Here is a 46,575-nt window from a genome sequence, read left to right as displayed (position 1 = left end):
TTCCCGCATCCGTAGCTCAGCTGGATAGAGTACTCGGCTACGAACCGAGCGGTCGGAGGTTCGAATCCTCCCGGATGCACCATATTCTCCGTACTTTCAGCAATGCAGATAAGATAGCGGTAATCACCGCTGGCATCAGAAGGATAACGTTGCGTCAGCAACGGCCCATAAGGTGAATAATCCTCCCGGCTACGTCACTGCCCTGCAATCGCTTTTCCCCTTATCCTGAATATACCTCTTCATCTCTATTAGCGACAAAATCAACCAATTGCGATAAAGTACTGTCTGGTTATTCGGTTTGCGAGAACACGATGTACGCACGTTATGCTGGTTTGATTTTTGATATGGACGGTACTCTCCTGGATACCGAACCCACGCATCGCAAAGCGTGGCGTGAGGTTTTGGGGCGCTATGGTCTTCGTTTTGATGAACAGGCAATGGTCGCGCTTAACGGTTCGCCAACCTGGCTTATCGCCCAGTCAATCATTGAGCTTAACCATGCCGATCTTGATCCCCTGTCACTGGCGCGTGAGAAAACCGACGCGGTAAAAAGCATCCTGCTGGACTGCGTAGAACCGCTGCCGCTGGTTGAGGTGGTTAAAGCGTGGCATGGGCGGCGTCCCATGTCGGTCGGTACCGGTAGCGAAAGCGCTATCGCGGAAGCCCTGTTAGCGCATCTGGGGCTGCGTCGTTATTTTGATGCGGTTGTGGCGGCAGATCACGTACAGCATCACAAACCTGCGCCTGACACCTTCCTACTGTGCGCCCAGCGGATGGGCGTCATGCCGACGCAGTGCGTGGTATTTGAAGATGCCGATTTTGGTTTACAGGCGGCGCGGGCGGCGGGAATGGATGCCGTGGATGTCCGACTATTGTGAGTGACGGACTGTCGCTCCTGTCTCTGTTTGCCAGTAGTTTTCTCAGCGCGACGCTGTTACCCGGTAATTCTGAGGTGGTTTTGGTTGCTATGCTGGTCTCCGGCGTCAGTCATCCCTGGGTCTTAGTCTTAACAGCAACAATGGGTAATAGCCTTGGAGGGGTAACTAACGTTATTCTTGGGCGTTTCTTTCCGCTGCGCAAAACGTCGCGCTGGCAGGAAAAAGCGACTGGCTGGCTAAAGCGTTATGGCGCAGCCACACTATTATTAAGCTGGATGCCGGTCATCGGTGATTTGTTGTGCCTGTTAGCGGGATGGATGCGCATCCCGTGGGGGCGGACGATCTTTTTTTTGTGTCTTGGTAAGGCGCTGCGCTATGTTGCGCTCGCAGCGGCGACGGTTCAGGGCATGATGTGGTGGTAATAATTGTAGGTTTGGCATGTATGGCCGCCATTACAGTTATGCTTATTAAAACGATTTGGACAGGCGGGAGGTCAATTTGATCCCGGACGTATCACAGGCTCTGGCCTGGCTGGAAAAACATCCTCAGGCGTTAAAGGGGATACAGCGCGGGTTAGAGCGCGAAACGCTGCGTGTCAATGCTGATGGCACGCTGGCGACAACAGGTCATCCTGAAGCGTTAGGTTCAGCGCTGACCCATAAATGGATTACCACGGATTTTGCGGAAGCCCTACTGGAGTTTATTACGCCAGTCGATGGCGATATCCAGCATATGCTCACCTTTATGCGCGATCTCCATCGGTATACGGCCAGGAAACTGGGCGATGAGCGGATGTGGCCATTAAGTATGCCCTGCTATATTGCGGAAGGGCAGGACATAGAGCTGGCGCAGTACGGCACATCAAATACCGGGCGCTTTAAGACGCTCTATCGCGAAGGGCTGAAAAATCGTTATGGCGCTTTGATGCAAACCATCTCCGGCGTACATTACAATTTTTCATTACCGATGGCGTTCTGGCAGGCGAAATGCGGCGTTACGGAAGGCGAAGCGGCAAAAGAAAAAATTTCTGCCGGCTATTTTCGTCTGATTCGCAACTATTACCGTTTTGGCTGGGTCATCCCCTATCTGTTTGGCGCGTCTCCGGCCATTTGTTCCTCTTTCCTGCAAGGGAAGCCAACCACATTACCGTTTGAAAAAACGGACTGCGGCATGTACTACCTGCCGTATGCGACGTCGCTGCGTTTGAGTGATTTGGGCTATACCAATAAGTCGCAAAGCAATCTCGGAATTACGTTTAACGATTTGCATGAATACGTTGCAGGTCTGAAGCGGGCGATTAAAACCCCTTCCGAGGAGTACGCGCGGATTGGTGTGGAAAAAGACGGTAAGCGGCTACAGATTAACAGCAACGTTCTGCAAATTGAAAATGAGCTGTACGCGCCCATTCGTCCCAAGCGCGTGACGCGCAGCGGCGAATCGCCTTCTGACGCGCTTCTGCGTGGTGGTATTGAGTATATTGAAGTTCGTTCTCTCGATATTAACCCGTTCTCACCGATCGGCGTAGACGAGCAACAGGTGCGCTTCCTCGATCTGTTTATGGTCTGGTGCGTATTGGCCGATGCGCCGGAAATGAGTAGCGATGAGCTGTTATGTACGCGTACTAACTGGAATCGCGTTATTCTGGAAGGGCGTAAGCCGGGCCTGACGTTAGGCATTGGCTGTGAAACTGCGCAGTTCCCGCTGCCCAAAGTAGGGAAAGATCTCTTCCGCGATCTGAAACGCGTGGCGCAAACGCTGGACAGTATCCACGGGGGAGAGGAGTATCAAAAGGTGTGTGACGAGTTGGTCGCCTGCTTTGATAATCCTGAACTGACATTCTCCGCCCGAATCTTACGGTCTATGATTGATGAAGGCATTGGCGGCACCGGGAAAGCGTTCGGTGAGGCTTACCGTAATCTGTTACGCGAAGAGCCGCTGGAGATTTTACAGGAAGAAGAGTTTATTGCTGAACGTGACGCTTCAGTACGTCGTCAGCAGGAGATTGAGGCGGCGGATACCGAGCCGTTTGCCGCGTGGCTTGCAAAACACGCCTGACCCAAAAGAAAAAGGCCACTCACGGAGTGGCCAAAATTTCATCGCTGAAAACAGGGATGATGATAACAAATGCGCGTCTTTCATATACTCAGACTCGCCCCGGAACAAAGAGTTCAGTTTATTTTTAAAAAATTATCGGAGGTGACTAAATGCCATTATTAGATAGCTTCGCAGTCGATCATACCCGGATGCAAGCGCCGGCGGTCCGGGTTGCAAAAACGATGAACACCCCGCATGGCGACGCAATCACCGTGTTTGATCTGCGTTTTTGCATTCCGAACAAAGAAGTGATGCCGGAAAAAGGGATTCATACGCTTGAGCATCTGTTTGCTGGCTTTATGCGCGACCACCTCAACGGTAACGGCGTTGAGATTATCGATATCTCGCCGATGGGCTGCCGCACCGGCTTTTACATGAGCCTGATTGGCACGCCGGACGAGCAGCGTGTTGCCGACGCCTGGAAAGCGGCGATGGCGGATGTGCTGAAAGTGCAGGATCAAAACCAGATCCCGGAGCTGAACGTTTACCAGTGCGGTACGTATCAGATGCACTCGCTCAGTGAAGCGCAGGACATTGCCCGTCATATTCTGGAGCGTGATGTGCGCGTGAACAGCAATAAAGAGCTGGCGCTGCCGAAAGAAAAACTGCAGGAATTGCATATTTAGTCTTATTGGTGAGCGGTTCCAGTATTTAAATTAACCCCGGTTTATGACCGGGGTTTTTTATTGCTTAATATAATTTGTATTTATTATATTTGCGGCAAGAATACATTTTAAATTAAGTAATGCCTGGCCTGTTAAATAATAAAATGTGATCTGGTAAACAGAAAAGGCGGATAACTCACGATGCCAGAGTGTATTGATCACATAAACTAAAAATCATAAATAATTAATAGAAAAACGTAATGGAATGTGCCAGATATCCAGGTAATAACAAGACTCTACTAATAGCCGGTCGATGGGGTTTTTAGCAAATCTTATCTGGTATACATCAAACTTAAGGGATAAAAAATGAAGGCTAAATATTTGGCGCTGATGATCGGTGCTTGCTTTTCTCATAACCTTTGGGCAGCGAATAATATCACTATTGAGCAGCGTCTGGCTGAACTGGAGCAACGTGTTGTTAATGCTGAAAAACGGGCATCCGATGCCGAGGCGCAAATTCGCTCGCTGAAACAGCAGCAGGTCGCCGCTACGCCGACGGTGAATGTCCAGTCCGCCGAGCCCATTGCAGCAGATAAAACGCCGCCGAAGCTGACCTTATCCGGATTCAGCGATATTAAGTTCTATGGCGATGTCGAATTTAATATGGATGCGGCAAGCCGTTCCGGTAGCCTGACCTCGATGAGAACGTCAGCGAATAAAGATTGGGCATCAGGAACCAATGAACGCTGGGATATTAACGGACGCCTGTTGCTGGGCTTTGATGGCTACCAGCGGCTGGACAACGGTAATTTTGCCGGATTCTCTGTACAGCCTCTGGCGGACCTGACCGGAAAAATGAACCTTGATGATGCCGTTTTCTTCTTTGGTCGTGAGAATGACTGGAAAATTAAGGTTGGTCGTTTTGAAGCCTACGATATGTTCCCACTGAATCAGGATACGTTTATTGAATATTCGGGGAATACAGCGAACGATCTTTACAGTGACGGTTACGGCTATATCTATATGATGAAAGAAGGACGGGGACGTAGCGACAGTGGGGGTAACTTCCTGCTGAGTAAAACCATCGACAACTGGTATTTCGAAGTTAACACATTGCTGGAAAATGGCAGTACGTTATATACCGAGAAGCAGTACCACGGAATGGATTTAACCAACGATAAAAACGTGGCTTACGTCCGTCCGGTTATCGCCTGGCAAAACGGGCGTTTTTCAACGGCGATAGCGATGGAAAGTAACGTCGTTAACAACGCCTATGGCTATTATGAGAATGGGAAGTGGATCGATCAGTCAGATCGTACGGGCTATGGTTTTACCATGACCTGGAATGGTCAAAAAACTGACCCGGAAGATGGCGCAGTGATTAACCTGAATACCGCCTATATGGATGCGACCGATGAGACAGATTTTACCGCTGGGGTGAATGCGCTGTGGCATCGATTTGAACTGGGTTATATCTATGCGCATAACAAAATCGAAGCCTTCAATGCTACCAATATCGATGCCGTTTGTGAGGACGATTGTTGGATCACCGATCCCGGCAATTATGACATTCACACTATTCATGCCTCATATTTATTCCCCAACGTGATGGATATGAAAAACTTTAACATCTACCTCGGTGCCTATGCTTCATGGGTAGAGGCCAATCCGAATAATGGCGATAACAGTGAAGATGCGCGTTACGGCGGGCGTCTGAGATTCAAATATTTCTTCTGATTGTTGGTCTACTAAAAAAGGGATCCGCAGATCCCTTTTATCAGATAGTTAGTGCGCGCCGCCACCGCCGCCGCCCGCACCGAAGGGCGGTTTGGCGAACCACACCAGGCCGAGCAGCACCAGGAAGATCCCCGCCGACATCCAGAAGATTTCGTTGGCGGAAATAATCAGCCCCTGATTCGTGATTTGCTGGGCTATCCAGCCTGACGCCTGTTGGTGCGTCATCCCTAAGCCTTCCAGTTTATCGTACATAGCCTGAGCGTTTGGATTATACGCCGTAATCGACTCGGTGAGCTGCGCATGGTGTAGCGACTCACGATCGGTCCACATAGTGGTGGTAATCGAGGTGCCGATGGAGCCCGCCAGCGTTCGCGTGAAGTTCGACAGGCTTGATGCCGCCGCCAGCCGTTCTGGCGGTAACCCGGAGAGCGTAATGGTGGTCAGCGGCATAAAGAAGCAGGCGACGGCAAATCTCTGAATAAACTGCGGCCATGCGGAAGCGCCGAAATCCATACCCGGTTCGAACGTCCAGGCGCGCCAGTAAAAACAGACGGCGTACATAATGAAGCTGAACGTGACCAGCCTGCGCATATCCAGTTTATGCGCGAAGCGTCCGATAATCGGCGACAAAATTACCGGAATAATGCCGACTGGCGCCGACGCCAGACCTGCCCACGTTGCGGTATAGCCGTACACCTCTTGCAAAAGCTGCGGCAGTAGAACAATGGCGCCGAAATAGAGCATATAGGCAAGGCTGATGCACAAGCAGCCAATAGTGAAGTTACGCGATTTAAAAAGAGAAAGATCGACGATAGGGTGATCGTCGGTCAGTTCCCAGACGATCAGGAAACTGATGGCGATGACGGCGACCACGGTCAGGATGATAATTTCCTGCGAGGAGAACCAGTCCAGCTCTTTACCGCGATCGAGCATAATTTGCAGGCTGCCGATGCCAATCACCAGTAACGCCAGCCCGACGGCGTCAATACGTCGCCGTTCGGTATGCGTTTCACGTCCGCGCAGCGTGTGTAACGTCATCAGGACGACGGCGATGCCAATCGGCACGTTGATGAAGAAAATCCATCCCCAGTGGTAATTATCACTGATGTAGCCCCCCAGAATCGGGCCGCAAATCGGCGCGACAATGACGGTCATTGACCAGAGCGCTAGCGCAATGGAGCGCTTTGCAGGCGGATAGTTATTCAGCAACAGGCTTTGCGAGAGCGGAATCAGCGGCCCGGCGACCACGCCCTGCACCACGCGGAAGAAGATCAGCATATTCAGGCTGCTGGATACGCCACAGGCCCAGGAGGCCGCGGCAAAGGCGACCGTCGACCACATGAACAGTTTGACTTCGCCAAAACGTTTCGCCAGCCAGCCGGTTAAGGGAATCGAGATAGCGTTCGCCACCCCGAAAGAGGTGATAACCCATGTCCCCTGGCTTAGGGAAGAACCCAGGTTCCCGGCGATGGTCGGAATCGCCACGTTGGCAATGGTGGAGTCCAGCACCTGCATGAATGTCGCCAGCGACAGCGCGATCGTCATGATGACGAGCTGCGCGCCTTCCAGCGGTTTTTGCTGTTGCATCACACGCACCTCAGGATTAACCCGCGTTAGCCTGTACGATGTCGTCGATCAGTTTATTGACCGGCGCGAGATTAATTTCGCGTGCGTTACTTTCGGCAACCGGCGTCGTTCGTACCTGGCTGGCCAGTACCTGACCGTCGCGATTAGCGGTATCCACGGTGACCAGCGTCGATAAACCAATGCGCAGCGGATGTTGTTCTAACTGGCGGGCGTCCAGTTCGACGCGTACCGGCAGACGTTGAACCACTTTAATCCAGTTACCCGTCGCATTTTGCGCGGGCAGCAGGGAGAAGGCGCTGCCTGTTCCCATATCCAGACCGACGACTTTACCGGTGTATTTGACGTCGTCGCCATAAATGTCAGTAATAATCGTCACTGGCTGCCCAATGCGCATATTCGCTAATTGGGTCTCTTTAAAGTTAGCGTCCACCCACAGATCGGTTGCAGGTACGACGGCCATCAGCGGCGTGGTGGGGCTGATCTGCGCGCCAGGCTGGACGGCGCGGCGGGAGACATAACCGGTCATTGGACTGACGATGCGAGTACGCTCCAGCGCCAGCCAGGCGTTACGCACTTCGGTCGCCGCTTGTTGAACCGCAGGCTGATCTTCCAGATTACTGTTGAGTATCATTGCCTGGTTGGCATTGTACTGTTGAATGGCGACATCCAGCTGTGCCTGCGCGCTGGCGACGGCATCGCGGGCGTGTTGCAGCTCTTCCCGGCCAATAAGATTGGCATTACCCAGCGGCACACGACGGTTAAGGTCGCTTTGCGCTTGCGCCAGGGCGGTTTTTTGCACGTCGATATTCGCCTGCAACTGCTTGCTGTTAATCATCAACTGGTGCGTCTGGCGCACGCTGGAGGCCAGCGCCGTTTTGGCTTTTTCAAACGCTTGTTTGGCGTCCGTCTGATCAAGCGTGACCAGAACATCGCCCTCTTTTACAAAGTCGGTGTTATCAGCCCAGACTTTCGTCACGCTGCCTGACACCTGCGCCATGATTTGAACCTGGTTCCCTGCCACGTAAGCATCATCTGTCTCTTCAATATGACGCAATACTAAAAACCAATAAATTCCATATGCCACGGCAATAATAACAAAGAGCAAGGTAAGAAGTAGCAGCGCTGTTTTGCGTTTGCCTTTCTTCTTAGCCGGTTGCTGCGGGGTTTGGATCTCCGCATTTGCGCTCATGTTGTTCTCCACGATCTTATTATTCACATCGGCTGAGCCGACCTGTTGTCAGAAAGGCCAGCAGTAATGCGTGCCGGCCTGTCCGCTTTCCTGTTATTAATCTGGATTTTTGAGCGGGTCGGCGCTTTAGCGCAGCGCCTCAAGAACAGTGCCTTCCTGCTCCATTTGATCAAGACGCGTCAGGAGTTTACGAGTGATGTGCTCAAGTTGATCTTTTTCGGCTGTGCTAAGTGATGACCAGAGTTGATGCAGACAATGATGCTGAGGCGGAAGCACTTCTTGCAAAAATGCCTGGCCTTTCTCCGTTAATTGCAGATGCAGGCAACGGCGGTCGTTATCGCTCTCACGACGCTCAATCCAGCCGCGTTTTTCCAGCTCATCTGCAATGCGTGTCGCATTGGTGCGAGATGAACCCAGCGCGCAGCTTAATTCAGACGGCTGAATACTGTGGTTTTCCTGAGACTCCAGCGTAATCAACGCCATAAACAACGTCTCGTTAATCCCTTGAGCCTTCAGCATCTTATTGCGGTTTTCCAGGAGCTTGCCTTGCATGTGCATACAAAGACGAGTCAAAAGAATTTCCTGATAAGGAAAGTCTTCGTGACGGCTGGAGCGAAATTTTAGCATTTGTTCAATGGGCGTAAACGAACTATCCATTTGGGCATGACCTCATTAATTTCAGCCGATATAGTAACTACAGTGACAAATAAAGTAAATGTATTATTAATACAAAATCATTCTTTCAGGCTATAAAGCAACCAATGATACGCAGACTGAGACGCCAGCGGGAACATTGGGCCCGGTAAAGCGCCGCCTGCGGCAAATCCAGGAATGACGAGAAAAGCGTGAGTGCCTGCATGAAAAAATCAGGAGAGAACGATAAGCGGGAGGGGCGAAAGCCGGGTAAACGGCCTTACAACCCGATGCAAAAGCCACCGGAATATCACGGATAGCTATCGGTGAACGACCTTCGAATCCTTGAACGGGCGCTATTGGCCTGGGAGCAGATGGGGATGCAGGGCTTTCCATAGAATTATATTATTCTTCACCGGTATAAAAATAACCATGATAAATGAATAGCATAACCTTAACAGACTGGGGAGCTCCTTAACACCCTAAGGAGCTTAAACAAAGGTAAACGCTCACTATCCGCTTAATTTACGGCTTCCTGTCGGTGAAAACCTCGCCACCAGACCAGTAAATTAAGTAAGGCTACCGTGACACCCGCCAGACAAACGCCGGCCCAGCCGGCATGTTGCCAGGCGGAGGCGGAAATCAGCGACCCCGCGGCGCCACCGATAAAGTAGCTGGTCATATAGCCGGCGGTGAGCCGGTTACGCGCATCCGGATGCAAACGATAGATGACCGTCTGATTGGTGATATGTACCCCCTGAACGGTGAGGTCCAGTACCAGAATGCCAATAATCAGCGCCAGTACCGAGGTATGCCCAAGCCAGATAGCCAGCCAGGAGAGTAACAGCAGCAGTAAGCCGAACGTGGTGGTGAGGTGAGATTTACCTTTATCGGCAAATCCGCCAGCCGGACGCGCGCCTAAAGCGCCGGCGGCCCCCGCCAGGCCAAACAGGCCAATCATCCCCTCGGAATAGCTAAACGGCGGCGCGGCGAGCAAAAAGGCCATTGACGTCCAGAGGATGCTGAAATTAGCAAAGGTCAGACAGCCCAGCAGCGCGCGGGTACGCAGCAGCTTATCGTGAATAAACAGGCTGAATACAGAACCCAACAGCTGCGGGTAGTTAAGATGGGTGTCGGATTTGAGCTTTGGCAGTCCGCGCCACAACGCGACGGCCATCAGCGCCATCAGCGCCGACGCTACCCAAAATACGGTGCGCCAACCGCCGAGGTTTGCCAGCAGTCCGGCGACCGTTCGCGCCAGCAGGATCCCCAGCAACAGGCCGCTCATAATGGTGCCGACCACTTTACCGCGGGTGGCGGGCGTCGCAAGCGTGGCGGCCAGCGGAACCAGAATCTGCGCCACCACGGAGAACAGTCCGGTTAAGGCCGTTCCGAGTATCATCATGCTAAGCGACTGACTGCTGGCGGTGATCAGCATTCCGCCAGCCGCCAGCAACGTCATGGAGACAATCAGCGTTCGGCGTTCAAACATGTCGCCGAGCGGCACCAGAAACAACAGGCCAGCGGCATAGCCCAACTGCGCGGCGGTAACGATAAACCCTGCGGAGCTGGCGGAAAGCGAAAAGTGATGCGCGATGGTATCAAGCAGCGGCTGGGCATAGTAGTTGCTGGCGACCGCCAGACCCGTGGCCACAGACATTAAAACGATCAGCGCCGGGCTAAGCTCATGAGTGGGTTTCGTCATTATGGTAATCGTGATTCAGATAATTATTTCCTGGGAAAACAATCATAGCGGATGTTGATGAATAAAGGGGAACAGTGACGTGATGAATCGTGCGCTTTGAGGAGAGATTGAATAGGCCGGATAGCGGCGCATGAACTGCGCCTTATCCGGCATAAAAAACGATATTATTTCTGCGCGGCCAGCGCTTCTTTCACCCAGCCGTCAAACTGCTGCTGGTGGGCGTTGATCCAGCCGTCTACGTGGCCCTGAACATCGGCTTCAGACGATTTACCGGCATGCATCATGGCGTTCTGCGCGTTGATATCCGCCAGCGGCAGCTTCATGATGGCGAACAGTTTCGCCGCCGCTGGGTTTTTCTCCGCCCATGCCTTATTGGCGACAATATGCATAGTATTGACCGGGAACCCATAGTTCGCGCCGTTCGGCAGTTTAGTATCAATATTTTTCTGTTCGCCCGGCAGGGAGGAGAACGGCACCTGTAGCCAGACGACATCTTTACCCGGCTTCATTACGTCGCTCACCCAGTACGGGGTCCAGGTGTAATACAGCACCGGCTTGCCTTCTTTAAAACGGGTAATGGTATCAGCCATCATCGCCGCATAGTTACCGTGGCTGACCTCAACGGTTTTTTGCAGATCAAACGCTTTATTCTGATGATTGATCACGGCTTCGCAGCCCCAGCCCGGCGAGCAGCCCATCATGTCCGCTTTTCCGTCGCCATTGGTATCGAAGATTTTGGCGATTTTCGGATCTTTTAGCTGAGCGATATTGGTGATGTTGTACTGCTCGGCGGTTTTTTTATCGATCAGATAGCCCTGCGCAGCGCCGGAGACGAAGACACCCTCGCGGTAAAACTTGTTGTCTCCGCCTGCTGCGGCATACATATCATCATGCAGCGGCTGCCAGTTCACGGCGGTAAACGTCGCATCGCCAGAGGCGATGGAGGTATAGCCTACGTTGTAATCGACTTCACTCGGCTTATTTACGGTATAACCCAACTTTTCCAGCGCCCGGCTGACCAGTAACGTCTGGAAGGACTCTTCAGAAATCGTGCTTTGGATAGGTTGAACGGTAATGCCTTTGCCAGGCAGGTCGGCAGCGAAAGCGCTGGCGGTGACAAGGGTGGCAAACGCTGAGGCAAATATCACGGTATGTCGCATCGTTGTTCCTTTAATTATGGTAGGGAGTTGTAAGCCCGGTAAGCGCAATGTCACCGGGCGTCAGGAGAGTTACTTAACGAAAGGGCGGGTGATTAGCCCAACAGGACCGGTGGTATACCAGCGACGGTTACCGCGGCTACGCGAGTCGCGCCCGACGGCCTGCGTCAGACGGTCCAGAATGATGGCGAGAATCACAATGCCGACGCCGCCGACGGTTGCCAGCCCCATATCAAGACGACCAATGCCGCGTAGTACCATCTGGCCAAGCCCACCGACCGCAATCATCGAGGCGATGACGACCATTGAGAGAGCCAGCATCAGCGTCTGATTAACGCCTGCCATAATGGTGGGCATCGCCAGCGGTAGTTGCACTTTGAACAACATTTGGCGCGGGCTGGCGCCGAACGAGCGCGACGCTTCAATTAAGTCGGCAGGCACCTGGTTAATGCCCAGGATCGTCAGGCGTATAATCGGCGGTAGAGCAAAAATAATCGTCACCACCACGCCCGGCACGTTACCGATGCCGAATAACATGACAATCGGCACCAGATAGACAAACGCGGGCGTGGTCTGCATCGCATCCAGCAGCGGACGAACTATTTTGGCCGCGCGCGGGCTGCGCGCCAGCCAGATTCCCATCGGTAATCCGATCACGACGCAGAACAACAGGGCGGTCAATACCAGCGCCAGGGTAATCATCGCCTGCGACCAGGCGCCGATCGCGCCGATGGCGATCAGCGATATCAGCGTTGCGATCCCCATGCCCACGCCGGAAACCTGCCAGGCAATCAGCGCAAAGAGAATAATCGCCACAGGGGCGGGCATTCCCAGCAGCAGTTGCTGAAAGCCGTTAAGGATGTAATCCACCGGCACACGAATCCCCTGAAAAAGGGGACGGAAATGGGTGACGACCCAGTCGATTCCCTCTGTGACCCAGCTATCCAGCGGGATCAGCGTCTTATGGAACGGGTCCAGAAGAGAAAAGTGTTCAGGGGCTGGCGCGGGCGCGCTGTTCAACCAGTCGGTACTGCCGCCGTCCGTGGCTACGCCTGCCGGTGTTCCCCAGGCATCAGCCGTTTGCGTCGTAGTATCGGCCACCTGTGCGGTATCCCACGGATTCGTTTGATCAGCCATTGTTACCCCCCTCGCGATCTAAAGCCTGTAGCAACATACGTTTTGAAATAATGCCAACATACTGGTGTTCTTCATCGACAACCGGCACCGCGCAGGGCGCCTGGCCGACGTGAGAGAGCAACTCGCTGAGTGGGGTTTGCGCATCAACGACTAAAGGGTCGTCGATAAGCGCCGCTTCAATCCCTTGCGCCTGGCTTAATGCCGCTTTTAATGAGTCGATGGACACGACGCCCACGAATTTATTGCCACGCTCAATGACGTAACCATATTCACGGTCTTCATCCTGTAATAATTTCAGTGCCGAACGGGGACCAAAACCTGGCGTTTTACGAATTAATCCGACCGGACTGCGACGGGCAATATCTTTGGCGCTAAAGACCTGACTAATATCCACGCCACGGAAGAACGTGCGGACATAATCATTTGCCGGATTATTCAGGATCTCATCCGGCGTTCCAACCTGTACGACCTCGCCATTTTGCATAATGGCAATCCTGTCGCCAATACGCATAGCCTCATCAAGATCGTGGGAAATAAAGACAATGGTGCGCTGATGTTTCGCCTGTAATTTCACCAGCTCATCCTGCATTTCGGTACGAATTAATGGATCGAGGGCGGAAAACGCTTCATCCATTAATAAGATATCAGGGTTGATTGCCAGCGCGCGGGCAAGCCCAACACGCTGACGCATCCCACCGGAAAGTTCATCCGGATAGGCGTGAGCGTAATTCTCAAGCCCCACCTGACGCAAAGCGTCCAGCGCTTTTTCGCGACGCTCTTGCGCCGCGATGCCCGCTAATTCCATACCGAATGCCGTATTATCCAGCACGGTCATATGCGGCATGAGCGCAAATGACTGGAAGACCATCGCAATCTTTTTCCTGCGCACCTCGCGAAGCTCAGCGTCTGATATTTTGGCAATATCAACGCCATCGATCAGTACCTGTCCGCGGGTGGGTTCAATCAGGCGATTGAGAAGGCGTACCATTGTGGATTTACCCGAGCCGGATAATCCCATGATGACAAATATCTCGCCTTCTTCAATGGCCAGACTGGCGTCTTTAACGCCAAGCGATAGCCCCGTTTTTTCCAGTATTTGCTCTTTCGATAGTCCCTTTTCAATATATTTGAAGGCACGCTGTGGATGCTCTCCAAATATTTTATACAGATTCTTCACTTCTAATTTAATTGCCATGCAATAGAACGATTCCTGTTATTTACTTATGTCGATATGTTACCTGATAGAAATAGTTACCTTTTTCTACCCTAACATACTCAGAATCTGAGACAACCCTGAATTTGCTTCTGGCATGAATATTGCGAGGTGCTATCGGCTGTGATTTCCCATGATATAAGGGCTGAACGCGAATGGGGAGGGAGAGATATTTTTTTGGAACAACCAGCAAAAATCCACCTGAATTGGGGGAATCCAGGTAAATAATGTCACTCGTATTGAGTGTAGGACATGTTGTAATATTTGCGCGATTTGACTCCCTATTGCTTGAAATAAAGGCATGGGAAATGTAACGTTATTTCCCATGCCCGTAAGGTTAAAAATTCCAGTCTTCGTCTTCGGTTTCGACTGTTTTCCCCATCACATAAGATGAACCTGAGCCGGAAAAGAAATCATGGTTTTCGTCGGCATTCGGCGAGAGCGCGGCAAGGATTGCGGGATTCACGTCTGCCATCTCCGGCGGAAATAACGCCTCATAACCCAGGTTCATTAAGGCTTTATTGGCGTTGTAGCACAAGAAGGCTTTGACGTCGTTAACCCAGCCGGTTTCCGCATATAACGCTTCTGTGTAGCAGATTTCGTTGTCGTACAGTTCCATCAACAAATCCAGCGCGAAAAGCTTTAACTCTTCACGCTCGATTGCCGATAGTTTTTGTAGCGCTATCTGATACTTATAGCCAATATAATAACCGTGAACCGCTTCATCGCGAATGATTAAACGAATCAGGTCGGCAGTGTTCGTGAGCTTACCGCGGCTGGAGAAATACATCGGCAGCCAGAAGCCGGAATAGAACAGAAAAGACTCTAAAAAGACGCTGGCAATCTTTTTCTTTAGCGGTTCATCGCTGACGTAATGAGCCAAAATAATCTGCGCCTTACGCTGAAGCGGCGGGTTTTCTTCGCTCCAGGCGTAGGCGGCATCAACCTCTTTCGTCTGGCACAGCGTGGAAAAAATAGAACTGTAAGAGCGGGCGTGTACCGCTTCCATAAAGCTGATGTTCGACAGCACTGCCTCTTCATGCGGCGTGATGGCATCTGCCATTAACGACGGCGCGCCTGCGATGTTCTGGATAGTGTCGAGCAGCGTAAGTCCCGTAAACACGCGAATGGTGAGCTGCTGTTCGGCGGCGCTCAGCGTCTGCCAGGCCGGAATATCATTCGATAACGGCACTTTTTCCGGCAGCCAGAAGTTACTGGTCAGCCGGTTCCATACCTCCAGATCTTTGTCGTCCTGGATCTTGTTCCAGTTGATGGCGCTAATACGAGATAATTTCATATGGCTTTCCTTATAGCGCGCAGGATACGCAGCCTTCAATTTCAGTACCTTCCAGCGCCAACTGGCGAAGCCGGATGTAATACAGTGACTTAATACCTTTTCGCCAGGCATAGATCTGCGCTTTGTTGATATCGCGGGTCGTGGCGGTATCGGGGAAAAACAGGGTGAGCGACAGTCCTTGATCGACGTGGCGCGTGGCCTCAGCATAGGTATCAATAATTTTTTCCGGACCGATATCGTAAGCATCCTGATACATGTCCAGGTTTTCATTGGTCATAAACGGCGCGGGGTAATACACACGCCCGGTTTTGCCCTCTTTGCGAATCTCAATTTTGGCTACAATCGGATGAATGCTGGAGGTCGCATGATTAATGTAAGAAATCGAACCGGTCGGCGGCACCGCCTGCAAATTTTGGTTATAGATGCCATAGCGCATCACATCGTCGCGCAGCTTTAGCCACATTTCTCGTGTGGGCAGCGTAATGCCGCTGCGGGCAAATAGCGCCCTGACTTTCGCCGTTTTCGGTTGCCAGTCGTCCTGTAAATACTGCGTAAAATAGTCGCCGCTGGCATAGCGCGACTGCGCAAATCCGGCGAAGGTTTTGCCGCGTTCGCGGGCCAGCCGCATTGAAGTATGCACGGCATGCCAAGTAATGGTGTAAAAATAGAAATTGGTGAAATCCAACGCCTCCGGCGAACCGTAGGCAATACCTTCCCTCGCCAGATAGCCATGCAGATTCATCTGGCCCAGACCGATGGCATGAGAGGCGGCATTACCGGCGGCTATTGAGGGCACGCTGCGTATATGGCTCATGTCCGACACCGCTGTCAGGCCGCGAATAGCGGTTTCTACGGTACGGCCAATGTCCGGTGAATCCATGGCGTGAGCGATATTCAGCGAGCCGAGATTGCAGGAGATGTCATGCCCGATGTGGGTATAGTCAAGGTTATCGTCGTAACGAGAGGCGCTATTGACCTGTAAAATTTCCGAGCACAGGTTGCTCATATTAATGCGACCAGCAATAGGATTCGCGCGGTTTACCGTATCTTCAAACATGATGTAGGGATACCCGGATTCGAACTGAATCTCCGCCAGTGTTTGAAAAAAGTCACGGGCGTTAATATAGGTTTTGCGCACGTGCGGATCGGCAATTAATTCATCGTACCGTTCGCTAATGGCGATATCGCCAAACGGTTTGCCGTAGCGTCGTTGTATGTCATAGGGCGAAAAGAGCGCCATTTGCACGTTTTCTTTCGCCAGCCGGAAGGTGATATCCGGGATCACCACGCCGAGAGAGAGCGTTTTGATCCGGATTTTTTCGTCAGCGTTTTCTCGTTTGGTATCCAGAAAACGCAGAATATCCGGGTGGTGCGCATGGAGATAAACCGCGCCGGCCCCCTGGCGCGCGCCAAGCTGGTTGGCATACGAAAACGCGTCTTCCAGCATTTTCATCACCGGGATCACGCCGGAAGACTGATTCTCAATGCGTTTGATCGGCGCGCCCGCCTCGCGCAGATTGGAGAGTAAAAACGCGACGCCGCCGCCGCGTTTGGAGAGTTGCAGCGCCGAATTCACCGCCCGCCCGATCGACTCCATATTGTCTTCGATACGGAGCAGGAAGCAGGAGACCAGTTCCCCACGCTGCTGTTTACCGCAATTTAAAAAAGTCGGGGTAGCGGGCTGAAAGCGACCAGAAAGCATTTCATCGGTCAGTTGGGTGGCCAGCGTTTCGTCACCCTGCGCCAGCGTCAACGCCACCATTGTCACCCGATCTTCAAAGTGTTCCAGATAACGTTTGCCGTCGAAGGTTTTCAGCGTGTAACTGGTATAGAACTTCCAGGCGCCAAGAAACGTCTGGAAGCGAAAGCCGCTGGCGTGGGCGTGCTCGAACAGGCGGAGGACGAAGGCGCGGTCGTAACGCGCGAGGACGGCGTCATCGTAATACCCTTCCCGAACCAGCGTCTCCAGACGTTCATGCTGGCTGGCAAACGTCACGGAATGCGGGCGGACGTGGGCGGCAAAGAAGGCGTCGATCGCCTGCTGGTCCTTGTCGAACTGAATATGGCCTGCTTTATCATAAAGATTCAGCATCGCGTTCAGGGCGTGGTAATCCATGGTTTCCTGCATTACGCGCTCCGGGGTAGTTGTTGCCAAAATTCATTTACTCCTTTTCGGACGTTATCGATGTCGCGTTGTGTGCCCATGAGCTCAAAGCGGTACAGCCAGGGGACGCCGCATTTTTGTGCTATCACATCGCCAGCGCATCCCCAGGCATCGCCGAAATTGCGGTTACCGGAGGCGATGACGCCGCGAATGCGCGCCCGGTTGTGTTCATCATTTAAAAAGCGGATCACCTGTCGCGGCACCGCACCGGCCATCCCGCCGCCGCCGTATGACGGCACAACCAGAATGTACGGTTCGTCTACCTGAATTCGCTCCCGTTCATTGAGCGGAATACGCGTGGCGGGCAGCCCCAGACGCTGCATAAAACGGTGCGTATTTTCAGAGCTGCTGGAGAAGTAGACGAGCGCGCTCATGCGTTTGCCGCGTGGGGTGTCGGGTGCAGACGGTTAATCATGTCCGGACGGAAGCCAGACCAGCTCAAATCGCCCGCCATCACCACCGGTAATTGACGAAACCCTTGCGCCCGGAGCGTATCCGCTGCATCCGGCACCAGATCGACGTTCACCATCTCAAATTCAAATCCACGGCTTTCCATCGCCCGCTTTGTGGCGTGACACTGAACACAGTTATTGCGAGTGTAAATAGTAATGCTCATGATTCGTATTTCCATTTAAAATGAGAAAACGGCGCGATGAAACGCGTCGGATTGTCGGGTGTTGATACAGGAAATACTAGATGTAGTTGAATTAAGATTCAACCATACAAGATATGGGAATTTTCGATTGATTTTAACGTCGCTGATGAACGCAGCGGGGTAGGGGCGGCATGGCTAATTTTTGCCGGATGGCGGCGTGAACGCCCGCTCCGGCCTGCAGGTTGACGCATAACAGAGTTGGCTGACATCAGCGCCATCCGGCAACAATGCGTCACATTCGCATACCGATCGCCAGACGGTTAAAGCAGTTTATTAAACCAATAGCGAAGGTCAGATCGCTGATTTCACGCGCGCTGAAATGATCGAGCAGCGGCAGGTAAACATTATCTTCAGCGTGGGTTTCAGCAATGTGCGTCACCGATTCCGCCCAGGCTAACGCCGCGCACTCTTGCTCGCTGAAATGGTGACTTACCCGCCATCCTGCCAGCGCATCTAATTTAGCTTGATTCACGCCAGCCTTACGCAGCGCTTTACTGTGCATCTCCAGGCAAAATGCACAACCATTTATTTGCGAAACACGCAGGTAAATCAGCTCCATCAGAGTGGGGTCAAGCGTGCTCTTTTCCAGCGCGTTTTTCGCCTGCACCAGAGCGCTATAAACCTCCGGGCTCAGTTCATAATAGGGTTGGCGTAACGTTGTCATCATGTTTCTCCTCGTGTTGATGACGAGCACTGTAGCACTATAATGGTCTGTAAAAGAGAGCCATATTTTTACAGAAAAAGCAGACCATATGCCGCGCTATCAGCACATTGCTCGTCAGTTAAAAACGGCCATTGAGCAAGGAGAACTCGCGCCCGGAACGCGTTTGCCTTCCAGTCGGACGTGGGCGCAGGAACTGGGCGTTTCTCGCGCCACGGTGGAAAATGCCTATGGCGAGCTGGTGGCGCAGGGCTGGCTGGAGCGACGTGGCCAGGCAGGCACGTTTGTGAGCAACGCTCTACGGTTTGAGACGGCGCCGCCGATACCCGCTGTTTTTGCCGGAGAAAGTCCGGAACCGAAACCCTTTCAGATGGGGTTACCGGCGCTGGATCTCTTTCCACGCGAGAAGTGGGCGCGAGTAATGGGGCGTCGGTTGCGCACGCAGACACGCTTCGATCTGGCATTAGGCGACGTCTGCGGCGAGGCGATTTTGCGCCAGGCGATAGTCGATTACCTGCGGGTTTCGCGTAGCATTGAATGTCTGCCGGAACAGGTATTTATTACCTCCGGATATGCGGATTCTATGCGGCTAATCCTGCGTACATTGTCTGTGCCGGGAGACAGCATGTGGGTGGAAGATCCCGGCTTTCCGTTAATTCGCCCGGTGATAACGCAGGAGGGGATTACGCTGGCGCCGATTCCGGTCGATGCCGATGGGCTGAATGTCGCGGCGGGGATGCGGGATTGCCCGCAGGGACGCTTTGCATTGGTGACGCCCGCCCACCAAAGTCCGTTGGGGGTAGCGCTGTCGTTAACTCGCCGACGGCAACTTCTGGCATGGGCGGCGAATGTGCAGGCCTGGATTATTGAAGATGACTACGACAGCGAATTTCGTTATCACGGTAAACCGCTTCCGCCGCTCAAGAGTCTGGATGCCCCGCAGCGAGTGATTTACGCCGGAACGTTCAGTAAGTCGCTCTTTCCGGCATTACGTACCGCCTGGCTGGTGGGGCCGATAAAGCAGATTGAGCATTTCCGCCAGCAGGTGTCGCTGATGCCCTGTAGCGTACCGTTGTTATGGCAGCACACGCTGGCTGATTTTATCCGTGATGGCCATTTCTGGCGGCATCTGAAAAAGATGCGTCAACATTATGCTCAGCGACGGTTATGGATTGAAGAGGCGCTGGCAGAACAGGGATTTGTCGTGACATTACAGAAAGGCGGTATTCAATTGGTTATTGAGGTTGAAGGCGATGATAAAGCGCAGGTAGCAAAAGCGAATCAGGCCGGACTGGCGGTACAGGCGCTAAGCCGTTGGCGAGTGGTTTCATCAGGAAAGGGGGGCATTTTACTGTCGTTTACCAATATTACTTCCGCTGGCATGGCGAAACAGGTCGCGTGGCAGCTTCGACAGGCGATACAGTAACCGTTTCGCCGAATGGCGCGACCTGGGCCTGTGGCAATGATGCAGGCCCCATAAAGTATGTCGCCATCCGGCAGCGCACGTCGTTAGCGACGCAGGCTAAGCAGCGCCCCGATAAAAATCCCCACCGCTGCGGCGGTTCCTACGCTACACCAGGGTTTTTCACGCACAAACGTATCCGCGCACCCCATCGCATCACAGGCGGCTTGTTTTACGCGAGTACGACCCTGCATCCGCGCCCGGGTCTCTTTCAGCAACGCCTGTGCTTTACGTCGCGCAGCCTCGGCTTCGTCTTTCGCATCGCTTCCCCAGGATTTAAGGACATCTTCCAGACTGTCGGCTAATCGATTGACATCATTCTTAATATCCTGAACACCATCATCGACGTCGTTTCGGTTCGGTTTGTTAAGCATATGATCCTCCATTGATTTCGATGTAGCTTTCAGTGTAGTTCATATTTTTACCTGCTGAGGTTTGTTACGGCGATATCATGCGTTTCTGGACTTTTCTGAAAGCGTTGATAACGCGCTATCGGGTAAGGTAAGCCCGCAGTACAAGAGAATGAGGATAAAATATGTATTTACGACCTGACGAGGTGGCGCGGGTACTGGAAAAGGCAGGGTTTACCGTCGATGTGGTGACGAATAAGACGTATGGTTATCGACGCGGCGAGAATTATGTTTATGTTAACCGCGAGGCGCGTATGGGGCGTACCGCGCTGATCATTCATCCCAGATTAAAAGACCGTAGCTCATCACTGGCTGACCCGGCTTCGGATATTAAAACCTGCGATCACTATCAAAATTTTCCGCTCTATTTAGGCGGCGAGACCCACGAACATTACGGTATTCCCCACGGCTTTAGCTCCCGAATAGCGTTAGAACGTTATCTGAATGGGCTTTTTGGCGACGAAAAAAGCGACTAAAAGCGCGACTGGCAAAGCCAGTCGCGACGTTAACTTATGCCTTAGCCTGATGATAGCTGCTCACTTTAAACAGGCGACGACAATAATCCAGGAAGTAGCCATAAACCGCGCCCATTAACATTGAAACAACAATGTTTGAACTCACGGCGGCCACTATCTGATGCCAGCCGGCGCCGACGGTCAGCAAGATGATAATATAAACGGGTGACTGAAAGGTGACATAAGCCAATACATCCGCCAGGTTTTTGGCCCATCCCGCCGGGCTTGCCTTACGCGCGACGCGCATAATCAGATCGCGGTAAACGCCGTATGGCCATGCAATCAAAACGTTGACAGGTATCGCCACCAGCCTGGAAGAAAGCGACTGCTCAAAGCTCATTCCGGAGAGGAATATCTCGATCAACATGTTCACAACAGAACAGTAAACAACCATCGCAAACGTGTCTGCTACGGCATGACGCAAGCGTGACTGTGGAGAGAACATGTTAATGCTCCTTGTAGCGTATCGATCAGAATGAGGTAATGGTTGGTAGTGAAATCATAAAGCACTTTTATCTTTGCATAGAGTATATCCCTATATAATAACTATCAACTAGTGTAATATTTTTATTTATGGGCTTTTTGTCGATAAAATACTCTGTGATTGTGTGTTTTTTGCTCGCGGCGAGATTTTCGTTGTTGTTAGTCATTAATTACTTTTAAATCAATGTATTATAATGCATTGTTTTTCTGGCGATTTTCAGCCACATTCCAAATGTTGTCAGATGCGATGTATTCTCGGCTAACGGCACGCGCTCTACTTTTCTCAGCATAATTATAGCTATTGCAGGGTGATTTTTAGCATAAAGCTCTGATGATTATTTTTGAATGGTTAATCTATTATTGTGCTGAAATATTCACTTCTGTATAAGGTCAGCCACCGTGAGGGTCACCGCGGTTACTGAGATACGCAATACGCTATAAACAGCCGAACGGGAAACCTACAGATATACCGTAGGCAGAATAACCTGAAACACACAGGGGGTAATGAATATAACCTTCTGGTTAACAGATTAATATAATTAATCGAGTTATACTGAGTATATCTGTATGAACTTTAGGATCTGGAAATATAATCAATAATCGCATACAATACCGCCTGTAATAGTTTTTGTTTTCTGCGTTAAAAGGTTTTTATTGATATGAATTTGATGTTACAGAACTTAAATAATATCCGCACGCTGCGCGCTATGGCTCGCGAATTCTCCATTGACGTTCTTGAAGAAATGCTCGAAAAATTCAGGGTTGTCACTAAAGAAAGACGCGAAGAAGAAGAATTGCAGCAACGCCAGCTTGCCGAGAAGCAGGAGAAAATTAATGCCTTTCTGGAGCTGATGAAAGCAGACGGTATTAACCCAGAAGAGTTATTTGCCATGGATTCAGCAATGCCGCGTTCTGCTAAAAAGCGCCAGCCGCGTCCGGCAAAATATCGTTTTACTGATTTCAATGGCGAAGAAAAAACCTGGACCGGACAAGGTCGTACGCCTAAACCGATTGCCCAGGCGCTGGCGGCGGGGAAATCTCTGGATGATTTCTTAATCTAATCACGGATAGCTTTTAACAGATGGCGCTTCGTTTCCTGTCTCTATTAACCGGGACTCAGGGAACGTTGCGCCATGCTCATTCTGATAAATCAGCACACGCCAAAATCGCCCTCTTCGCAATAGGGGGTGACATCTGCCGCTTTGAGGATCAATTTTTCGCCCGGTTCATTACCGACCTGTACCGCGACAATATGATCCTCGTTGACTTCAATCACTTTCAGTTTCGGCCCACCCATTCGGGGCTGTACGATATCGCCTGGTGTGAACATCACGCCCTCCTGTTGAACAATGGTATAAACCCGCCTTCAGTCTACTACACACTTACCGACGCGTGGTGAAGGTACCGCTTAATGAGTACGGGTATTCCAGGGCATTTTTTCCAGTAGTCGCGCCATTCCGCAGAAGCCGGTCATGCCTGCCAGCATTAACCCGGCCCCGACAAAACCGCTAATGAGGAAAAAGCCGCCGTGGACCGTATAGCCCATAATCACCCCAAGCAACGCCAACCCGCCGGCGGCGATTTGCACCTGACGCATCAGCGGCAACGGTTGCGATTTGTCTTCTGTGACGGGCAATCCTGCCGCTTTCCATCCGTCGATACCGCCTTCCAGTAGACTGACCTGAGCAGGGGCGGCAATGGCCTGTAGTTTTGCTGCATTGCTGCTGGTTCGTTTACCTGACTGACAGTGAAAAATAATCTGTTCCGCTCGCAGGTTGGCGGGCAAATCGCCCTGTTCAAGCCGGGAGAGCGGCGCCAGTTGCGCATGTGGAATATGCTCGCGCAGATATTCATCGGCGTCGCGCACATCAATCAGTTTCGCGCCTTGCGCTATCAGCGCTTGCGCCTCACGGGGGGAAACTATCCCAATGGACATCGTGCCTCCTTATGGACAATAGAGATTCTTTAACGTGGCGATAAGCGTATTAACCGCCTCATTTTTAATGAAATAGTGAATGCGCTGGGCATCGCGTTGACTATCAATCAGTCCTTCTTCCCGCATCCGCGCCAGATGTTGCGACGTCGCGGAGGGGCTTAGCCCGGTAATGCGCGCCAGTTCGCCTGCGCTGGTTTTTGGCGAACCGCAAAGCATACATAAAATCAGTAATCTTTTTGGGTGGCTCATCGCTTTGAGCAGGGCCGCCGCCTGTTCTGCGCTGGCCTGAAGTTGTTCAAGCTCTGTCATAGTTATTTAAGTATTTTCTAAATTTAGTTAATTCTAAAATAAACATCAACCTGATGCCAGCGTAAAAAGCGTAAAGGAGGGTAAAAGCGCGGCGCGCGACTGGCAGGCTCAGTTAAACTGACTATGCTTAGAGATAAAATCTCTTTTTAAACAATGACTAATTTTGCTTATATGGAGTGTATATGGGTTTCTGGAGAATTGTATTTACGATTATTTTGCCTCCGCTCGGCGTACTTTTAGGAAAAGGGTTCGGTTGGGCATTTATCCTTAATATCCTGCTGACATTACTCGGATATATTCCGGGGCTTATCCACGCATTTTGGGTTCAGATGCGTCATTAATTACCGGCCACCGGCGGCGCATAAGCGCCGCTTATCAGGATAACCTCATTCCCTCTGCTACACTTTTCTTTGTGTATATTTTTGACAAGTGAGGTGAATATGGGACTTTTCAATTTTGTAAAAGATGCAGGTGAAAAACTCTGGGACGCGGTAACCGCTAATCATGATAAGGACGATCAGGCGAAAAAAGTCCAGGAACATTTAAATAAAACGGGAATACCCGACGCTGACAAAGTGAATGTGCAAATAGCTGATGGAAAAGCGACAGTGACGGGTGATGGGCTGAGTCAGGAGGCAAAAGAAAAAATTCTGGTTGCCGTGGGGAATATCGCCGGGATTAGCAGCGTTGACGATCAGGTTAAAACCACGACGCCGGCGGCTGAAAGTCAGTTTTATACCGTAAAATCAGGCGACACCCTGAGCGCTATTTCAAAGCAAGTGTATGGTAACGCCAATCTGTATAATAAAATTTTCGAGGCAAATAAACCGATGCTGAAAAGCCCGGAAAAAATATATCCGGGACAAGTGTTGCGTATTCCTGAAGAATAATGGCTATCAGGTCGCGCCAGGCTACATTTTCCCTGCCATCGCCTGGCGAATAATGGGAATCGGCGTCAGCAAATGCTGACGCATTAATTCGCTGGCGCGTGCCGCCTCGCGCGCCAGTATCGCTTCGGTTAGCGTGTGATGCTGGATATGTTTATCTTCCAGCATCTCGACGGACAGAACGGTTTCACGTAACCAAATAAAGCGGTAGCGGGCCGCCAGGTCAAATAAGCGTTCGCGCATCTGTAGCAGATAGTGGGAGCCGCACCCGGCGACAATGGCGGAATGAAACGCCTGGTGGCGCTGATCCCATTCATCGAGCATATGTTCACTGGCATCGCTGGCTTCCAGTTTACTGAGCATATGCGCTCGCGCCAGGATCTCCGCCTCCCACGCATCATCGCCGCGTTCAATCGCCAGGCGTACCAGCATCGCTTCCATATTGGCGCGCGCGTCAAAAATATCGAGGAGTTCCGCCTCTGACATGGATGCCACGCGATAGCCTTTTTGATTCACCACGGTGACCAGCCGTTCCGCCACCAGTTGCGACAGCGCCTCACGCAGCGGCCCTACGCCGAGCGCATAGCGGGCGGTTAATAAACTCATCCGCAGTTTCTCATCCGGCTGATAAGTGCCGCGAATAATGTCATTTTTAAGCCAGCGATAGCCATCTATGGCCGTCGGTTGGGAAAGGGCGGTCATCTTTTACTCCTGAGAAGCTTCCCGGCTGACGCCGGGAAGAACTAACGTAGGTTTTGCAGGGGGGCTTTTTGCCACCTTATCAGTTTTTTCCAGCGAGACATAATGGGGACAGTACCTATTATGCCCAGCCCTAACAGCCCGGTCGAAATGACTTCTAGTTGCTGTGCCGGTCGAAACAGCATCACCACCAGGACAAAGCAGATAAAGCCGATAACCAGCCAGGTGAGCCACGGATAAAGCCACATTTTCAACTTAATTTCTCCGCCCTGCGCCAGCAGAATTTTACGCATCCGCAATTGCGAAATCGCAATCACCAGATAGACCAGCAGCGCGATGGCGCCAGAACTGTCGATAAGAAATTTAAACACTTTTGCCGGGGCGTAATAATTGACGATAACGGTTAAAAAGGCCGCGCCGGTAGAGAGGAGAACCGCCACCCAGGGCGTTTTGCTACGGTTAGTTTTTCCCATTATCGCAGGCGCATCGCCGCGGCGGCTGAGGGAATAGAGCATCCGGGAGGCGGTATATAATGCGGAGTTCAGACAACTGGTCACCGACAATAAAATCACGCAGTCCATAATGAATTTTGCGTGCGGAATATGAAGCAGCTCCAGTACCGAACGGTACGAACCTACGCTTTTCAGACCCGGCATATTCCACGGGATCAGCGCCACCACCACAAAAATGGAACACAGGTAAAAGATGGAAATTCGCCAGATAACAGAATTGGTGGCGCGTACGATATGTTTATCCGGCGTATCGGATTCCGCGGCAGCAATAGTGACGATTTCCGCGCCCATAAAAGAGAACATGGTGATCAACATGGCGCTTAACACCGCGCCGAAGCCGTTAGGCATAAAACCACCGTGATCCCATAGCCGGGAGATACCGCTTACCTCAGCATACGGATAAAAACCGCTAATCGCCGTCGCGCCCAGCGCGATAAACGCCAGAATGGCAATTACTTTACATAGCGCCAGCCAGAATTCGAACTCGCCGTAATTTTTGACGCTCAATAAATTGCTTCCGGTTAAGGCAAGCGTAATCACTAATGAAAATAGCCATACCGGAATACCCGGTATCCATGAATTCAGAATAATGGCGGCAATATTGGCCTCCAGCGGAATAACCAGCACCCAAAACCACCAGTATAACCAGCCGATGGTATACCCGGCCCAGGGGCCGATCGCTTTATCCGCATAGGTGGAAAAAGAACCGGTATCCGGTGTGGCGACGGCCATTTCAGCCAGCATTCGCATAATCATGACGACTAAAAGTCCTGCGAACAGATAGGCCAGCAGTACCGCAGGGCCGGCCTCCGCAATCGCCACGCTGGAACCGACAAACAGGCTGGCGCCGATGACGCCGGCGATCGATAACATGGTGACGTGGCGTGATTTCAGCCCGCCCCCTAATGCATGTGATTCTGACAATTGCCCCATCCTAAAACCTCTTTATTGTTATTGCGCTCGTTTACCGGATGGCGCCTGGCTTATTCGGCCTACAATCGAAACGGTTTTTGTAGGCCGGATAAGACAGTTACGTCGCCACCCGACGCTGCTTATTGGACATTACGCTTGTTTCGCCTCATCAAAGCACTGGGCGATAATCTCCAGGCCTTGCCGAATCTGCGAGGCCTCAATAGTGAGTGGAACGAGGATGCGCAAGATGTTGTAGTAAGGACCGCAGGAGAGCAGAATTAACCCTTTCTCGCGGGCGCGGGTCACAATGTCGGCGGTCAGAGCCGCGTTCGGTTTGCCGGGGTCGCCATTTTCGAACAACTCAATGGCGATCATGGCGCCCAGTCCGCGCACGTCACCAATCTCACGGTGCGTTTCCGCTATCTCCATCAGGCCATCGCGCAGCGTTTTGCCAAGCGTATTCGCCTTTTGCAGTAGATTTTCCTGCTCGAAAATGTCCAGTACCGCCAGCGCGGCGGCGCAGGCAATCGGGTTTCCGGCATAGGTGCCGCCCAGCCCGCCCGGCGCGATAGCGTCCATCACGTCTGCCCGGCCGGTAACGCCTGCCAGCGGAAAGCCGCCGGCGATCGATTTCGCAAACGTGGTAATATCTGCCGCAACGCCCATCTGTTCCATGGCGAACAGCGTACCGGTCCGGCCCGCGCCGCTTTGCACTTCGTCGGCAATCAACATAATGCCGTGTTGGTCGCATAGCGCGCGCAGTCGCTGCATAAACGCGGGAGAGGCGGCGTAAAATCCGCCTTCGCCCTGTACCGGCTCAATAATAATGGCGGCGATATCTTCCGGCGCGGCATCATTTTTAAAGATGCGTTCAATGCTGGCGATCGCGTCGTCGTCGCTGATGTTGTGTAGCGGGCAAGGATAAAGCGCGCGGTAGACATGGCCTGGCATCAATCCCATACCAGCAGAGTACGGGTGTACTTTCCCGGTCAGAGAGAGCGTGTAGTGGGTACGACCGTGGTAAGCGCCGCTAAACGCGATAGCGCCGCTGCGTTTTGTTGCCGCGCGGGCGATTTTCACGGCGTTTTCAACCGCTTCTGAACCGGTCGTGACCAGCAACGTTTTTTTGGCGAAATCGCCCGGTACCTTCTGGTTCATGCGTTCGCACAACGCCAGATACGGTTCATAGGCCAGCACCTGAAAACAGGTATGGGACAATTTCTTCAACTGCGCTTCGACCGCTGAAACAATGCCCGGATGTAAATGACCGGTGTTCAGGACGGCAATGCCGCCCGCGAAATCGAGATACTCACGGCCTTCGACATCCCAGACCCGACAATTTTCCGCCCGCTCGGCGAAAATTGGGTGAATCTGGCCCACGCCGCGAGGAACGGCGTTATGACGGCGCTGCATTAAAGCGTTATTGGTATTCATTAGCGACTCTCCTGTTAAAGGCCGATGCACATATATTTGATTTCTAAATAATCTTCGATGCCGTATTTGGAACCTTCACGGCCTAATCCGGAGGCCTTAATACCGCCGAAAGGCGCGACTTCGTTGGAGATAATGCCGGTATTAATACCGACGATGCCGTATTCCAGCGCTTCGCCGACGCGGAAAACGCGACTTAAATCGCGTGCATAAAAATAGGCTGCCAGGCCGAACTCGGTATCGTTAGCCTGTCTGATGACATCCGCCTCGTCGCTGAAGCGGAACAGAGGCGCGAGCGGCCCGAATGTCTCTTCTTTGGCGACTTTCGCGTTATCAGGAACATCCGCCAGAATGGTCGGTTGAAAGAAGTTGCCGCCCAATTTGTGCGCTTCACCGCCCGTAATGACGCGGGCGCCTTTTTCCAGCGCGTCGGCGATATGCTCCTGGACTTTCGCCACGGCTTTTTCATCAATCAGCGGCCCGATAGCGACGTCGGCTTGCAGGCCGTCGCCGACCGAGAGCTTATTTACCGCCTGGTTGAGTTTTTCCGCAAAACGATCGTAAACGCCGTCCTGAACATACAATCTATTGGCGCAGACACAGGTCTGCCCGGCGTTGCGAAACTTCGAAGCCAGCGCGCCTTCGACGGCTTTATCCAGATCGGCATCGTCAAAGACGATAAACGGCGCATTGCCGCCCAACTCCAGCGACACTTTTTTAATGTCTTTGGCGCATTGTTCCATTAGCTGGCGGCCAATCTCCGTCGAGCCGGTAAACGACAGTTTGCGTACCAGCGGGTTGCTGGTCAGCTCGCCGCCGATATCGCCTGCCGAACCGGTAACGACGTTAAATACGCCTGCGGGAATTCCGGCGCGCTGGGCCAGTTCCGCCAGCGCCAGCGCGGAAAACGGCGTCTGGCTGGCGGGTTTGAGTACCATTGTGCAGCCTGCGGCCAGCGCGGGGCCGGCTTTACGGGTGATCATTGCCGAGGGAAAGTTCCACGGGGTAATCGCGGCGGTGACGCCGATGGGCTGCTTAATCACCAGCAGCCGTTTATCGGCCTGATGACCTGGAATCGTGTCGCCATAGATACGCTTCCCCTCTTCGGCGAACCATTCAATAAACGAGGCGGCGTAGCTAATTTCGCCTTTCGCTTCCGCCAGCGGTTTACCCTGTTCCAGCGTCATCAGACGCGCCAAATCGTCCTGATGTTCCATCATCAGATTGAACCAGCGACGCAGGATATTGGCTCGCTCTTTGGCGGTGAGCGCGCGCCAGGCGGGCAGGGCGCGATTGGCAGCGTTGATGGCGTCGCGCGTCTCTTCCGCCCCCATTTTGGGCACATTGCCGAGCGGTTTCCCGTTGGCGGGGTTGCTCACGGGGATGACATCGCCGCCGCGCGCGTCGCGCCAGTCGCCATCGATAAAGGCCTGCTGGCGGAACAGGGTAGAGTCGTTAAGTTGCATAATTGCTTCCTGTCTGAAGGGTTAACGGGTAAATGCGGCGTGTAGTGCGTCCACGCTGCGTGCCGCACGCAGCGTACGTCCGGGGTTGCTCTGGCTTGCGCGTAGCGCCTGAACTTTACTGACGATATGCGCGCCGATAGGTATCGCTGATGTCGCCGCCGGGGAGGGGGCGTTACAGGTGTGAATGGAACGCGGCGTCGTGACAAACAGAAAATCATCAATCAGTTTGCCGTCCGGTGAAACCGCCTGCGCCCGCACGCCTGCCGGCCAGGGCTGGAGATCGTTGACGGTCAGGCTGGGGCAATACTTTTGTACTCGCCGCAAATAGCCGCTTTTGCACAGCGAGTTTTTCATCTCGCCCAGTCCGGAAAGCAGATGGTTTTGCAGTACGCGGCGAATGCCGGCGGAGCGGAAAATCTCCAGGGTGTCGGTGAAGGAAACGTCGCGCTTACGGTAGCCTTCGCGTTTAAGCGCCAGCACCGCATTCGGCCCGACCGTGACACTGCCGTCGATCATGCGGGTAAGATGGACGCCGAGAAACGGCATTGCCGGATCGGGGATCGGGTAGATCAAATGGTTAACGATCCGGTTGTGCCGCGGGGCCAGACGAAAGTACTCGCCGCGGAAAGGGCAGATAATAAAACCGGGCTCCACGCCCAGCATTTTGACCAGCCGATCCGCCATCAGCCCTGCACAGCCGATAAGCGTAGCGGTTTCGATTTCCCGACCTTGCGAGGTGCGAATGACAACGCCAGCGGCATGTTCTGTTAGCGCGCTGACCTCGGCATGGTAGATGATCTCGCCGCCTTTGGCCTGAAAGCGGTTCGCCATGGCCGTCGCGACATCGCGATAGCTGACAATCCCGCTGGAAGGGACAAAAATCCCGCCCAGGCCAATGATATTGGGTTCGCGTTCACGCAGCTCCGCCGCGCTTAACCACTCGCGCTCTAAGCCGTTGGCCGCCGTCCGCTCCCATAGCGCGCGCATCCGCGCCATTTCCAGCTCCGAGGTGGCGACCAACATTTTGCCGCAGGTGTCGTAGCGGATGTTGTTTTGATCGCAAAAGGTTTTGGTCGCCTGATTGCCCGCCAGACAAAACCGCGCTTTGAGGCTGCCGGGCGTGTAGTACACCCCGGCATGGATCACGCCGCTGTTATGCCCGGTCTGGTGGCAGGCTGGCGCGGACTCTTTTTCCAGCAACGCGATGCGCGCATCCGGATAGAGATCAATAAGTTGCATGGCGGTCGACATGCCGATAATGCCGCCGCCGATAATCACAAAATCATACATCCGCGTAATTCCTTCGCCGTGGCGCTTATTGGTGAGTTTGATAATGGCTGGCGGCGTAGGCGAAGTAACCGCGCTGGCGCATCAGTTCGCGACGCAAGTCAGGATGCGGCGTAAAACGATCGCGTCCATGTAGCCAGAACAGATTGTTAATCAGCAGGAATTTGCCGACCGGTACCGGCACGGAGAGGATGTTTTGACTGGTTTCCAGCGCGTCTGAAAGTTCGCTGAGCCAGACGCCTTCTTCAAAGTCTTTTGGCTGGACGAACTGGTCGATATAACGCATGACCGGGCGGCCTTGTTGGTCGACATCAAACACCGGGTGCCAGACGTCATGGCTAACATTTTTGCTTGGCGGCGCCGCCCAGCGCATGACGCGACGCGCCAGCGGATGGGTAAAAAACGACTCCAGATGTTCCCAGTCATCAAGGTGCAGCAACAGCGAATTACCGCCTTCCATATTCTGTTCGTCGATTTTCATCATCAGCACGTAGTCGGTCACCTCCTCAACATAGGTACCGTCATTGTGCAGTTCCATTACGCGGTGGGGCTGGCGCAGATAACTGTCGGAGTTGTCGACGTTTTTGACCACGAAACGCGCGTAGTACTGGCCGCTCATCGCATCGTAGTTGGAGCGACCAATAAGATGCGCCACCGCCGTCGCCAGTTTGACCATCTCTTCTGCCTGTGCGACATCATCGATCCCTTCGGCGCTGATCAACAGCGCGCCTTGTGCACGGTTGAGGAGCGTTTTGATCAACAGCGGTTGTAGCTGATTGCCGCACAGATCGTCGAGGATCTTGCCGATTTTAAAACGTAAGAAAGATTTGTATTCCAGCGCCTGCACCGGCCACTGCGCAACCTGATGAAGAAATTGTTTTGTGGTATCCGCCGTAAACGTTAACGCCAGCAGGCGCGGCGACTGCGCCGAAGGGGCAAGGGTGAAACCAGTATGGCGTTGGGCTAAATCATCTGTGTTCGCTTTTACGGCAGTCAGTGCATTCATCAGAATCATTCCTCTCGGTAGATGGTCAGGGAGACATGGCGATGCTCATTTCGTAGCCATAAATTAAAAATATCGACATTTTCCAGGAACGCGTATGAAATAACCGTTTTTGTTTAATTATTGTGATCAAAAATAACAAATATTTAATAATAAGAAAGGTGAGGTTAACGGCGCCACGAGCCTGACAACGGCAAGAAGGGGTGTAAAATGAGCGAGTTATGGGGAGAGTGATGCTGGCGGGGTTGCCCGGCCTGGCACATGAGCGCGTAGGCCGGACAAGTACAACGTATTTCAGCAGTCAATTAACTGGCGTCAACCTGCGGTTTACGGCTGTGTTTACGGATCAGACGTAACACTGGCGGTACGACAATGACCATGATCGCCATGAGCAGCAGGGCTTTGGCAACGCCGCTTTGCCACAAAATCGCCATATTGCCGTTACTGATGGAGAGTGCGCGACGCAGGTTCTGCTCCAGCATCTCCCCCAGTACGAATCCCAGGATCAGCGGCGACATGGGGAAGTGCATTTTACGTAAAATGTACCCTAACACGCCAAGTGCGACCATCAGCACCAGATCGAAGGTGGTGCTGTGTACCGCATACACCCCTACCGCCGATACGGCAGCGATGGCGGGTACCAGGAACCACAGCGGAATGGTGAGCATACGGGTGAACAGACCGATCAACGGGATATTCATGATCAGCAGCATCACGTTCGCAATCAGCAGCGCAGCGATGAGTCCCCAGACGATATCCGGCTGTTCGGTGAACATCGCCGGGCCTGGCGTGATGTTGTACAGCGTCAGCGCCCCCATCATCACTGCCGTAGTGCCGGAACCGGGAACGCCCAGCGTCAGCATCGGGATGAAGGAGCCGCAGGCAGAGGCGTTGTTTGCCGCCTCCGGCGCCGCGACGCCGCGAATATCCCCTTTGCCGAAGCTATCGCTGTTGCCGCTGAGTTTTTTCTCGGTCATATAGGTAATGGCGCTGGCGATGGTCGCCCCGGCGCCGGGCAATACGCCGACAAAAAAGCCGATTACCGAAGAACGCAGGGTAGTGCCGATACACTGCGCGCCTTCTTTCAGGTTGAACAACATTCGACCCGTTTTGCGGACCATTGTTTGCCCGCTACTGGTATGTTCCAGCATTAAAAGTATTTCTGATACCGAGAACAGGCCGATCACCACGACGATAAACTGTACGCCGTCGGAAAGATGAACGCTGTCAAAGGTAAAGCGATAAACCCCGGTGTTGGCGTCCACGCCGACGGTCGCAAGGCCAAGACCGATCAGTGCTGCCAGAAATGATTTAAGCGGGTTTTGCGCCATCATGCTGCCAAGACAGGCGATGGCAAAAACCATTAAGGCGAAATATTCCGCCGGCCCAAAGGCCAGCGACCATTGCGCCAGTAAAGGGGCGAACAGAATGATGCCGCCGATAGCGATTAATGAACCGAAAAATGAGCTGACTGCGGAAATCGACAGCGCTACGCCGCCTTTCCCTTGCTGCGCCATCGGGTAACCGTCCAGCGCCGTCATGATCGCCGCCGCATCGCCGGGGACGTTGAGCAATATGGAGGAGATCCTGCCGCCATACTCACAGCCAATGTACACCGTCGCCAGCAGAATTAGCGCCGACTCCGCAGGCAGATGCAACGCAAAGGCCAGCGGCAGTAAGATTGCCACGCCGTTGATCGGTCCCAGGCCCGGCAGCAGACCGACGATCGTGCCCACGAAGCAGCCAATCAACGCGATAACCAGGTTTTCCGGCGTCATCGCCACCGCAAAGCCCTGAGAAAGATATATCCAGGTATCCATCGTTGCTCCGTTAACTCAGCCAGGCGCCGAGAGGTAAGGTGACATCAAGCAGCCGGTCAAAGGCATACCACAGCAGAATGCCCAATACCGCGCCGGAGATACCCGCCGCCGGAATCGTGGCGCCGAACAGCATCCCGATAACCATGGTGAGAAGCGCGGTGGCGATGGGAAAACCCAGCCATTCGAATCCCCAGGCATACATCAACAGGATGATGATCATGGTAATTAGCTTTTGCAGAACATGGCGGCGCGGCCAGCTAACCGTGTCGGGATGGCGTAATAACAGCGCCAGCGCGCAGAGCGCCATCAGGCCGATAATCCCCAGCGGAAAAGGGCGGGGACCGACGGGTTCATAGCTGTATTCGCTTTGGATCTGCCAGGCGATGAATAGCCCGGCGATACAGAGCAACAGCCAGATACCCGCAAAGATACGATCGCTCATCATTGCCTCCGCGATTATTTCGCGAGTCCGAAGGCTTTCGCCTGTTCACGGTAATCAGTAACCTGTTTTTTCACGTAGTCATCGAGCTGCTGGCCGGTCATGTCGAACTCAAACAGGCCGCGCAGATCGCGCTGCTTTTTAAACTCGTCGGTTTGCTGGAGCTTCTTGAAGGTGTCCACCCACCACTGGTAATCGGCATCGCTGACTTTGGGCCCGACATAGAAGCCGCGAATAATCGGCCACACCAGGTCGTAGCCCTGTTCTTTAGCGGTAGGGACATTGGCAAGCTGGCCCGGCAGACGATTTTCTGAAAAGACGGCAAGGACGCGGATTTTGTCGCCGCCCAGATAAGGCACCATTTCACTGAGATCGCCGGAGACAACCTGAACATGGTTGCCCATCAATGCCGTCACCGGCTCGCCGCCGCCCTCAAAGGCAACGTAGCGCATCTTGTGCGGGTCGACGTTCGCCTTTTGCGCCAGCAACGCCGACTTCATCCAGTCCTGGCTGCCAATAGAGGCGCCAGCGCCGATGACCACGCTGTTGGGATCTTTTTCCATCGCCGTCATCAGATCTTTCAGCGTTTTCCACGGGGAATCCGCACGCACGGCGATCATGCCGTAATCAGTGCCCACGCTTGCCAGCCAGCGCACATCGTCCACGCCGTAGCGACCAAATTTCCCCTGCGACAGGTTGAGCAGCGAACCGCCGGAAAAGGCGACCACAGTCCCGGGTTCGCCAGGGCGTTGGGCGACTATCGCGTTATAGGCCACAGCGCCGACGCCGCCGGGCATATACGTTACCCGCATAGGTTTCTCGATAGCGCCAGTCTCCAGCAAACTCACCTGAATCAGCTTACAGGTGAGGTCGAAACCGCCGCCAGGTTTGGCTGGCGCGATACATTCCGTTCGCGACGGCGCCTCCTGCGCCAGAACAGAGGTACTCATTAATAAAATGCTTGCAGTAAGGGTACGAATTAATTGTTTTTTCATTTTTTATCCTCACGCCGGACGTCCGGATTTTTCAGGTTCGGAAGAAGATTTTTGTGATTATGTGAGCCGACATGTAGCAGTTCGGTTGCGTGATTGTTAAAACAATAACCTTTCAATTCCCTTTCAATGCGGCAGAAACTTTACAGGATGTGATATGCGTCTCTTATTGGCGGAAGATAACCGTGAGCTGGCTCACTGGCTGGAGAAAGCGCTGGTGCAAAACGGCTTTGCCGTGGACTGCGTATTTGACGGCCTGGCGGCTGACCATCTTCTGCACAGTGAAATGTACGCGCTGGCGGTGCTGGATATCAATATGCCGGGAATGGATGGACTGGAGGTGGTGCAACGGCTGCGTAAACGCGGTCAGACCTTGCCCGTTTTGCTGCTCACGGCGCGAAGCGCGGTGGCGGATCGTGTAAAAGGTCTCAACGTCGGCGCCGATGACTATCTGCCGAAACCCTTTGAACTGGAAGAGCTGGATGCTCGTTTACGGGCCTTGCTCCGACGCAGCGCTGGGCAGGTTCATGAAGTTCAGCAACTGGGTGAATTGATCTTTCATGATGAAGGGTATTTTCTGTTACAGGGACAGCCGTTAGCGCTGACGCCGCGTGAGCAGGCGCTCTTAACCGTATTGATGTACCGACGAACGCGGCCGGTTTCGCGTCAGCAGCTTTTTGAACAGGTGTTCAGCCTGAACGATGAGGTAAGCCCTGAAAGCATCGAACTTTATATTCATCGACTGCGTAAAAAACTCCAGGGAAGCGATGTACGAATTACGACGCTGCGCGGCCTGGGTTATGTGCTGGAGCGCGGCGATGAAGTGGGTTAAGCCGCAATCGTTGTACCTGCAACTCTTACTGTTCCTGGGGTTGCCGCTGATTCTGCTATGGGGGCTGTCGGCGTTTAACAGCTATGTCAATGCGCTACAGGCCGCCACTCAGGCTTATGATCGTACGTTGCTCTCCTCGGCGCGAACGGTATCGGAACGGCTGGTGGTGCGCAATAACCATCTGGAAGTTAACGTGCCCTGGGTGGTGCTGGATAGCTTCGAGCTTAATATGAATGATCGACTCTATTACAAAGTCGTCGACCCTTCCGGAAAGGTCATTTCCGGTTATGACGATCTGCCCGTCATGCCGCCCGCTACGCCCCGTACCCGGCTTTATCCGGCGCTGGCGTGGTTCTATCATACCGAGTATCGCGGCGAGGCGATCCGCGTGGCGCGTTTGCTACAGCCGGTCAACGAAGGCGGCATTATCGGCATGGCGGAGATTTATGTCGCAGAGACGCTGCAGTCCCGTCGTTATCTGGCGGGCCAACTGCTGTTCTCTTCCTGGATCTCACAGGGGCTGCTGGTGTTGCTGACCCTGGTGCTGGTTGGCTGGTTATTACGCCGGATCCTGCGCCCTATGCGTCAACTTTCGTCATTAATGGTACGCCGCGAACCGGGTCTGCTAACGCCGCTGCCGGAACTGCTGCCGTGGTCGGAAACACGCTTGTTAATCGTGGCGTTTAATCGCTACATTGACAGGCTCCGCGGCATCCTTTCCCGGCAGGAACGCTTTAGTGCCGATGCTTCTCACCAGTTAAAAACGCCGCTGGCGGTGTTAAAAACGCAGGCGGCGGTGGCGTTAGCCAGCCAGCACCCTCATCACTGGTACGAAAGTCTGCAGGCGATGAGCGTAACGCTGGATAGTACCATTCAGCTCACGGAAAGATTGTTGCAACTTTCTGCGGTAAAGCATAAAGAGCAGGGCGAGCGGCGCTTTTCACCGGTGAATCTGTACGATATCGTACAGAGCGGCTGCTTTACCCGCCTGGCGCAGGCGCGGAGTAAACATATCGACCTGGGCTACGAAGGCGAACAGGAAGCGATGTGGATCGAGGGGGATGAGGTACTGCTTAGCGAGCTATGCGGAAACTTGCTGGATAATGCGCTGAAATACACGCCTGAGCAAGGCATCGTCACCGCGCGGCTTGAACGGGATGGCGATGCCGTGACGCTGGTTGTCGAAGATAGCGGCCCCGGTATTGATGATGAACACATCCATCTGGCGCTACAGCCGTTCCACCGGCTCGATAACGTAGGAAATGTGGCCGGGGCGGGCATTGGTCTGGCTTTGGTCAATGATATCGCACGCCTGCACCGTACTCATCCCCATTTTTCCCGTAGCGAAGCGTTGGGAGGGTTATACGTTCGGATACGCTTTTTAAGCCTTGTCCCGCAGTAATGCGCACAAATGTGTCAGCGGTAAAGCACGTTTACAAAAAGTCGCATCTTGAGGTGTGACGTTTTAATCAAATGATCATACATTCCCCCTACAAACCGTAGCGTTAATTAAAACTATAGTGGGTGCAGGGGCATGAATAATCATACTAAACGACGGGGAATAGCATTAACCGTCTTTCTTGTCGGGGTTAACATCCTGGCCTGGATTTGGGCGTTCTGTGTTTTTCATCACCATGCAGTCATGCTAAGCGCAGCCATACTGGCGTATAGCTTTGGGCTGCGTCATGCGGTTGATGCCGATCATATCGCAGCCATCGATACCGTCACCCGTAAACTGATGCAGCAGGGTAAAACGCCTTTAGGCGTGGGGGCGTTTTTTTCATTGGGTCATTCGACCATTGTCGTTCTGGCATGTCTGGCGATTGTTGTGACGTCGATGGCATTTCGCGATCGTATTGATGTTTTGCATCAATATGGTTCGTTGATTGGTACGGCTGTTTCCGCTTTTTTTCTGCTGGCGATGGCCCTGCTTAACCTGTTTATTTTGTTCAACGTCTGGCGGCAATTTCGCTCGGTTACCCGCGGCGAGTCAGTGAGGGCGCCTGACGAGGCGATACCTGGCGGGCTGATGACGCGTATATTTCAGCGTACGTTTCGTTTGGTCACTTCCAGTTGGCATATGTATTTTGTCGGTTTTCTGTTTGGTCTGGGATTTGATACCGCAACCGAGGTTGGGTTGCTGGGCATTTCCGCTTCAGCAGCCAACCAGGGGCTATCTCTCTGGTCGATGATGATTTTTCCTGTGCTGTTTACCGCCGGGATGGCGCTGGTGGATTCCCTGGATAACTTTGTCATGGTCGGCGCTTACGGTTGGGCTTTCTCGCATCCATTACGTAAGCTTTATTATAATATGACCATTACAGCCGCATCCGTCATTGTCGCGCTGGCGATTGGCGGGCTTGAGGCGCTGGGGTTGATTGATGATGCGTTACAGTTAAGCGGAACATTTTGGCAGACCGTAAGCACGCTTAACGATCATATGGGGAACGTGGGCTTCTGGGTAGTGGGGGCTTTTGTGCTATTCTGGCTGCTCTCGTTGTTGAATTATCGCTGGCGCGGCTATGATAAAATCACCCTCAATACCTGATTGATTTCTGTAAAAATAGCATTTCGGCAGTGGTGTCATATCATTGCCGAAGCATTTTATCTCCTGAGAGTATATTCTTCCCGGTAAGTGCGTTATTTTTCATGCTTGCCTTTCGTTATCAATTTAAGCAATCCGATATAACATACAATACCAAAAATAATAATAACAGTTGTATACCCAAGAATCAGCCAGTCTGCATGTGTCATAATATAATCCAGTTATCAGGTATCCCGTGTTAAGGCGATCTTTAAGCCTGTTGTCAGCAAGAACCACTGTACCCGTTCAGTGCTGTTGGCAATAACGTATTGTTTATGCACAAGAGCGTTGTTACAAATAACGTATACATTGAGCATAGACCCCACCCGCATTTTTGTAATGCCATAAAGCAAGGCTACTCCTTTAATCTACTGACGGTATGCCAGGCCAGAAGAGATAAAAGGGTAGTTGTCATCATCATCTGTTCCTGACGCTAGGTTAATGACACACACATATGAAAATGTATAACCGCTGCACGCTTTTTAGCACGTTATCTGTAACATACCGTGTTAATCAATTCCATAAAACCGAGTATAGTGTAAGTGAATTTCGAGTAATTGTCATTATGATTATATGGTTGTTAACTTATTTTTTAAATTCTGATTAAATTTCGTTTTTTATCAGTTCATCAGGATTTATGAAAAATCTGGACGTAAAAAACATATTTACGTCCAGGCTTTCTTTTTAGCAAATCGATTTTCCGGTAAAATAGGGGGTCGACCACATGCGCTTATATTCCCATTCAGGCTTTAGTATGCCGATGGAAAAAAGCAATTTTTTTTGTCTTTCCTGGCAGTAATGTCTGGCACGGCTAATATTTAGCCACATTAGTATGCTGCCGGGACTGAGTGGCCTGCACTCATTTTTAATTGCACCATTAGATACGTCAAAGTAGACGTTCATCTGGCTTTCAGATTTCAGTACAATATCAAATGCACAGGGTATCCCTTCAATATAAAGAATATGCCCAAACAGAAGGTGATGCAGTTGACTAAAAAAGTTGGCAAGGTTATCAGCGGGATAGCAGGATGAAGTATTGCCGAAACGAGACCGAAATAACTCGATAAAAATATGAGTCAGTTCATCAGAAGAACAATCAGCAACGCTTTTTACACTTCCGCCTTTTTTAAGAAATCGCTGATATTCATTACGGCGTGTTTTTTCAAACTTAGAAGAGAACGCTTCTTTGACCAGACAATTTTGTTTTTTTCTGGTGAGTTTCCATATGGCATTGCGTATTTGTGGCTGGTGTAACGCCGAAAGTCGGTTAGTACGATCGGGTAAGAAGCAGCGTAAATCTGGTGCCATTGGAATAAGTATCTCATCTGACGATAGCGGGAAGGTTCTGCGCGTCAGGATGCCAATATTCTGATCATTACAGATAAAGTAGGCGCCTTTAATCTTATCATCTTCTTTATAGTGGAAGAATTTAAAATGCCAGTTATGGCGCTTCATAAAATAATCAACAATATCTGGGTGCATATTGATACTACCGCCGTATTGCGTAAACACCTCCCGGTATAGGGTAAAGGAAGACGGCTGCCAGCGGGTTAATATACGCTTAACTTCTTGTATTTTCACCAAAACTCCTGACTTGGTTTACTGAAAATTCTATTTTGTATTATTTTTTTGCTTAACCAAATAAAAATGTGACAAATGTTTAGCTTGTATTTAATGGTTAACATGCTAATCGATGGCGTTATGGTGAAGGGAATAAGATTAAGATGTTGATCATAGCATGAGTGAAAGCGACGGTTAAATGCCGCGCTATTCACTCGCAAGCCATTCTGTATTTAACCATCCAGTAGCGATACAGATTTCAAAAGATCCGCTGAACGGTAGCAGGATCTGCACATCCGCGTATGAAATAGTTCTACCGGGAGAGGCTGTTGACCTCTTGTATTATTGTATCCAGAATATGATAGCGTTTCCGATACTCTGCGCGTTTTTTGCTGGGGATACTTTCAGGCGCTTTACGCATCACCTGTGATGGCAGATGATATAAGGCACCTTTCTTAACGCCGTTTAGCGACTCCCAGAATTCACTATAGCTGGCCACAAAAGTTTTTTTCTTCTGGAATAAGTACCGGAGTTGACGATAAACATGGTTGTTTTCACTGACCGCATAAATCTCGTCGACATTACAGGCCTGCATCAATGTCGCAAATGCTTCATACAGCATCCGTTTAGGAAAGAGACCGTAACAATCTTTGGTGGCGTTACGTATGACTTGTGGGCCGATATGTTTACTGGGCCCTTGTAACCCGGCAACCAGCGCTATTTGCTTCCCTTCATGGCGGATAAAGGAAAATGATAAACGTGCCAACGGCGTATCATTGAAGCACAGCGTTAATGTCAGTTCACCTTCTCTGTCATAGCCACAGGGACCGCAGTAGATATCTACCAGAGCACCGTTTTTTCCTTCCAGGTGAGCGAGTAAGATTTGTTCCTCGGACAGGAGGATCTTTTTAATTTTACTTTCCGGAAAGGACTGAACGAACTGGTAGTGTTCCAGAATAGCCCTTGCCCGGCAACGTATGCTAAGTCCGGTATACAAATAGGGCCGCTGGATTTTTGCCGGCAACAGTGGACGATGAATGATCAGCGTTCTGGGCTGAGACAGATGGCATAATTCATTGAAGTATTTAATTGTCGTTACGGGGTTAATAAGGCAACGTAATACAAATTTATAGCGAAACTTACGCTCTCCCCAGCGTTTATGGCGATAAGGCGTCTGCGCCATGACTTCTTTTAACATTAATAATGGATTATATCTTTCCATATCACTTTGCTGCATCGTCATACTACGTCCCTACTACTCGATAGACTTATAACCGAGACGATAGCCTGATTGAGTTAAACGTAAAGGCAACGAAGAAGGCCTGTACAGACGACGTTGTTAAACAGTTTATCAATGGCGGCAATAAAACGCCTGAACACGCTTTTTAATAGGTTTTCTGCTAATGAGTGGGATGAGTCCTGAACGTAGTATTAAAACGAATGCCGTGTTTATTATTTTAAATAATGTTATATACTCTAAATAATTTGAGTTGCAGGAAGGCGACAAGCGAGCGAATCCCCAGGAGCTTACTAAAGTAAGTGACTGGGGTGAGGGAACGCAGCCGCAGCACATGCAACTTGAAGTATGACGAGTATAAGCCAATATATTTATTTGGCTGCTATTGTGTAAGCCAGACAGCAACGCGTCGTGATACGTTATTATGTAACCAGACGTAAAGGGGGTATTCACCTTATTTCTAAATGCAAATCTATATAATAAATTTTATCATGTACTGTGTTGCTCTCTCTGGGAGAAAATATATGCAGCGTTCACTCGATAGTCTGGCTGGTATGGCTACATCTGCTTTTGGCGCGGGGACTTCTGCTGCTATGCGGCAAGCTACCTCGCCCAAAACCATTCTGGAATATATCATTAACTTTTTTACCTGTGGTGGGATACGTCGGAGAAATGAAACACAATATCAGGAATTGATAGAGACTATGGCTGAGACATTGAAAAGTACAATGCCTGACAGAGGTGCTCCGTTGCCAGAAAACATCATCCTGGATGATATGGATGGGTGTCGTGTCGAATTTAATCTTCCTGGTGAGAATAACGAAGCTGGACAAGTTATTGTACGAGTCAGTAAAGGCGACCATTCTGAGACAAGAGAAATTCCGCTTGTCTCTTTTGAAAAAATATGTCGAGCTTTACTATTCAGATGCGAATTTTCTCTCCCTCAGGATTCTGTAATATTAACTGCCCAGGGAGGCATGAATCTTAAAGGCGCTGTCCTTACCGGAGCAAATCTGACGGCAGAAAATTTATGTGACGCAGACTTAAGCGGCGCAAATTTAGAGGGGGCAGTGCTGTTTATGGCGGATTGTGAAGGTGCAAATTTTAAGGGCGCAAATCTATCGGGAACATCACTAGGCGACAGTAATTTCAAGAACGCCTGTCTGGAAGATAGCATTATGTGTGGCGCTACCCTCGATCACGCTAATCTTACTGGCGCCAATTTACAACACGCGAGTCTGTTAGGCTGTAGCATGATAGAATGTAATTGCTCCGGTGCAAATATGGATCACACTAATCTTTCAGGCGCAACCCTTATACGTGCTGATATGAGCGGTGCGACATTACAGGGTGCTACTATAATGGCTGCAATTATGGAAGACGCTGTCTTAACCCGGGCAAATCTGCGAAAGGCGAGTTTCATTTCTACGAACCTGGACGGGGCTGATTTGGCTGAGGCTAATTTAAACAATACCTGTTTTAAAGATTGTACACTAACCCATTTGCGTACCGAAGACGCCACAATGTCTACAAGTACACAAACACTCTTTAACGAATTTTATAGTGAAAATATTTAGCCCTTTTTGACGTAAATCTGAAATAAAAGCAATGTAAGAATAACAATCTGCTACTGAATAGTAGCTGAGAGTAAATTATTTACAGTATCTTTTATTATTACAGGAGTATGCGACGGTAAAAATATCTGAATAACCATTCCTATTTTCTCAGGTAGAACTTCCAACTAAAGCGAATTGTTTGTAAAGGAAAACGTTATGCCTGGATGTATAAGTGCCTGTTCGTGCGTTGTCAGCTCGACGCCTCCCGATCCTAAGACCCCCCCTGCGCCTAAGTGGATAGAGTTAAAAGGTTATTGTGTTACATGTACTAGTCAGGAGGATATTCGTCCACCTAAAGGGGGTGAATCAAAGCAAAAAATGTCAGCCCTTGAATTAGTGATGGCACGACGTCTTTTAAAAGACCTGGGGGTAACACAACATCCCTGGCAAGACCCGACAGTAAAATCCACTAACTGTGGGTTGCCATTTTTCCCGGTAGATCCTGGGGAACGAGAAACCGATGTTTGATGGTTTTCTGTCTGCAAAGCGCCTGATAAATATTATCAGGCGCTTTGTATTTTGGAGCCAACATCACTTTCATTGTCATATATCGAATGACTACAATCGTATCCGATCCCGCCATTACCCTGACGGAAAGCCTCTGGCAAACTGTAAGAACGGTTCGCCGTCGACAGGGAAGCGTCGGTGGACTTTGAACCGCGCTATACCATTTTTCCTGGTTGTTTCTTGTCATTAACGCTTTGAAAAATAGTTTTATTTCTCTATTCCTGTTTTGTAAAACCTCCGTTCAGTAGGCGCATTCTGCCACCCCTCCCGGATTTACTGGCAAAGTGGAGCCCGGACAGAGAGTCATATTGCAAAATCCCGTTTCCGTTTTCTTATTACCAGATTTTTGCGGTCGAAAGATTGTCTTTTTCTTAATTGAATGATAATTATTATCATTAGTATATGATAATAATTACTATATAGCCGTAACCTGGCAAGGATGTGAGCTTGAGGGCAACAGCGCTACTTTAGACATTATTTAGGGAATGGGTATGAAAGTTAATAAGTTCCTCTGGTTAATAACCGTGGTTTCTACAGGGGTTAATAGTCCATTATCAGCAGCAGAATCTACAGACGACAACGGCGAAACGATGGTGGTTGAATCCACTGCCGAGCAAGTATTAAAGCAACAGCCGGGCGTTTCGATTATTACTCGTGACGATATTCAGAAGAATCCTCCCGTTAACGATCTTGCCGATATTATTCGTAAGATGCCTGGGGTTAATCTTACCGGCAATAGCGCCTCGGGGACGCGCGGAAATAACCGACAAATTGATATTCGTGGTATGGGGCCGGAAAATACCTTAGTGCTGATTGACGGCGTGCCGGTGACGTCGCGAAATTCGGTTCGCTATAGCTGGCGCGGAGAACGCGACACACGTGGCGATACGAACTGGGTGCCGCCGGAGATGGTAGAACGTATTGAAGTGATCCGTGGGCCCGCCGCCGCGCGCTATGGCTCCGGTGCCGCAGGCGGGGTGGTGAATATCATCACCAAACGCCCCACTAATGACTGGCACGGCTCGCTGTCGCTCTATACCAACCAGCCGGAAAGCAGCAAAGAAGGTGACACCCGGCGGGGTAACTTTAGCCTTAGCGGCCCGTTGGCTGGAGATACGTTGACGATGCGCCTGTACGGTAATCTCAACAGAACCGATGCCGATAGCTGGGATATTAACTCCTCCGCCGGTACCAAAAATGCCGCCGGACGGGAGGGGGTCACCAATAAAGATATTAATAGCGTCTTCTCATGGAGAATGACCCCGCAGCAAATCCTTGATTTTGAAGCGGGATATAGTCGGCAGGGGAATATTTATGCTGGCGATACGCAAAACAGTACTTCAAACGCGGTTACCAAAAGTCTGGCGCAGTCCGGGCGGGAGACCAATCGCCTGTACCGGCAGAATTACGGTCTAACTCATAACGGCATCTGGGACTGGGGGCAAAGCCGCCTGGGGTTCTACTATGAAAAAACCGATAACACCCGCATGAATGAGGGGCTCTCCGGCGGCGGCGAGGGGCGTATTACCAACGACCAGACGTTCACCACTAACCGCCTGACCTCGTATCGCACCAGCGGCGAGGTGAATGTCCCGGTGATATGGCTATTTGAGCAAACGCTCACCGTCGGCGCGGAGTGGAACCGCGATGAGCTGAACGATCCTTCCTCTACCAGTCTGACGGTTAAGGATAGCAATATCGCCGGGATTCCCGGTTCGGCGGCTAACCGTAGCAGCAAAAATAAATCGGAAATCAGTGCGCTGTACGTTGAAGATAATATCGAACCTATGGCCGGTACCAATATTATTCCGGGTCTGCGTTTTGACTATTTGAGCGAATCCGGGAGTAATTTTAGTCCCAGTCTTAACCTTTCCCAGGAGTTAGGTGAATACGTCAAGGTGAAAGCCGGTATTGCCCGGGCCTTTAAGGCACCGAACTTGTATCAAACCAGTGAGGGGTATTTACTCTATTCGAAAGGCAACGGTTGTCCAAAAGATATTACGTCGGGCGGCTGTTACCTGGTTGGTAATAAGAACCTCGATCCTGAAATTAGTATCAATAAAGAGATTGGGCTGGAATTTACCGTAGACGATTACCACGCAAGCGTAATGTATTTCCGTAACGATTATCAGAATAAGATTGTCGCAGGTGATCAGATTATTGGCAGAAGCGCATCTGGTGCTTATGTATTGCAGTGGCAGAACGGCGGTAAAGCGCTGATTGAAGGTATTGAAGCCAGCATGGCTGTTCCGCTGATGCCGGACCGTCTGAACTGGAATACCAATGCGACTTATATGATCACTTCTGAGCAAAAAGATACCGGTAATCCCTTATCGATAATCCCGAAATATACGGTGAATACCTTCCTCGACTGGACTATCACCAGCGCGCTCTCCGCTAACGTCAACTGGACGTTATACGGCAAGCAAAAACCGCGAACACATGCGGAGTCGCGTAGTGAAGAGACCAAAGGATTGTCCGGGAAAGCGCTGGGGGCTTACTCACTGGTCGGCGCTAACGTTAACTACGATATCAATAAGAACCTGCGTCTTAATGTCGGTATCAGCAATATCTTCGATAAACAGATCTATCGCTCCGCCGAAGGGGCAAATACCTATAACGAACCGGGTCGGGCTTATTATGCCGGTGTGACGGCCTCGTTTTGATGGGTTATGCCCGCCGCTGGCGGGCATATTCTGGCGACGGGTTAATGGCAGCGTGGTTCTTGGCTTGCCGGTTCGCGACTGATATCCAGCAATGCACTACGAAAAGAGGCGTTAAACATGGGCCCGTGGCCCATGCCCGGGTAATGCTGCAGGGCCGCGTTAACGCCGTTGTTCTCAAGCGTTCTCACGGTCTCCTGAACTTTTTGCAGGAGCTCGGCCATCTGGCGTTGCCTGTTATCCCCATTCGACGCTGAACCTTCCATTATGATGAGTTTTTTATGGCAGGACGGCGACGGCT

At 51.6% G+C, this 46,575-nt stretch carries 45 protein-coding genes and 1 tRNA gene (1 of these 46 cut by a window edge); 17 read left to right on the top strand and 29 right to left on the bottom strand.

Annotated elements, in window-relative coordinates; all coding sequences use genetic code 11:
• Positions 1–5: 5 nt before the first annotated feature.
• The 6 genes from ACLJRU_RS11385 (at position 6) to ACLJRU_RS11360 (ending at position 5,314) form a co-directional block, all read left to right on the top strand.
• Positions 6–82, top strand: a tRNA-Arg gene (locus ACLJRU_RS11385).
• 229 nt (positions 83–311) lie between these two features.
• Positions 312–878, top strand: a complete 567-nt coding sequence (yqaB, locus tag ACLJRU_RS11380; protein WP_000271296.1) for a fructose-1-phosphate/6-phosphogluconate phosphatase — start codon at positions 312–314, stop codon at positions 876–878.
• Positions 875–1,300, top strand: coding sequence for a YqaA family protein (locus ACLJRU_RS11375; protein ID WP_001279499.1), 426 nt, complete (start codon positions 875–877; stop codon positions 1,298–1,300). The genes yqaB and ACLJRU_RS11375 overlap by 4 nt, the downstream gene beginning before the upstream one ends.
• Before the next feature lie 76 nt (positions 1,301–1,376).
• Positions 1,377–2,933: a glutamate--cysteine ligase gene (gene gshA / locus ACLJRU_RS11370; RefSeq protein WP_000611821.1), complete on the top strand. Its 1,557-nt coding sequence runs from the start codon at positions 1,377–1,379 to the stop codon at positions 2,931–2,933.
• A gap of 149 nt (positions 2,934–3,082) precedes the next feature.
• A complete protein-coding gene (luxS, locus tag ACLJRU_RS11365; protein WP_001130194.1) occupies positions 3,083–3,598 on the top strand; it encodes an S-ribosylhomocysteine lyase in 516 nt (171 codons plus the stop codon).
• 345 nt (positions 3,599–3,943) lie between these two features.
• Positions 3,944–5,314, top strand: coding sequence for a carbohydrate porin (locus ACLJRU_RS11360; RefSeq protein WP_000645137.1), 1,371 nt, complete (start codon positions 3,944–3,946; stop codon positions 5,312–5,314).
• 48 nt (positions 5,315–5,362) lie between these two features.
• Here the strand turns inward: ACLJRU_RS11360 and emrB are convergent, their stop codons facing one another.
• The 12 genes from emrB to ACLJRU_RS11300 form a co-directional block, all read right to left on the bottom strand.
• Positions 5,363–6,901: a multidrug efflux MFS transporter permease subunit EmrB gene (gene emrB, locus ACLJRU_RS11355; RefSeq protein WP_001540759.1), complete on the bottom strand. Its 1,539-nt coding sequence runs from the start codon at positions 6,899–6,901 to the stop codon at positions 5,363–5,365.
• 16 nt (positions 6,902–6,917) lie between these two features.
• Positions 6,918–8,090 carry a multidrug efflux MFS transporter periplasmic adaptor subunit EmrA gene (gene emrA, locus ACLJRU_RS11350; protein ID WP_001275602.1) on the bottom strand — a complete coding sequence of 391 codons (1,173 nt, stop codon included), beginning with the start codon at positions 8,088–8,090 and terminating at the stop codon, positions 6,918–6,920.
• Between the two features lie 126 nt (positions 8,091–8,216).
• On the bottom strand, positions 8,217–8,747 hold the full coding sequence (mprA, locus tag ACLJRU_RS11345) for a transcriptional repressor MprA (RefSeq protein WP_023235186.1): 531 nt from the start codon (positions 8,745–8,747) through the stop codon (positions 8,217–8,219).
• Positions 8,748–9,243: 496 nt separating this feature from the next.
• Positions 9,244–10,428 carry an MFS transporter gene (locus ACLJRU_RS11340; RefSeq protein ID WP_000165758.1) on the bottom strand — a complete coding sequence of 395 codons (1,185 nt, stop codon included), beginning with the start codon at positions 10,426–10,428 and terminating at the stop codon, positions 9,244–9,246.
• 164 nt (positions 10,429–10,592) lie between these two features.
• A complete protein-coding gene (gene proX / locus ACLJRU_RS11335; RefSeq protein WP_001216618.1) occupies positions 10,593–11,588 on the bottom strand; it encodes a glycine betaine/L-proline ABC transporter substrate-binding protein ProX in 996 nt (331 codons plus the stop codon).
• 69 nt (positions 11,589–11,657) lie between these two features.
• Positions 11,658–12,722, bottom strand: a complete 1,065-nt coding sequence (proW, locus tag ACLJRU_RS11330) for a glycine betaine/L-proline ABC transporter permease ProW (RefSeq protein WP_000775021.1) — start codon at positions 12,720–12,722, stop codon at positions 11,658–11,660.
• Positions 12,715–13,917, bottom strand: a complete 1,203-nt coding sequence (proV, locus tag ACLJRU_RS11325) for a glycine betaine/L-proline ABC transporter ATP-binding protein ProV (RefSeq protein ID WP_000985529.1) — start codon at positions 13,915–13,917, stop codon at positions 12,715–12,717. Before proV ends, proW begins: the two co-directional genes overlap by 8 nt.
• A gap of 355 nt (positions 13,918–14,272) precedes the next feature.
• Entirely contained in the window at positions 14,273–15,232 is a 960-nt protein-coding gene (nrdF, locus tag ACLJRU_RS11320) for a class 1b ribonucleoside-diphosphate reductase subunit beta (RefSeq protein ID WP_000777901.1), read from the bottom strand.
• Between the two features lie 10 nt (positions 15,233–15,242).
• A complete protein-coding gene (gene nrdE, locus ACLJRU_RS11315) occupies positions 15,243–17,387 on the bottom strand; it encodes a class 1b ribonucleoside-diphosphate reductase subunit alpha (RefSeq protein WP_024148667.1) in 2,145 nt (714 codons plus the stop codon).
• A complete protein-coding gene (gene nrdI, locus ACLJRU_RS11310; protein WP_001275401.1) occupies positions 17,360–17,770 on the bottom strand; it encodes a class Ib ribonucleoside-diphosphate reductase assembly flavoprotein NrdI in 411 nt (136 codons plus the stop codon). Before nrdI ends, nrdE begins: the two co-directional genes overlap by 28 nt.
• Positions 17,767–18,012, bottom strand: coding sequence for a glutaredoxin-like protein NrdH (gene nrdH, locus ACLJRU_RS11305; protein ID WP_000028870.1), 246 nt, complete (start codon positions 18,010–18,012; stop codon positions 17,767–17,769). The genes nrdI and nrdH overlap by 4 nt, the downstream gene beginning before the upstream one ends.
• Positions 18,013–18,283: 271 nt before the next feature.
• Positions 18,284–18,715: a carboxymuconolactone decarboxylase family protein gene (locus ACLJRU_RS11300; RefSeq protein WP_000209814.1), complete on the bottom strand. Its 432-nt coding sequence runs from the start codon at positions 18,713–18,715 to the stop codon at positions 18,284–18,286.
• An 88-nt stretch (positions 18,716–18,803) separates the two neighbouring features.
• On the opposite strand from ACLJRU_RS11300, the gene ACLJRU_RS11295 reads away from it, so the two are divergent.
• Positions 18,804–20,138 carry a PLP-dependent aminotransferase family protein gene (locus ACLJRU_RS11295; RefSeq protein WP_001138462.1) on the top strand — a complete coding sequence of 445 codons (1,335 nt, stop codon included), beginning with the start codon at positions 18,804–18,806 and terminating at the stop codon, positions 20,136–20,138.
• 83 nt (positions 20,139–20,221) lie between these two features.
• Here ACLJRU_RS11295 and ACLJRU_RS11290 read toward each other — a convergent pair whose 3' ends face one another.
• On the bottom strand, positions 20,222–20,548 hold the full coding sequence (locus ACLJRU_RS11290) for a DUF883 domain-containing protein (RefSeq protein WP_011264366.1): 327 nt from the start codon (positions 20,546–20,548) through the stop codon (positions 20,222–20,224).
• 161 nt (positions 20,549–20,709) lie between these two features.
• Between ACLJRU_RS11290 and ACLJRU_RS11285 the strand changes: the two genes are divergently transcribed.
• Positions 20,710–21,060 (top strand): DUF2002 family protein, encoded by a 351-nt coding sequence (locus tag ACLJRU_RS11285; RefSeq protein WP_000281304.1) that lies wholly within the window; start codon positions 20,710–20,712, stop codon positions 21,058–21,060.
• A 34-nt stretch (positions 21,061–21,094) separates the two neighbouring features.
• Here ACLJRU_RS11285 and alaE read toward each other — a convergent pair whose 3' ends face one another.
• Positions 21,095–21,544, bottom strand: a complete 450-nt coding sequence (alaE, locus tag ACLJRU_RS11280; protein WP_000492673.1) for an L-alanine exporter AlaE — start codon at positions 21,542–21,544, stop codon at positions 21,095–21,097.
• A 697-nt stretch (positions 21,545–22,241) separates the two neighbouring features.
• Here alaE and stpA point away from each other — a divergent pair.
• Complete coding sequence (gene stpA / locus ACLJRU_RS11275) at positions 22,242–22,643, top strand: DNA-binding protein StpA (protein WP_001051100.1); 402 nt, start codon at positions 22,242–22,244, stop codon at positions 22,641–22,643.
• An 89-nt stretch (positions 22,644–22,732) separates the two neighbouring features.
• On the opposite strand, the gene ACLJRU_RS11270 is transcribed toward stpA, so the two are convergent.
• The 3 genes from ACLJRU_RS11270 to ACLJRU_RS11260 form a co-directional block, all read right to left on the bottom strand.
• Positions 22,733–22,912, bottom strand: a complete 180-nt coding sequence (locus ACLJRU_RS11270) for a hypothetical protein (RefSeq protein WP_000494942.1) — start codon at positions 22,910–22,912, stop codon at positions 22,733–22,735.
• A 78-nt stretch (positions 22,913–22,990) separates the two neighbouring features.
• Positions 22,991–23,518 (bottom strand): rhodanese family protein, encoded by a 528-nt coding sequence (locus ACLJRU_RS11265; protein ID WP_000022009.1) that lies wholly within the window; start codon positions 23,516–23,518, stop codon positions 22,991–22,993.
• Positions 23,519–23,527: 9 nt separating this feature from the next.
• Entirely contained in the window at positions 23,528–23,827 is a 300-nt protein-coding gene (locus ACLJRU_RS11260; protein WP_000137433.1) for an ArsR/SmtB family transcription factor, read from the bottom strand.
• Positions 23,828–24,009: 182 nt separating this feature from the next.
• On the opposite strand from ACLJRU_RS11260, the gene ACLJRU_RS11255 reads away from it, so the two are divergent.
• Positions 24,010–24,168, top strand: coding sequence for a YqaE/Pmp3 family membrane protein (locus tag ACLJRU_RS11255; protein ID WP_000508175.1), 159 nt, complete (start codon positions 24,010–24,012; stop codon positions 24,166–24,168).
• 99 nt (positions 24,169–24,267) lie between these two features.
• Positions 24,268–24,717, top strand: coding sequence for a peptidoglycan-binding protein LysM (gene lysM, locus ACLJRU_RS11250; protein WP_000522406.1), 450 nt, complete (start codon positions 24,268–24,270; stop codon positions 24,715–24,717).
• A 21-nt stretch (positions 24,718–24,738) separates the two neighbouring features.
• Here lysM and csiR read toward each other — a convergent pair whose 3' ends face one another.
• From csiR to ACLJRU_RS11205, 9 genes are all read right to left on the bottom strand, one after another.
• A complete protein-coding gene (gene csiR, locus ACLJRU_RS11245) occupies positions 24,739–25,416 on the bottom strand; it encodes a DNA-binding transcriptional regulator CsiR (RefSeq protein WP_000126152.1) in 678 nt (225 codons plus the stop codon).
• Between the two features lie 41 nt (positions 25,417–25,457).
• On the bottom strand, positions 25,458–26,858 hold the full coding sequence (gabP, locus tag ACLJRU_RS11240; RefSeq protein ID WP_000531282.1) for a GABA permease: 1,401 nt from the start codon (positions 26,856–26,858) through the stop codon (positions 25,458–25,460).
• 129 nt (positions 26,859–26,987) lie between these two features.
• Positions 26,988–28,271 (bottom strand): 4-aminobutyrate--2-oxoglutarate transaminase, encoded by a 1,284-nt coding sequence (gabT, locus tag ACLJRU_RS11235; RefSeq protein ID WP_001095556.1) that lies wholly within the window; start codon positions 28,269–28,271, stop codon positions 26,988–26,990.
• Between the two features lie 14 nt (positions 28,272–28,285).
• Positions 28,286–29,734 (bottom strand): NADP-dependent succinate-semialdehyde dehydrogenase, encoded by a 1,449-nt coding sequence (gene gabD / locus ACLJRU_RS11230; RefSeq protein ID WP_001176530.1) that lies wholly within the window; start codon positions 29,732–29,734, stop codon positions 28,286–28,288.
• 21 nt (positions 29,735–29,755) lie between these two features.
• A complete protein-coding gene (lhgO, locus tag ACLJRU_RS11225) occupies positions 29,756–31,024 on the bottom strand; it encodes an L-2-hydroxyglutarate oxidase (RefSeq protein ID WP_000271897.1) in 1,269 nt (422 codons plus the stop codon).
• Positions 31,025–31,049: 25 nt separating this feature from the next.
• A complete protein-coding gene (gene glaH / locus ACLJRU_RS11220) occupies positions 31,050–32,027 on the bottom strand; it encodes a glutarate dioxygenase GlaH (protein WP_000993096.1) in 978 nt (325 codons plus the stop codon).
• 302 nt (positions 32,028–32,329) lie between these two features.
• Positions 32,330–33,844 carry a tripartite tricarboxylate transporter permease gene (locus ACLJRU_RS11215; protein WP_000382037.1) on the bottom strand — a complete coding sequence of 505 codons (1,515 nt, stop codon included), beginning with the start codon at positions 33,842–33,844 and terminating at the stop codon, positions 32,330–32,332.
• 10 nt (positions 33,845–33,854) lie between these two features.
• Positions 33,855–34,289: a tripartite tricarboxylate transporter TctB family protein gene (locus ACLJRU_RS11210; RefSeq protein ID WP_001574835.1), complete on the bottom strand. Its 435-nt coding sequence runs from the start codon at positions 34,287–34,289 to the stop codon at positions 33,855–33,857.
• Positions 34,290–34,300: 11 nt separating this feature from the next.
• On the bottom strand, positions 34,301–35,278 hold the full coding sequence (locus ACLJRU_RS11205; RefSeq protein ID WP_000744391.1) for a Bug family tripartite tricarboxylate transporter substrate binding protein: 978 nt from the start codon (positions 35,276–35,278) through the stop codon (positions 34,301–34,303).
• 154 nt (positions 35,279–35,432) lie between these two features.
• Between ACLJRU_RS11205 and tctD the strand changes: the two genes are divergently transcribed.
• From tctD to ACLJRU_RS11190, 3 genes are all read left to right on the top strand, one after another.
• Positions 35,433–36,107 (top strand): transcriptional regulator TctD, encoded by a 675-nt coding sequence (gene tctD, locus ACLJRU_RS11200; protein WP_001237934.1) that lies wholly within the window; start codon positions 35,433–35,435, stop codon positions 36,105–36,107.
• Positions 36,094–37,509, top strand: coding sequence for a sensor histidine kinase (locus ACLJRU_RS11195; protein ID WP_000872348.1), 1,416 nt, complete (start codon positions 36,094–36,096; stop codon positions 37,507–37,509). Before tctD ends, ACLJRU_RS11195 begins: the two co-directional genes overlap by 14 nt.
• Before the next feature lie 132 nt (positions 37,510–37,641).
• Positions 37,642–38,655 (top strand): HoxN/HupN/NixA family nickel/cobalt transporter, encoded by a 1,014-nt coding sequence (locus ACLJRU_RS11190; protein ID WP_023235184.1) that lies wholly within the window; start codon positions 37,642–37,644, stop codon positions 38,653–38,655.
• Positions 38,656–39,375: 720 nt separating this feature from the next.
• Here ACLJRU_RS11190 and ACLJRU_RS11185 read toward each other — a convergent pair.
• Together ACLJRU_RS11185 and ACLJRU_RS11180 are read right to left on the bottom strand one after the other, a co-directional pair.
• Entirely contained in the window at positions 39,376–40,272 is an 897-nt protein-coding gene (locus tag ACLJRU_RS11185) for an antimicrobial resistance protein Mig-14 (protein ID WP_000701514.1), read from the bottom strand.
• A 292-nt stretch (positions 40,273–40,564) separates the two neighbouring features.
• A complete protein-coding gene (locus ACLJRU_RS11180; protein ID WP_000178742.1) occupies positions 40,565–41,494 on the bottom strand; it encodes a VirK family antimicrobial peptide resistance protein in 930 nt (309 codons plus the stop codon).
• A 518-nt stretch (positions 41,495–42,012) separates the two neighbouring features.
• On the opposite strand from ACLJRU_RS11180, the gene pipB2 reads away from it, so the two are divergent.
• The 3 genes from pipB2 to ACLJRU_RS11165 all read left to right on the top strand — a co-directional run bounded on the left by pipB2 (position 42,013) and on the right by ACLJRU_RS11165 (position 46,277).
• Entirely contained in the window at positions 42,013–43,065 is a 1,053-nt protein-coding gene (gene pipB2, locus ACLJRU_RS11175) for an SPI-2 type III secretion system effector PipB2 (RefSeq protein WP_001540738.1), read from the top strand.
• Between the two features lie 174 nt (positions 43,066–43,239).
• Complete coding sequence (locus tag ACLJRU_RS11170; RefSeq protein ID WP_077905905.1) at positions 43,240–43,572, top strand: hypothetical protein; 333 nt, start codon at positions 43,240–43,242, stop codon at positions 43,570–43,572.
• A 530-nt stretch (positions 43,573–44,102) separates the two neighbouring features.
• Positions 44,103–46,277 (top strand): TonB-dependent siderophore receptor, encoded by a 2,175-nt coding sequence (locus ACLJRU_RS11165; RefSeq protein ID WP_023235183.1) that lies wholly within the window; start codon positions 44,103–44,105, stop codon positions 46,275–46,277.
• A 41-nt stretch (positions 46,278–46,318) separates the two neighbouring features.
• Here the strand turns inward: ACLJRU_RS11165 and ACLJRU_RS11160 are convergent, their stop codons facing one another.
• Positions 46,319–46,575, bottom strand: partial view of an alpha/beta hydrolase gene (locus ACLJRU_RS11160; protein WP_001540733.1) — the end only. The gene runs 679 nt beyond the window's last position; 257 of the gene's 936 nt are visible here — the last part of the coding sequence; the start codon falls outside the window, past its right edge — the gene reads right to left on this strand; it ends in the stop codon at positions 46,319–46,321.

The sequence above is a fragment of the Salmonella sp. SAL00653 genome (assembly GCF_046552515.1).
Taxonomy (GTDB): Bacteria; Pseudomonadota; Gammaproteobacteria; order Enterobacterales; family Enterobacteriaceae; genus Salmonella; species Salmonella enterica.
Note: the sequence above shows the minus strand (reverse complement) of the source record. Positions and strands in the feature narration are given on the sequence as shown.

What these genes read in the sequence shown, in the direction of transcription:
- yqaB (WP_000271296.1), top strand. Translation starts at nt 312, where the DNA reads ATGTACGCACGTTATGCTGGTTTGATTTTTGATATGGACGGTACTCTC.
- luxS (WP_001130194.1), top strand. Translation starts at nt 3,083, where the DNA reads ATGCCATTATTAGATAGCTTCGCAGTCGATCATACCCGGATGCAAGCG.
- ACLJRU_RS11360 (WP_000645137.1), top strand. Translation starts at nt 3,944, where the DNA reads ATGAAGGCTAAATATTTGGCGCTGATGATCGGTGCTTGCTTTTCTCAT.
- emrB (WP_001540759.1), bottom strand. Translation starts at nt 6,901, where the DNA reads ATGCAACAGCAAAAACCGCTGGAAGGCGCGCAGCTCGTCATCATGACG.
- emrA (WP_001275602.1), bottom strand. Translation starts at nt 8,090, where the DNA reads ATGAGCGCAAATGCGGAGATCCAAACCCCGCAGCAACCGGCTAAGAAG.
- mprA (WP_023235186.1), bottom strand. Translation starts at nt 8,747, where the DNA reads ATGGATAGTTCGTTTACGCCCATTGAACAAATGCTAAAATTTCGCTCC.
- ACLJRU_RS11340 (WP_000165758.1), bottom strand. Translation starts at nt 10,428, where the DNA reads ATGACGAAACCCACTCATGAGCTTAGCCCGGCGCTGATCGTTTTAATG.
- proX (WP_001216618.1), bottom strand. Translation starts at nt 11,588, where the DNA reads ATGCGACATACCGTGATATTTGCCTCAGCGTTTGCCACCCTTGTCACC.
- proW (WP_000775021.1), bottom strand. Translation starts at nt 12,722, where the DNA reads ATGGCTGATCAAACGAATCCGTGGGATACCGCACAGGTGGCCGATACT.
- proV (WP_000985529.1), bottom strand. Translation starts at nt 13,917, where the DNA reads ATGGCAATTAAATTAGAAGTGAAGAATCTGTATAAAATATTTGGAGAG.
- nrdF (WP_000777901.1), bottom strand. Translation starts at nt 15,232, where the DNA reads ATGAAATTATCTCGTATTAGCGCCATCAACTGGAACAAGATCCAGGAC.
- nrdI (WP_001275401.1), bottom strand. Translation starts at nt 17,770, where the DNA reads ATGAGCGCGCTCGTCTACTTCTCCAGCAGCTCTGAAAATACGCACCGT.
- nrdH (WP_000028870.1), bottom strand. Translation starts at nt 18,012, where the DNA reads ATGAGCATTACTATTTACACTCGCAATAACTGTGTTCAGTGTCACGCC.
- ACLJRU_RS11300 (WP_000209814.1), bottom strand. Translation starts at nt 18,715, where the DNA reads ATGACAACGTTACGCCAACCCTATTATGAACTGAGCCCGGAGGTTTAT.
- ACLJRU_RS11295 (WP_001138462.1), top strand. Translation starts at nt 18,804, where the DNA reads ATGCCGCGCTATCAGCACATTGCTCGTCAGTTAAAAACGGCCATTGAG.
- ACLJRU_RS11290 (WP_011264366.1), bottom strand. Translation starts at nt 20,548, where the DNA reads ATGCTTAACAAACCGAACCGAAACGACGTCGATGATGGTGTTCAGGAT.
- ACLJRU_RS11285 (WP_000281304.1), top strand. Translation starts at nt 20,710, where the DNA reads ATGTATTTACGACCTGACGAGGTGGCGCGGGTACTGGAAAAGGCAGGG.
- alaE (WP_000492673.1), bottom strand. Translation starts at nt 21,544, where the DNA reads ATGTTCTCTCCACAGTCACGCTTGCGTCATGCCGTAGCAGACACGTTT.
- stpA (WP_001051100.1), top strand. Translation starts at nt 22,242, where the DNA reads ATGAATTTGATGTTACAGAACTTAAATAATATCCGCACGCTGCGCGCT.
- ACLJRU_RS11270 (WP_000494942.1), bottom strand. Translation starts at nt 22,912, where the DNA reads ATGTTCACACCAGGCGATATCGTACAGCCCCGAATGGGTGGGCCGAAA.
- ACLJRU_RS11265 (WP_000022009.1), bottom strand. Translation starts at nt 23,518, where the DNA reads ATGTCCATTGGGATAGTTTCCCCCCGTGAGGCGCAAGCGCTGATAGCG.
- ACLJRU_RS11260 (WP_000137433.1), bottom strand. Translation starts at nt 23,827, where the DNA reads ATGACAGAGCTTGAACAACTTCAGGCCAGCGCAGAACAGGCGGCGGCC.
- ACLJRU_RS11255 (WP_000508175.1), top strand. Translation starts at nt 24,010, where the DNA reads ATGGGTTTCTGGAGAATTGTATTTACGATTATTTTGCCTCCGCTCGGC.
- lysM (WP_000522406.1), top strand. Translation starts at nt 24,268, where the DNA reads ATGGGACTTTTCAATTTTGTAAAAGATGCAGGTGAAAAACTCTGGGAC.
- csiR (WP_000126152.1), bottom strand. Translation starts at nt 25,416, where the DNA reads ATGACCGCCCTTTCCCAACCGACGGCCATAGATGGCTATCGCTGGCTT.
- gabP (WP_000531282.1), bottom strand. Translation starts at nt 26,858, where the DNA reads ATGGGGCAATTGTCAGAATCACATGCATTAGGGGGCGGGCTGAAATCA.
- gabT (WP_001095556.1), bottom strand. Translation starts at nt 28,271, where the DNA reads ATGAATACCAATAACGCTTTAATGCAGCGCCGTCATAACGCCGTTCCT.
- gabD (WP_001176530.1), bottom strand. Translation starts at nt 29,734, where the DNA reads ATGCAACTTAACGACTCTACCCTGTTCCGCCAGCAGGCCTTTATCGAT.
- lhgO (WP_000271897.1), bottom strand. Translation starts at nt 31,024, where the DNA reads ATGTATGATTTTGTGATTATCGGCGGCGGCATTATCGGCATGTCGACC.
- glaH (WP_000993096.1), bottom strand. Translation starts at nt 32,027, where the DNA reads ATGAATGCACTGACTGCCGTAAAAGCGAACACAGATGATTTAGCCCAA.
- ACLJRU_RS11215 (WP_000382037.1), bottom strand. Translation starts at nt 33,844, where the DNA reads ATGGATACCTGGATATATCTTTCTCAGGGCTTTGCGGTGGCGATGACG.
- ACLJRU_RS11210 (WP_001574835.1), bottom strand. Translation starts at nt 34,289, where the DNA reads ATGATGAGCGATCGTATCTTTGCGGGTATCTGGCTGTTGCTCTGTATC.
- ACLJRU_RS11205 (WP_000744391.1), bottom strand. Translation starts at nt 35,278, where the DNA reads ATGAAAAAACAATTAATTCGTACCCTTACTGCAAGCATTTTATTAATG.
- tctD (WP_001237934.1), top strand. Translation starts at nt 35,433, where the DNA reads ATGCGTCTCTTATTGGCGGAAGATAACCGTGAGCTGGCTCACTGGCTG.
- ACLJRU_RS11195 (WP_000872348.1), top strand. Translation starts at nt 36,094, where the DNA reads ATGAAGTGGGTTAAGCCGCAATCGTTGTACCTGCAACTCTTACTGTTC.
- ACLJRU_RS11190 (WP_023235184.1), top strand. Translation starts at nt 37,642, where the DNA reads ATGAATAATCATACTAAACGACGGGGAATAGCATTAACCGTCTTTCTT.
- ACLJRU_RS11180 (WP_000178742.1), bottom strand. Translation starts at nt 41,494, where the DNA reads ATGACGATGCAGCAAAGTGATATGGAAAGATATAATCCATTATTAATG.
- pipB2 (WP_001540738.1), top strand. Translation starts at nt 42,013, where the DNA reads ATGCAGCGTTCACTCGATAGTCTGGCTGGTATGGCTACATCTGCTTTT.
- ACLJRU_RS11165 (WP_023235183.1), top strand. Translation starts at nt 44,103, where the DNA reads ATGAAAGTTAATAAGTTCCTCTGGTTAATAACCGTGGTTTCTACAGGG.